At 61.0% G+C, this 57671-nt stretch carries 53 protein-coding genes and 1 tRNA gene (1 of these 54 running past the window's edge); 18 read left to right on the plus strand and 36 right to left on the minus strand.

Features of this window, described 5'->3' with window-relative positions; all coding sequences use genetic code 11:
* Positions 1-46: 46 nt before the first annotated feature.
* Positions 47-1063, minus strand: a complete 1017-nt coding sequence (locus tag QKD99_RS08895) for an iron-siderophore ABC transporter substrate-binding protein (protein WP_225745794.1) — start codon at positions 1061-1063, stop codon at positions 47-49.
* Positions 1064-1465: 402 nt separating this feature from the next.
* Here QKD99_RS08895 and QKD99_RS08900 point away from each other — a divergent pair, with 402 nt between their 5' ends.
* From QKD99_RS08900 to QKD99_RS08915, 4 genes are read left to right on the plus strand one after another with little or no spacing between them, the layout of a single operon-like run.
* The gene (locus tag QKD99_RS08900) at positions 1466-1702 is read left to right on the plus strand and encodes a hypothetical protein (protein WP_141745903.1); all 237 of its coding nucleotides are present in this window, start codon (positions 1466-1468) and stop codon (positions 1700-1702) included.
* Positions 1699-2724 carry an iron ABC transporter permease gene (locus QKD99_RS08905; RefSeq protein WP_049156169.1) on the plus strand — a complete coding sequence of 342 codons (1026 nt, stop codon included), beginning with the start codon at positions 1699-1701 and terminating at the stop codon, positions 2722-2724. The genes QKD99_RS08900 and QKD99_RS08905 overlap by 4 nt, the downstream gene beginning before the upstream one ends.
* Positions 2724-3839, plus strand: a complete 1116-nt coding sequence (locus QKD99_RS08910; RefSeq protein WP_049156167.1) for an iron chelate uptake ABC transporter family permease subunit — start codon at positions 2724-2726, stop codon at positions 3837-3839. Before QKD99_RS08905 ends, QKD99_RS08910 begins: the two co-directional genes overlap by 1 nt.
* Positions 3836-4666, plus strand: coding sequence for an ABC transporter ATP-binding protein (locus QKD99_RS08915; protein ID WP_225745795.1), 831 nt, complete (start codon positions 3836-3838; stop codon positions 4664-4666). Before QKD99_RS08910 ends, QKD99_RS08915 begins: the two co-directional genes overlap by 4 nt.
* Positions 4667-4748: 82 nt before the next feature.
* Here QKD99_RS08915 and QKD99_RS08920 read toward each other — a convergent pair.
* Together QKD99_RS08920 and QKD99_RS08925 are read right to left on the minus strand one after the other, a co-directional pair.
* Positions 4749-4825 (minus strand) — tRNA-Met (locus QKD99_RS08920).
* Positions 4826-4976: 151 nt separating this feature from the next.
* A complete protein-coding gene (locus QKD99_RS08925) occupies positions 4977-7934 on the minus strand; it encodes a UPF0182 family protein (RefSeq protein ID WP_347951272.1) in 2958 nt (985 codons plus the stop codon).
* Positions 7935-8057: 123 nt separating this feature from the next.
* Here QKD99_RS08925 and QKD99_RS08930 point away from each other — a divergent pair, with 123 nt between their 5' ends.
* The gene (locus QKD99_RS08930; RefSeq protein ID WP_005322346.1) at positions 8058-8594 is read left to right on the plus strand and encodes a PPA1309 family protein; all 537 of its coding nucleotides are present in this window, start codon (positions 8058-8060) and stop codon (positions 8592-8594) included.
* A gap of 46 nt (positions 8595-8640) precedes the next feature.
* A complete protein-coding gene (locus QKD99_RS08935; protein ID WP_347951252.1) occupies positions 8641-9312 on the plus strand; it encodes a beta-N-acetylglucosaminidase in 672 nt (223 codons plus the stop codon).
* A 5-nt stretch (positions 9313-9317) separates the two neighbouring features.
* Here QKD99_RS08935 and QKD99_RS08940 read toward each other — a convergent pair whose 3' ends face one another.
* Positions 9318-10382, minus strand: a complete 1065-nt coding sequence (locus tag QKD99_RS08940; protein ID WP_269954215.1) for a PDZ domain-containing protein — start codon at positions 10380-10382, stop codon at positions 9318-9320.
* A gap of 93 nt (positions 10383-10475) precedes the next feature.
* Here QKD99_RS08940 and QKD99_RS08945 point away from each other — a divergent pair, with 93 nt between their 5' ends.
* Positions 10476-11897, plus strand: a complete 1422-nt coding sequence (locus QKD99_RS08945) for a zinc-dependent metalloprotease (protein ID WP_284766720.1) — start codon at positions 10476-10478, stop codon at positions 11895-11897.
* Here the strand turns inward: QKD99_RS08945 and QKD99_RS08950 are convergent.
* Positions 11894-12415 (minus strand): SprT-like domain-containing protein, encoded by a 522-nt coding sequence (locus QKD99_RS08950; protein WP_269954213.1) that lies wholly within the window; start codon positions 12413-12415, stop codon positions 11894-11896. The two genes, QKD99_RS08945 and QKD99_RS08950, sit on opposite strands and share 4 nt — an antisense overlap.
* A gap of 62 nt (positions 12416-12477) precedes the next feature.
* Between QKD99_RS08950 and QKD99_RS08955 the strand changes: the two genes are divergently transcribed.
* A complete protein-coding gene (locus QKD99_RS08955) occupies positions 12478-13365 on the plus strand; it encodes a hypothetical protein (protein WP_269954212.1) in 888 nt (295 codons plus the stop codon).
* Here the strand turns inward: QKD99_RS08955 and QKD99_RS08960 are convergent.
* The 8 genes from QKD99_RS08960 to QKD99_RS08995 all read right to left on the minus strand — a co-directional run bounded on the left by QKD99_RS08960 (position 13343) and on the right by QKD99_RS08995 (position 25647).
* Positions 13343-15400 carry an ATP-dependent DNA helicase UvrD2 gene (locus QKD99_RS08960; RefSeq protein ID WP_347951253.1) on the minus strand — a complete coding sequence of 686 codons (2058 nt, stop codon included), beginning with the start codon at positions 15398-15400 and terminating at the stop codon, positions 13343-13345. The two genes, QKD99_RS08955 and QKD99_RS08960, sit on opposite strands and share 23 nt — an antisense overlap.
* Positions 15393-16124, minus strand: a complete 732-nt coding sequence (locus QKD99_RS08965; RefSeq protein ID WP_284788823.1) for an NAD(+) diphosphatase — start codon at positions 16122-16124, stop codon at positions 15393-15395. The genes QKD99_RS08960 and QKD99_RS08965 overlap by 8 nt, the downstream gene beginning before the upstream one ends.
* Positions 16125-17219 carry an NAD-binding protein gene (locus QKD99_RS08970; protein WP_040424823.1) on the minus strand — a complete coding sequence of 365 codons (1095 nt, stop codon included), beginning with the start codon at positions 17217-17219 and terminating at the stop codon, positions 16125-16127.
* A 96-nt stretch (positions 17220-17315) separates the two neighbouring features.
* On the minus strand, positions 17316-20495 hold the full coding sequence (locus tag QKD99_RS08975; RefSeq protein ID WP_347951254.1) for a UvrD-helicase domain-containing protein: 3180 nt from the start codon (positions 20493-20495) through the stop codon (positions 17316-17318).
* Positions 20488-23595 carry an ATP-dependent DNA helicase gene (locus QKD99_RS08980; protein WP_347951273.1) on the minus strand — a complete coding sequence of 1036 codons (3108 nt, stop codon included), beginning with the start codon at positions 23593-23595 and terminating at the stop codon, positions 20488-20490. Before QKD99_RS08980 ends, QKD99_RS08975 begins: the two co-directional genes overlap by 8 nt.
* Positions 23596-23627: 32 nt before the next feature.
* Positions 23628-24413 (minus strand): hypothetical protein, encoded by a 786-nt coding sequence (locus tag QKD99_RS08985; protein WP_347951255.1) that lies wholly within the window; start codon positions 24411-24413, stop codon positions 23628-23630.
* 9 nt (positions 24414-24422) lie between these two features.
* The gene (locus QKD99_RS08990) at positions 24423-25361 is read right to left on the minus strand and encodes a DUF3152 domain-containing protein (protein WP_347951256.1); all 939 of its coding nucleotides are present in this window, start codon (positions 25359-25361) and stop codon (positions 24423-24425) included.
* A gap of 61 nt (positions 25362-25422) precedes the next feature.
* Positions 25423-25647 (minus strand): DUF3107 domain-containing protein, encoded by a 225-nt coding sequence (locus QKD99_RS08995; RefSeq protein WP_284767951.1) that lies wholly within the window; start codon positions 25645-25647, stop codon positions 25423-25425.
* 71 nt (positions 25648-25718) lie between these two features.
* Here QKD99_RS08995 and QKD99_RS09000 point away from each other — a divergent pair, with 71 nt between their 5' ends.
* Together QKD99_RS09000 and QKD99_RS09005 are read left to right on the plus strand one after the other, a co-directional pair.
* Complete coding sequence (locus QKD99_RS09000) at positions 25719-27044, plus strand: DEAD/DEAH box helicase (RefSeq protein WP_347951257.1); 1326 nt, start codon at positions 25719-25721, stop codon at positions 27042-27044.
* Complete coding sequence (locus QKD99_RS09005) at positions 27041-28279, plus strand: hypothetical protein (RefSeq protein WP_347951258.1); 1239 nt, start codon at positions 27041-27043, stop codon at positions 28277-28279. Before QKD99_RS09000 ends, QKD99_RS09005 begins: the two co-directional genes overlap by 4 nt.
* A gap of 74 nt (positions 28280-28353) precedes the next feature.
* On the opposite strand, the gene QKD99_RS09010 is transcribed toward QKD99_RS09005, so the two are convergent.
* Positions 28354-28842, minus strand: a complete 489-nt coding sequence (locus tag QKD99_RS09010; protein WP_347951259.1) for a hypothetical protein — start codon at positions 28840-28842, stop codon at positions 28354-28356.
* 497 nt (positions 28843-29339) lie between these two features.
* Between QKD99_RS09010 and QKD99_RS09015 the strand changes: the two genes are divergently transcribed.
* Positions 29340-29600 carry a WhiB family transcriptional regulator gene (locus QKD99_RS09015; protein ID WP_005322377.1) on the plus strand — a complete coding sequence of 87 codons (261 nt, stop codon included), beginning with the start codon at positions 29340-29342 and terminating at the stop codon, positions 29598-29600.
* Positions 29601-30024: 424 nt separating this feature from the next.
* Here the strand turns inward: QKD99_RS09015 and QKD99_RS09020 are convergent, their stop codons facing one another.
* A complete protein-coding gene (locus QKD99_RS09020) occupies positions 30025-30297 on the minus strand; it encodes an anti-sigma factor (RefSeq protein WP_284767946.1) in 273 nt (90 codons plus the stop codon).
* The gene (locus QKD99_RS09025; RefSeq protein ID WP_284767945.1) at positions 30297-30899 is read right to left on the minus strand and encodes a sigma-70 family RNA polymerase sigma factor; all 603 of its coding nucleotides are present in this window, start codon (positions 30897-30899) and stop codon (positions 30297-30299) included. Before QKD99_RS09025 ends, QKD99_RS09020 begins: the two co-directional genes overlap by 1 nt.
* Positions 30900-30936: 37 nt before the next feature.
* Between QKD99_RS09025 and ybaK the strand changes: the two genes are divergently transcribed.
* Complete coding sequence (gene ybaK, locus QKD99_RS09030) at positions 30937-31440, plus strand: Cys-tRNA(Pro) deacylase (RefSeq protein WP_284767943.1); 504 nt, start codon at positions 30937-30939, stop codon at positions 31438-31440.
* Here ybaK and QKD99_RS09035 read toward each other — a convergent pair.
* Entirely contained in the window at positions 31426-32073 is a 648-nt protein-coding gene (locus QKD99_RS09035; protein ID WP_347951260.1) for an SOS response-associated peptidase, read from the minus strand. The two genes, ybaK and QKD99_RS09035, sit on opposite strands and share 15 nt — an antisense overlap.
* On the opposite strand from QKD99_RS09035, the gene aroA reads away from it, so the two are divergent.
* Together aroA and rsgA are read left to right on the plus strand one after the other, a co-directional pair.
* On the plus strand, positions 32072-33373 hold the full coding sequence (gene aroA, locus QKD99_RS09040) for a 3-phosphoshikimate 1-carboxyvinyltransferase (protein ID WP_347951261.1): 1302 nt from the start codon (positions 32072-32074) through the stop codon (positions 33371-33373). The two genes, QKD99_RS09035 and aroA, sit on opposite strands and share 2 nt — an antisense overlap.
* Positions 33366-34391 (plus strand): ribosome small subunit-dependent GTPase A, encoded by a 1026-nt coding sequence (gene rsgA, locus QKD99_RS09045; protein ID WP_347951262.1) that lies wholly within the window; start codon positions 33366-33368, stop codon positions 34389-34391. The genes aroA and rsgA overlap by 8 nt, the downstream gene beginning before the upstream one ends.
* Here the strand turns inward: rsgA and QKD99_RS09050 are convergent.
* Genes QKD99_RS09050 through QKD99_RS09060 form a run of 3 tightly spaced genes read right to left on the minus strand, consistent with a single transcriptional unit; the run spans position 34388 to position 35579 of the window.
* Complete coding sequence (locus QKD99_RS09050) at positions 34388-34636, minus strand: hypothetical protein (RefSeq protein ID WP_239278752.1); 249 nt, start codon at positions 34634-34636, stop codon at positions 34388-34390. The genes rsgA and QKD99_RS09050 overlap by 4 nt on opposite strands.
* 17 nt (positions 34637-34653) lie before the next feature.
* A complete protein-coding gene (locus QKD99_RS09055; protein WP_347951274.1) occupies positions 34654-35130 on the minus strand; it encodes a hypothetical protein in 477 nt (158 codons plus the stop codon).
* 38 nt (positions 35131-35168) lie between these two features.
* Positions 35169-35579 carry an HAD-IA family hydrolase gene (locus QKD99_RS09060; protein WP_239278750.1) on the minus strand — a complete coding sequence of 137 codons (411 nt, stop codon included), beginning with the start codon at positions 35577-35579 and terminating at the stop codon, positions 35169-35171.
* Between the two features lie 152 nt (positions 35580-35731).
* On the opposite strand from QKD99_RS09060, the gene QKD99_RS09065 reads away from it, so the two are divergent.
* Positions 35732-36139: a hypothetical protein gene (locus tag QKD99_RS09065; RefSeq protein WP_225745815.1), complete on the plus strand. Its 408-nt coding sequence runs from the start codon at positions 35732-35734 to the stop codon at positions 36137-36139.
* Positions 36140-36161: 22 nt separating this feature from the next.
* On the opposite strand, the gene QKD99_RS09070 is transcribed toward QKD99_RS09065, so the two are convergent.
* The 9 genes from QKD99_RS09070 to QKD99_RS09110 form a co-directional block, all read right to left on the minus strand.
* Entirely contained in the window at positions 36162-36980 is an 819-nt protein-coding gene (locus tag QKD99_RS09070) for a hypothetical protein (protein WP_347951263.1), read from the minus strand.
* A 141-nt stretch (positions 36981-37121) separates the two neighbouring features.
* Positions 37122-39707: a preprotein translocase subunit SecA gene (gene secA, locus QKD99_RS09075; RefSeq protein WP_347951264.1), complete on the minus strand. Its 2586-nt coding sequence runs from the start codon at positions 39705-39707 to the stop codon at positions 37122-37124.
* Positions 39708-39932: 225 nt separating this feature from the next.
* Positions 39933-40577: a ribosome-associated translation inhibitor RaiA gene (gene raiA, locus QKD99_RS09080; RefSeq protein ID WP_049378762.1), complete on the minus strand. Its 645-nt coding sequence runs from the start codon at positions 40575-40577 to the stop codon at positions 39933-39935.
* Positions 40578-40721: 144 nt separating this feature from the next.
* Positions 40722-41348: a ComF family protein gene (locus QKD99_RS09085; RefSeq protein WP_347951265.1), complete on the minus strand. Its 627-nt coding sequence runs from the start codon at positions 41346-41348 to the stop codon at positions 40722-40724.
* Positions 41349-41384: 36 nt separating this feature from the next.
* Positions 41385-43118 (minus strand): MtrAB system accessory lipoprotein LpqB, encoded by a 1734-nt coding sequence (lpqB, locus tag QKD99_RS09090; protein WP_269954198.1) that lies wholly within the window; start codon positions 43116-43118, stop codon positions 41385-41387.
* 2 nt (positions 43119-43120) lie between these two features.
* Positions 43121-44911 carry an MtrAB system histidine kinase MtrB gene (gene mtrB, locus QKD99_RS09095; protein WP_347951266.1) on the minus strand — a complete coding sequence of 597 codons (1791 nt, stop codon included), beginning with the start codon at positions 44909-44911 and terminating at the stop codon, positions 43121-43123.
* Positions 44912-44979: 68 nt separating this feature from the next.
* A complete protein-coding gene (mtrA, locus tag QKD99_RS09100) occupies positions 44980-45672 on the minus strand; it encodes an MtrAB system response regulator MtrA (protein ID WP_239230510.1) in 693 nt (230 codons plus the stop codon).
* 3 nt (positions 45673-45675) lie between these two features.
* Complete coding sequence (locus tag QKD99_RS09105; protein WP_239193477.1) at positions 45676-46290, minus strand: dTMP kinase; 615 nt, start codon at positions 46288-46290, stop codon at positions 45676-45678.
* 81 nt (positions 46291-46371) lie between these two features.
* A complete protein-coding gene (locus QKD99_RS09110; RefSeq protein ID WP_179387511.1) occupies positions 46372-46725 on the minus strand; it encodes a DUF4259 domain-containing protein in 354 nt (117 codons plus the stop codon).
* A 247-nt stretch (positions 46726-46972) separates the two neighbouring features.
* Between QKD99_RS09110 and QKD99_RS09115 the strand changes: the two genes are divergently transcribed.
* On the plus strand, positions 46973-47761 hold the full coding sequence (locus QKD99_RS09115; RefSeq protein ID WP_347951267.1) for a hypothetical protein: 789 nt from the start codon (positions 46973-46975) through the stop codon (positions 47759-47761).
* 242 nt (positions 47762-48003) lie between these two features.
* Here the strand turns inward: QKD99_RS09115 and manA are convergent, their stop codons facing one another.
* Positions 48004-49233 (minus strand): mannose-6-phosphate isomerase, class I, encoded by a 1230-nt coding sequence (gene manA / locus QKD99_RS09120; protein ID WP_347951268.1) that lies wholly within the window; start codon positions 49231-49233, stop codon positions 48004-48006.
* A gap of 6 nt (positions 49234-49239) precedes the next feature.
* Positions 49240-50262: an exopolyphosphatase gene (locus tag QKD99_RS09125; protein WP_284767928.1), complete on the minus strand. Its 1023-nt coding sequence runs from the start codon at positions 50260-50262 to the stop codon at positions 49240-49242.
* Positions 50263-50303: 41 nt separating this feature from the next.
* Between QKD99_RS09125 and cobA the strand changes: the two genes are divergently transcribed.
* On the plus strand, positions 50304-51041 hold the full coding sequence (cobA, locus tag QKD99_RS09130; protein WP_239278738.1) for a uroporphyrinogen-III C-methyltransferase: 738 nt from the start codon (positions 50304-50306) through the stop codon (positions 51039-51041).
* A 105-nt stretch (positions 51042-51146) separates the two neighbouring features.
* Here the strand turns inward: cobA and QKD99_RS09135 are convergent, their stop codons facing one another.
* From QKD99_RS09135 to QKD99_RS09150, 4 genes are read right to left on the minus strand one after another with little or no spacing between them, the layout of a single operon-like run.
* Entirely contained in the window at positions 51147-52196 is a 1050-nt protein-coding gene (locus QKD99_RS09135) for a sulfite exporter TauE/SafE family protein (protein WP_239278737.1), read from the minus strand.
* Positions 52190-52876: a sirohydrochlorin chelatase gene (locus tag QKD99_RS09140; RefSeq protein WP_239278736.1), complete on the minus strand. Its 687-nt coding sequence runs from the start codon at positions 52874-52876 to the stop codon at positions 52190-52192. The genes QKD99_RS09135 and QKD99_RS09140 overlap by 7 nt, the downstream gene beginning before the upstream one ends.
* An 11-nt stretch (positions 52877-52887) precedes the next feature.
* A complete protein-coding gene (locus tag QKD99_RS09145) occupies positions 52888-53139 on the minus strand; it encodes a hypothetical protein (RefSeq protein WP_005322420.1) in 252 nt (83 codons plus the stop codon).
* Positions 53136-54812, minus strand: a complete 1677-nt coding sequence (locus QKD99_RS09150; protein ID WP_347951269.1) for a nitrite/sulfite reductase — start codon at positions 54810-54812, stop codon at positions 53136-53138. Before QKD99_RS09150 ends, QKD99_RS09145 begins: the two co-directional genes overlap by 4 nt.
* A gap of 252 nt (positions 54813-55064) precedes the next feature.
* Between QKD99_RS09150 and QKD99_RS09155 the strand changes: the two genes are divergently transcribed.
* On the plus strand, positions 55065-56420 hold the full coding sequence (locus QKD99_RS09155) for an FAD-dependent oxidoreductase (protein WP_347951270.1): 1356 nt from the start codon (positions 55065-55067) through the stop codon (positions 56418-56420).
* On the opposite strand, the gene QKD99_RS09160 is transcribed toward QKD99_RS09155, so the two are convergent.
* Positions 56417-57671 carry the 3' portion of a phosphomannomutase/phosphoglucomutase gene (locus QKD99_RS09160; RefSeq protein ID WP_347951271.1) on the minus strand. 113 nt of this gene lie beyond the right edge of the window, so 1255 of the gene's 1368 nt are visible here — the last part of the coding sequence; its start codon lies beyond the right edge, outside the window — the gene reads right to left on this strand; its stop codon occupies positions 56417-56419. The genes QKD99_RS09155 and QKD99_RS09160 overlap by 4 nt on opposite strands.

Genomic DNA, 57671 nt, shown 5'->3' on the forward strand with positions numbered 1-57671 from the left:
GCAGTTCACACATTCACGCGGGGGACGGTTCAGCGATTGAGTCCTTTTACTTCGTGGCGTCCGCCAACGGCTGCTCGATCTTATCCAGCAGGTAGTCCAGACTCAGCACTGTTTGCCATCCAAAGGCTTTTTCTAGGTCGCCTTCCAAGTAGACACTGTGCCCATCCTTCACAGCGGGTAGCTTGCTCACGATTGGATCCTCGGTAACAGAAGCCTTGTCCTGCGTCGGAGCGTAGGACAACTGATCCCACACCAGTACGTCAGAATCAACCTGATCAGCGTTCTCCTTGGAGACCTCGCCGTAGAATTTATCCTTGGTGATTGCCGCGTAGGCGGGGTTGATCTTGAACCCCAGCTCGGTAAAGAAGCGGCTGCGCGGATCTTCTTCAGCAAAGACGGCCAGGCTGTCGGCAGAGACGGTGGCCACACCGAGTTCCTTCTCGGCCCACTCTGGGTGACGGTCCTTTAGGTCTGCAAACTTCGCTTTAACCTGCTCCACCTGATGTTTTGCCTCTTTAGGCTTGCCTACGGCTTGTCCAATCTCTTCCGTAGTCACGTCCCATGGCTGCTGCAGTTCTTTATATTCACCCTTTTGCACAACGACAGGGGCGATATCGGACAGCTTCTTGTATGTATTTTCATCAATATCCGAGTACACGGCAACGATGAGATCTGGCTTGTCCTTAGCGATAGCTTCCGCATTGACCTCTGTGTCTTTGTCGATTCGAGGAGTATCGCCCTCGATCTTGTCGTTAGACCAGTTGCCCGCAGCCTGCCCGTCTGGGGTCATGCTATCCCAATACTTCACGGAAACCGGCGTGATTCCGAGCGCCAGCAGCGCGTCCTGATCCGTATACCCTAGGGAGACCACGCGCTGCGGGACTTCCTTGATTTCGGTGGAACCATAGCGATGCTCGATGGTGGTGGGGAATGCACCTTGCTCGGCGTTGACCGCCTGGGAGTCTGCAGAGTTTTCGGATTGGTCATCAGTCGAACACGCCGTCACCGCGGTGCCCAGAGCCAACACAGTAGCAGTACCGACAAGAATTTTCTTGAATGTCATTTTTCTCCGTTATTACTGGTGACGGATCTCAGCGCAAGGCCTAGCCCGTTCACGAATGGGGAAAGGTCAGAATATTTGGTTGGTTATACCCAAATGGGGGGGGGGCAACCAAGTTCCCCAATCGTTGGAGACAATGACATATTCTCGCACGTTAAAAGGATAACTTAGGCTTGCCTAAATAATCAATGTTACGCTGGTCACCAAAAGATTTCCAGGCACCGCCTATGCGATGCACATGCAGCACACTCAACTTTGAGACAGGCACTACAAAAGGTGCCGCATAGAGTTTCACCTAAATAGTGGGCGCCTAGGGCCAGTTGCGATGACTTGCAGCCCTTCACTTTTACAGTCTTTTAATTAAATGAAGGCTTACCTTACATGAAAACGGTAATATGCTTGTCCATGATTGACAATCACACCCAGCAACTGCCTGAGCCACGCCTCGGGCGCAGCTCCTCTCCCCGCCCAGCGGGAGTAGCTAGGTACCTGTCTCCACCCCGCGGCTCAGGGATTCTCATCGCTACCTGTGAGCCGAAGCTCTCCAAGGCAACCCGCCGCAGCGCCGGTGCTCGCTGGGCACTATTGGCTGGGAGTGGGGGCATCGGCAAGCGGCAGCAGCGATTGGAGGCCACGCCATGAGTGTGCGCACTACCCGCCTCCTGGGCCTAGGAGCTCTGCTCTTGCTGGTCCTCGTTGGCACTATCTGCAGTTTGCTGTATGGCGCCCGCTCCATTCCTGCGGAGGACGTGTGGGCCGCGCTGCGGGAACTGCCGGCCGCACGCGGTGCCCAGGACGAAGTTTCCACCAACCAACGCGTGGTAGCTGAGCTGCGGCTGCCGCGCACCATCCTGGCCATAATCGTGGGGGCGGCACTGGGAGTCGCCGGTGCTCTAATCCAAGGCCACACCCGCAATCCCCTGGCGGATCCGGGAATCCTGGGTGTCAGTTCCGGCGCGGCGCTAAGCGTTGTAGTCAGCTTCGCGCTATTTGGCATCACCGCCCCGTGGGCCACCGCGGTGATAGCCTTCCTCGGCGCTATCGCTGCCACGGCACTGGTCTTCGGCCTCGCCTCCGCAGGCAAGGCAGCCGTCGATCCCTTGACCTTAGTGCTGGGCGGCGCCGCATTGTCGGCGGTCTTAAGCGCCATCACCAGCGCCTTCGTACTCACCAATGAGAATAACCTGGACCGGATGCGCTTTTGGACCGTCGGCTCCCTCGCCGGCCGGGATATGAACATCGCGCTAGGAATCCTGCCGTTCATAGTGGTGGGACTGATCCTGGCGTTCGCTACCGGCCCGCAGTTGAATATTTTGAACTTAGGCGACGACGTGGCCGCAGGGCTCGGCATCAATACCGCGGCCGCAAGGCTGGCCGGCATGGGCATCATCGCCTTGCTGGCTGGCGCGGCCACGGCTGCAGCGGGCCCGCTAGGCTTCATTGGCCTGGTAGTGCCCCATATCGTCCGGGCTCTTACCGGCCCAGATTATAAGTGGATTTTGCCGTACTCTGCGCTAGCCGGCGCGGCGCTGTTGCTATGTGCTGACGTAGTGGGCCGCCTCATCGCGCGCCCCGGCGAGCTCCAAGTGGGCATCGTATTGGCCTTCGTTGGCGCGCCGTTCTTCATCGCCTTGATCTACCGAAAGAAGGTGATGACGCTGTGATGCGACGAAACAAGGCTGCGCAGGCCGTACAAGATAAACAAAGCGCTTCGTGGCAGATGCCGGGCGGGGTACCATTCCGGGCTGGGCCCATCTCGTTCCTCTGGCGCCCACGGGTGGTGCTGGTATGCATCATCGCCGCGGCGCTCACCGTCTTTTTAGGCGCGCTTTCCATCGGGCTGGGTGACTACCCTATTTCCGTTCCCCGAGTACTAGAGGTGATTTTCCAAGGGCAAGGATCCCGCGTGGAAAAACTCGTGGTCTTGGAGTGGCGCATGCCCCGAGTGGCCACGGCCATCGCGGTCGGCTGCGCGCTGGGGCTTTCCGGTGCGCTCACCCAAACGGTCACCCGCAACGCGCTGGCCAGCCCCGATATCCTCGGCATCACTACGGGTGCCTCGGCCATGGCCGTAACGGTCATCGTCCTTGGCGCCGGCGGCAGTGGATTCGCCGGCTGGCTTGCCGGAATCGGAATTCCCCTAGCCGCATTGCTGGGTGCGATTCTTAGCGCCATGGTGATCTGGGCATTGGCTTGGCGACGCCAAGCTGATTCCTACCGCCTCGTGCTCGTAGGCATTATCATCACCGCGCTGCTGAGTTCCTACATCAATTTCCTCATGGTCCGCGCGGAACTGCGGGATGCAAGCCAAGCACAGTTCTGGCTCACAGGATCCCTGGCCAAGTCGGAGTGGAGCACCACCATTCCCATGGTTGTCCTTGTGCTTGTCTGCGCCCCGTTGCTGGCCTGGATCGCCTACCAAGCACTGGCCACCACTCTGGGGCCCGACCTCGCCCGAGCGCTGGGCCAGCGCGTCAACGCCGTGCAGGTGGCGATGTTGGCATTGGCCGTAGCTCTAGCTGCAGTAGCAGTTTCTGCTGCCGGCCCCATCGGTTTCATCGCCTTTGTAGCACCCCAAGTAGCACTACGGCTGTGCGGGGTACCCAGCCCACCGCTTGCGGCCTCGGCTCTTACCGGCGCAGTGCTACTGCTCGGTGCGGACATCGTGACCCAGGCTGTCCTGCCGGTGGAGCTTCCGGTGGGTATTGTCACCTCCGCACTGGGCGGCGTCTTCCTCATCTACCTACTCGTTCAACGCACTAGGAGCACAGACGCATGACCTCCCCCATCCCCCAGCCAAGCGCAGACCACCCGAATACCGCCGGTGGCGTGGATGCTTCCTCGGTCACCGTGGGCTACGGCCAGCGCACCATCATCCGGGATCTCAGCGCCACTTTCCCAGCCGGCAAAATCACCACCATCGTGGGGCCCAACGGATGCGGTAAATCAACCTTGCTGCGCGCCATGTCTGGCCTGCTCAACCTTGATACCGGAACCGTGAGCGTGGATGGCCAGAATATCTCGGACATGAAGCGCAAGGACGTCGCCCGCATACTGGGCATGCTGCCCCAATCCCCCGTGGCCCCAGAAGGGCTATTGGTCTCCGATCTGGTGGCCCGCGGGCGGCACCCACATCAGGCATGGTTCCGCCAGTGGTCCTCCACGGACGAAGACGCGGTCTTCGAGGCCCTAAAGCAAACCGGTTCTGCGGATCTTGCCAGCCGTACGTTGGATGAACTTTCCGGCGGCCAGCGCCAGCGCGTATGGATCTCTATGGTGCTGGCGCAAAACACCGACATCCTTTTCCTAGATGAGCCAACGACGTACCTTGACCTCGCGACCTCCGTGGACATCCTCGAACTAGTCGATAGCCTGCGCCAAGAGCTTGGCCGAACGGTGGTAATGGTGCTGCACGATCTGAACCTGGCGGTGCGCTACTCCGATTATCTCGTGATTATGAAGGAGGGGCAGGTCATAGCTTCCGGCGCACCCGCAGAAATCATCACCGCAGAGCTACTGCAGGACGCTTTTGATCTGCGGGCGCGGGTCATCGAGGATCCAGAGACTGGAGACCCGCTCATCGTCCCGCTCAGGAAACCGGCTTAGGCCCAAGGCCTAAGCCCACCCACTAGGGTGGCGCATAAGAAAAGACCCTGACCGGAACTTAATCTGGTCAGGGCCTGGAAGTTGGTAGCGGGGGCAGGATTCGAACCTACGACCTCTGGGTTATGAGCCCAGCGAGCTACCGAGCTGCTCCACCCCGCGTCGAGATGACTTCCATCATCTGCGCTTGAACAGTGCGTTAACACAAAGTGTATTCGCTCTGTCCTGGCGACTCATGTAACTATACATAGGGAAAGGCACCTACCCAAATCCGCTGGGCAGGTGCCTAATCCATCGCGATTATAAGCCGGAACTACTTGTCCGTCTTCTGATAAGACTCCACAGCCTTATCGAGCTCATCTAGGGCGCGTCCGTATTCCTCGAAGGAACCATCGCGTGCATCTTCAAGCCCCTTCAGGGCCTTGTTGATGTCATCGATGGCGCCCGCCTCGTCGGAAGAAGACGGAGCGGAAGCTGGAGCCGAAGGCTTATCGTCCTTGGACTCGTCCTTGTTCTTCTCATCCTTGGCGCCGTCCTTGTCCTCGGAATCGCCCTCGACTTCCTCAATGTTTTGGGCAGCCTTGGCATCGATTCCAACTTGTTCAAGGGCATCACCAATAGTCGGGGCGTAGCCTACGCGGCCCTTATAGGAGACGAGCACGCGCAACAGCTTCGGGAAGGCAGAAGCCTGGTCCTTGCGCTGCGAGTAGATCGGCTCGAGGTACAGGATTTCGCCACCGCCTACCGGCAGGGCCAGCAGGTTGCCGTTGTGCAGGTCATTGGTACCCTCCCACAGAGTGCGGTCGCGGGCGACCTGGTCGGACGACATCATCGCATCCTGTGCCTGCTTCGGGCCCTGGGTCTGTGTATTGGTGGGCAGCACGCGCACGGTGATATCGCCGTAGTTTTCCGGATCGGAGGATACAGCCATGTGCGCAGACAAGAACTCGCGGTTGAGGCCACGGTAAGACGTGGTCAGCTGGAAGGTCGGCTTGCCGGTCTTCGGATCTGCGGCCATCACGTAGTACGGCGGCTGATTGAGTTGGCGGGATTCCTCCGCGGTGGGGTCAGTCGGCACGGACCAGAAGGCATCGTTATTGAAGAAGACATTCGGGTCATCCACGTGGTAGCGGGCCAAGAGGTCACGCTGCACCTTGAACATATCCTCCGGGTAGCGGAAGTGCTCGCGCAGCTCATCGGAGATCTCCGCCTCAGGCTTAACGACGTCCGGGAAGACGCCCTGCCAGGCCTTGAGCACCGGGTCATTCTTGTCGAACTCGTAGAGGTCCACAGTGCCGTCATAAGCATCGACGGTGGCCTTGACCGAGTTGCGGATATAACCGACCTTGTCATTGACCAAGCGCTGGGTGGTGCCATCAGGGTTGAGGGTGTCCTGGGTGGCGTCGGAAAGCGAGGCACGCTGGGAGTAAGGCAAGGATTCCAGAGTGGTATAGCCATCCACAATCCACTTCAGGCGGCCATCAACCACGGCCGGGTAGGTAGCAGAATCGGTGGTCAGCCACGGAGCAACCTTTTCCACGCGTTCGCGCGGGTCGCGGTCATACAGCAGCTTCGATTCGCTGCCGACGCGATCCGAGAGCAGGAAATTCAGCTCGCGGTACTTGGCGGCGTACATGGTGCGGTCAAAGATATTGCCAATGTCAACGCCACCCTTGCCGTCATAGGTGTAGGTGGAGCTATCGGTGTCGTACTCGACCGGGTTATCGCCGGTCTGGCCGGTGATCGCGTAGTCCATTCCGTCGGCCGCACCGGCAATGACCGGGCCATAGTAGATGCGCGGCTGGTCTACCTTAATGCCAAGGGACTTCTCTGCGTCCTGGGTCTCGCCTTCGCCCTCGGACTCACCGGCCTGAGTCTGTAGGTCAGACACGGTAAAGATGGGGAAGCCACCGCGGGCAGAACCTGCATCGCGAGCTACCTCGTCGACCTTATTGGCCTGCGCTGCCACGAAGCCATTGCCGTGAGTGTAGACGGTGTGGCGGTTAATCCAGTCCGACTGGTTCTCTCGCAGCTCATTCGGATCCAGCTCGCGAGCGGCGACGACGAAGTCGCGCTTCTTGCCGTCGATCTTGTAGCGGTCCATCGACAACGTCTCTGGGAACCCGTAGAAGTTCTTCAGCTGTTGCATCTGAGTGAAGGTAGGAGAAAGGATCTCCGGATCCAGCAGGCGGAGGTTATTGATGGTGGCGTTATCAGAGGCCACCTTGTCATCGGAGACATCATCCCCGCCCCAGTTATCTTCATAGGTGACGTGGTCATCCGTGAGCCCATAGGCATAGCGGGTGGCCTCGATATTGCGGGCGATGGATTCTTCTTCCTTAGCCTGGCGGTTGGGCTGGACGGAAAAGCGTTCCATCAGCAGCGGCCATGCCTGTCCAATGACTAGCGAGGACAGCAGCATCAGCACCACGGCCAGTCCGGGGATGCGCAGGTCCTTGATGACAACGGCCATAAACAGGGCCACGGCCACAAAGACGCCAATGATCATCAAGATGATCTTCGCCGGCAGGTAGGCGTGAATATCGGTATAGGAACCACCGGTAAAGAGGTCGTGCTGGGTATTAAGCAGCTCATAGCGCTCCAGCCAGTAGCCAATGACCTGGGCTACCATCCACAGGCCGGCGGTTACCGCCAGCTGCAGGCGGGCTGGGTGGGAAATGGATCCGCGCACACCGGCGGCCTTATTGCCAATGCGGATGCCGCCCAGCACGTAGTGGCCGAAAAGCGCGATGAGGAAGGCCAGAATCAACAGGATGGATAGGGTGCTCACCACCATCTTCAGAACTGGCAACGTGAAGGCATAAAAACCTAGGTCGTGGTGGAACTGGGCGTCTTGTTCGCCGAATTCCTGGCCGTTGAGGAAGAGCAACACCGTGCGCCAATTGGCCTGACCGATGAAACCGGCGATGACGCCCACGACGGCGGGGATGACCTTGAAGAAGACGCCCATGGACTTCTCAATGGACTTGCGGTATTGATACACCGGCGAGTTCAGGTCCCCAAGGTCGAGCGAATCCGGGCGCCCGCGCCAGGCAAAGTAGCCAGCGGCCCACACCACTGCGGCGGCAATAAGGCCAAAGATGATAAAGAGGACTATTCGCGCAATAATCGCGGTGGTGAAGACGTTCCGGTATTCAATCGCACCAAACCACCTCCAATCCGTGTACACGCCCACGAGCATGGGGCCGAAGAACAAAAGGACGGCAATGATGGCCGCAATGATTGTCGCGACCCGCGGGGGCCGCTTCAACGGGGCGGCTGGTGTGGATGACCCTAAGGACAACGCCAGCTCCAATCAACTAGTGCGAATTTAAAACCTGTAGACTTCTTCCAGCTTAAGGAAGCAATACACAGATAACGAATAAGGATGTTCATGAGTTCCCCCGAATTATCACAGCCAGCTTTAAACCGCGCGATGACCGAAGCCGTGGAATTCGTCCACGCGGAAGGCTGGGACGCTCGGCCCACCATCTTCGCGCTGGTTCCCACCCACTTGGTAGCCGATCAGCTTGCCGCGCTCGATGAAGAGGACGCGGCGCCGCTTACCCTCATCGTGCAAGATAATGTGCCCGAAAACATTGAGCCCGGTTCTGAACAGCTGGCCGATTATGTCTCCCGCCTGGCCTGGCCCCGGGAGGTTGCCGGCGTCATCTTGGCCCAAGAAATTAAGTTCCGCGATACCTCTAGCGAGGACCCCTCCCCTCGCCCGGCGCGCCTTTATTCCGGGGCACTGCGAGAGGAAGGCATCGAAACCACCTTGCTGCAGCTGCGCCCCACCGAGGAAGAGCTGGAAGCGGCCGGACCGTTCGCAGAAGATGACATCCAGCTGCGCGGCGGTCCCCAGGTGGCTCCGGGGGTCATTGCGGCCTTGCGCTATGGGCTGAACCAAGACCCGGATGAGCTAGATTAGACTGAAGTGACAATTCTCGCCTGCGACTAAGGAGCATTTTCCTACCGTGCGACGCACTACTCTCACTCGCCTGACCGCCACCCGCGCCACCGCAGCAGCGCTTCTGCTGGGCGTAGGCGTGAGCACTGCCGCTTGTTCCTCGGACGATGCCGCGCCTGCCGACGCCCCCGTGGAGACCTCCCCTGCCGGCGCCGAGTCCACCGCCCCAGAGGCGGATACCGCTGAGGAAACCAGCTCCGCCTCTAGCTTCTCTTCCACCGTTGAGTCCAGCGCGGAATCGAGCGCGACGGAGAGCTCGGGGGTGTCTGAGGGGGCGTCGGCAAGCAAGGAACCCGGCAGCGAAAAATTGGAGAAGTCGGTGGCCAAGGCCTATGACATCTTTGCTCCGGTAGCGCCCAAGGAGCTCTTCGCGCACTTCGACCGCTGCGATTCCACGGGCGGGGACGATTCCTATAACTGCTCTGGGCCGAAGGTAGGCCAGTTCCAGTTCTTCCGCTCGCACTCCAAGGCAAAGCAAACCACGCAGGTGCTTACCGAGCTGCGTAGCTCGCAGGTCATTGAGGATGATGGCGACCGCGTCGTAGGCTGGTCCACCTTGGGAACCACCGCGGTCATCACCGTGGTGGACAATAAAGAAGGCATGGTCATGCAGCAGATGATCTCCTCCGACCAAGAAGACCCAGAAGAGAAGATCCAGGAGCTGGGCCTAGCTAAGTAGGCTGGCTACTGGCAGGTTTTAATATCCTTGCCGTCCGCGAAGTCCTTCATCGTCGACACGGCTTCATCCAAGGTGGAAACTTCCGCGATGGGCATATCGCCGTGGTCGCTCGCGGCGGCCTCGGAGCAATTATCCTTCGGCGCGAGGAAGAGCTCCGCGCCCGCCTCGTGCGCCGCGGCGATTTTATGTTGGATGCCGCCAATGGGGCCTACTTTGCCATCTTCCTGAATCGTGCCCGTACCGGCCACGAACTTGCCGCCGGTGAGGTCTTCCTCGTTGAGCTTATCGATGACCGCCAGGGTAAACATCATGCCGGCGGAGGGACCGCCAATATCCTGCAGGTTGTATTTGACCTTAATATCGTCTTGCGGGACCGAGAGCATGGCGATGCCCAGCATTGCCTGCCCCTTCTGCTGGGGGTTCTCCCCTAGCTCTATTTCTTCTTCTTGCTCCTTGCCGCCGCGCTTGACTGTCAGCGTGACCTTATCGCCCGGGCTTTTCTGCTTGATGACGTCTTGGACCTCGCCTGGCTCCGAGACCTCCTTGCCGTCTACTGCGGTAAGGACATCGTCCTTTTTCAGCGCGCCCTGCGCCGCGCCCTCATCCATGACTTCCGCGATGGTGATCTTCACCGGCAGGTGCAGGTAATCCATTGCCGCGACGGTTGCGGCAGACTCGGACTGGGTAAAGGCCTGCTTATTGGACTCTTCTACCTCTTTATCGCTCATGTTCTGCGGAATGACGGTATCGATGGGCACGATGGTGTCATCGGTCATCATCCAGCGGCCTAGCGCCTGCGCCAGGGTCATATTGGTGCGCACAGAGACCGTGGTCATGTTGAGGTGGCCGTCGGTGTCATAGGTTTTCGGCGCCTGGACATCGACGACCTGAGTGCCGTCGACCTCCCCCAACGTGTCCACCGTGGGACCTGGCCCCTCAGCGGCATAAGGCACGGTCAAAGACACATCAGTGCCGGGGATATGGTCAAGCGATACCAACGCACCGGTGAGGACGACGGGGATAGCACCCCAAGCAATGGTGCGGACGCGACGGCTAGCAGGAGAATTCACGGATCAATACCCTACAACCTTTGCCGTAGTGTTCGCTGTCAGCGTAGCGGGGATCATGGAAAGTAGCCGGACGGTGCCGGTAGATTAGGACGCATGAGCAACGGATTCGGTTTTTCTTTCCCCAATAACGATGACGACGATAATGACGGACGTCGTGACCAGAACCCGTTCGGCGCATTCGGCGGCGCTAATGGTGGCGGCCTGGGTGACATGCTGAACCAGTTCGGTCAGATGCTGTCCGGCATGGGCTCTTCCATGAACTCACCGGAAAACTCCGGCCCAGTCAATTACGACATGGCTAAGCGCATCGCCCTGCAGCAGATCTCGCAGTCCAAGGCGGTAAGCGCGGACGATACCAAGGCAGTGGAGGAATCCGTCCGCTTGGCGGAGCTCTGGCTTGATGACGCCACCTATTTGCCCACCGCCTCCGGCACGGCCAAGGCTTGGGATTCCAAGCAGTGGTTGGAAGAGACCATGCCGGCGTGGCAGCGCATGGTCACCCCGGTGGCAGAGCACATGAATGATGCTCAGCTGGACTCCATGCCGGAAGAGGCCCGCGAGATGATGGGCCCCATGACCAAGATGATGAACCAGATGTCTGGCATGAACTTTGGCATGCAGCTTGGCCACGCCTTGGGCGATTTGGCCTCCCAGGCGCTGACCGGCTCCGATTTCGGCCTGCCCATCGCCCCAGCCAATACTGTGGCACTATTGCCACAGACCATCCAGAAGGTCGCCCGCGAGCTTAATGTTCCTGGCCAGGAAGTGCTGGTTTATATTGCCGCCCGCGAGGCTGCCCGCCAGCGCCTGTTCAAGCACGTGCCCTGGCTGGTAGAGCGCATCGTCTCCTCCGTGGAGGAATATGCCATCGGCCTGGTTATTGATACCTCCCACCTGGAGGAAGTCACCCGCGAGCTCAACCTCGAGTCCGGCGATCCACAGGCGATCCAGGACGCGATGAGCAAATTGCAGGGCATGGACCTCTCCCCGCGCATTACCTCCAAGAACACTGCGGCCGCATCCCGCCTCGAGACCCTGTTGGCACTCGTGGAAGGCTGGGCCGAGCACGTCGTTACTGAGGCACTGGGCGAGCGCATCCCGTCGACCTCGAAGCTGACCCAGGCATGGGCACATCGCCGCAACACCGGCGGTTCCGCCGAGAACGCCTTCAGCAAGGTGGTCGGCATCGAACTTAATGCCCCGAAGGTCTCTGAGGCCGCTGAGCTATGGCGCCGCGCCACCGTCGCCGTGGGCGCGGACAAGCGCGATAAGGCCTGGGACCACCCAGACTTCCTGCCCACTGCAGAGCACCTCGATAACCCGGCCGCCTTTATCGACTCCCTGCTGGACGAAGGCCCAGATGAGGGCTTTGAAGAAGAGTTTGCCAAGCTGGAGGAAATGCTGAAGAACGGCGAGGATTCTTCTGCGGCACAGGATGACGAGTCCAAGGAGCCCGAGAATCCGGAAGGCAAGGACGAGAAGAAGGACAAGGGCAACGAGGACGAGGAGAACTAACAGCCCCAGCGCTGATAGGCCTCAAGATAGCCCTTCGCCCGCTCGGCGTGGGGCGCCCTGTCCGCCCACTGCCAAAAATCCCGCCCATGGCGCGGAATGAAGGTGTGGGTGAGCTCGTGAATGATTACTGAATCCAGCACATAGTCCGGCACGTGTTGCAGCCGGTCGCTCAGCCGAATATCCGCGGTGGAGGTAGTACAGCTACCCCACCGCGTATTTTGATTACTCACCCACCGAATAGAGCCGATGGTCGCACGACCATCTAAATACGCCGCGTTGAGCCGCCGCGCCCGTTCCTCGAGCTGGGCGTCCGTGCGGCGCCCGCTGCCCTGCTTCTTTTCCACCCGCGCCAACATGTCCGCGACTGCTTCGCTCTCATCGCGCGCGGACATCCACGCGGGAATGCGTACCTCGAGCACCCCGGATACCATGCGCGCCTGCACGGTTTTCTTCCGCTTGGCAGAGCGAATGACTTTGACCTCCGGGGGCTGCGGTGCGGTTGGCTGCGTGCTCGACATGACAGGTGATTGTACCTGTGGTGCAATGGAGACCACATACTTCGGGGGAAGGGGTTAAAGGCGTGGGGATTTCTGCCACCCAGGTGGTCTTAGCACCCGGCAGCGCAGTGTTTTGCCGCGAGGAAACGGTGATCCAATTTGGCATGGATGCCACCCGCGTTGGGGTTGCGGAAACTGGAAGCGCGCTCGCCGTCGCGACGGCTTTCAACACCGCTCGCGAGCCAATTTCCCCAGAAGAACTGTCTTACCGGCTGCGGTCAGCAGGATTAGAAGAGGCGGCGGCGCAGAGCCTGATTGAAGACGCACTGAACTATGGCATCCTCTGGCCGCACAGGGAGGCCGCCGAAAAGACAGACACCATTGTCCTCATGGGCGAATCCACCCTGGCGCACAGCCTTCGCGCGCGCCTAGAGGAGGACGGCTTCCAAGTGCGCATCCCGCTGGAGGAGGACAATGTCTTTTCCTATATCCACGACCTCGACGGCATGTATCCGGTCCTCGCCGTGGACCAGCTGCACTGCCCGCTGGATTGCGCGAATGCACTGGCGGGCACAGCAACCACGTGGGTTCCGGTATCTTTGCTGGACAATCGTGGCGTCATCGGACCGGTTCGTATCCGCGGCCAAGGCCCCTGCCCCTTGTGTGCGCACTTGGCCCGCGTTGATATGGACCCGCTTTGGAATATCATCAGCACCCAGCTCACCCGCGTGCGCCGCACGCCAGAAGCCGTGGTGCTCGATGCGGTTGCGGCGCATACGCAGGTGATCATCCGGCGGCTGATGGGGCGCTCGCTGCCGCCGGGCGCGCCAACCGCTAAGCCGCGCCCCGGGCAGCAATGGGAGATCGATGTCTACGGACACCACCAACAGCGCACCGTCATAGCGCATCCACGCTGCCCCGTATGCTTCGGCGGCAAGACCAACCTGGCTAGCTACGAACCGAACGAATAACCTCTAGCACCTGGGCACCGTAGCGCTCCAGTTTGCTCGGGCCTACGCCGGAGATGGAGAGCATCTCTGCTTCATCGGAGGGCAATTCCTCCGAAATCGCCTGCAGGGTGGCATCGGAAAAGATGACATAAGCCGGCACCTTTTCCTCACGCGCAACCTGGGAGCGCCACGAGCGCAAAGCGGCAAAGACCTCTTCATCGCCGCCGCCTTCACAATCTTCATGGCGGCCGATGACCTTTTCCGCCGGTGTTCCCAGCGGGCCGGAGCACACGCGGCAGCGTTTCGGGCGGCGCGAGCGAGACCCACTGCCGGAGGCATCTTCGGCCGCCGGAACGATGCCATCGAGAAAGCGGGTGCGCTCGCGCGAAGCCCGTGAGCCGGTAGTCTTCGCCAGCGCCCACGACAGCGCGAGGTGCTCACGGGCGCGGGTAATGCCGACGTAAAACAGGCGGCGCTCCTCTTCTACCTGTTCGTCGCCGGCCTTGATGGCATGGTTGATGGGCATAAGCTTTTCCGTTAGCCCCACGAGGAATACCGCATCCCATTCCAAGCCCTTGGCGGCGTGCACGGTAGCCAGCGTCACGCCTTCCATGGCTGGGGCCTGCTTATCGGTAGAGCGCCGGCGCAACTCCCCCAGCACCCCGTTGAGATCGATGCCAGGAGTTGATTCCACAATCTTTTCAATGAGCCCAACCAGTGCGTTGAGGGACTGCCAGCGCTCGCGGGCCTGGGCGCCCTGCGGCTCGGTGGAACTCAAGCCCAGCTCGACAAACGCGGCCCGGGCAATCGCCACCGGATCATCCGGCAGGTCCTCGCGGCGGGTCGCGGCGATAAGCACGCGGATAGCCTCCAGGATTTCCGGGCGGCGGAAAAAGCCCTCGCCGCCGCGGACTTGGTAGACCACTCCGGCGTCGGCAAGCGCCTGCTCAAACTGCTCCGACTGGGCATTGATGCGATAAAGGATGGCAATCTCGGAGGCCGGCACACCCTGATCCAGCAGAGTAAGGACCTGGCCGGCCACCTCCTGGGCCTCAATTTCTTCGGACTCATAGGCCTTGAAGGTGGGCTCTGGGCCGGGCTCGCGCATGCCCTGCAGCTCCAAGCGCGTGCCCGCCGCGCGGCCGGTGGCCTTGCCAATGACCCGGTTGGCCAGGTCCGTTACCTGCGACGTAGAGCGATAGTCGCGCTGCAGCTTGACCACGGTGCCATCCGGGTACGTGCGGGAGAAATTGAGCAGGTAGTCCGGGGAGGCACCGTTGAAGGAATAGATGGTCTGGTTGGCATCGCCCACCACGGTAAGGTCATCGCGCTCGCCCAACCACGCGTTGAGCACCCGCTGCTGCAGCGGGGTAACATCCTGGTACTCATCGACGACAAAGGTGCGGTACTGCTCGCGGAAGGTCTCCGCAATCGCCGGCACATTCTCGATGGCACCCGCGATGTGCATGAGCAGGTCATCGAAGTCCAAGTGCATCATGTCCGGCGTGGCCTTGGACTGCTCATAGCGGCGGAAGGCCTCTGCCACCTTGGCCGGATCGGCCGGCGCACTGCGGTCCGTATTGGCGATCACGGACTCATAATCCTCGGCGCTGACCAACGCAGACTTAGCCCATTCAATCTCCGCCAGGACGTCTCGAATCATGTCCTTGGAATTATCCAGCCCCACCGAACGCACCGCGCGGGCAACCAGGGGGAATTTATTATCCAGCAGCTGCCACGGAAGGTCTCCTGCTACCTGCGGCCAGAAATACTTCAACTGGCGGCGCGCCGCCGCGTGGAAAGTCTGCGCCTGCACGCCGGCCACGCCCATGGTGCGCAGGCGATCGCGCATTTCTCCAGCCGCCCGTGCCGTAAAGGTCACCGCAAGCACGCGCTGCGGGCTCACAAAGCCTTGGTCGACCAAGTTGGCAATGCGATAGGTAATAGTGCGGGTCTTGCCCGTACCCGCGCCGGCCAAGATGCACACGGGCCCGCGCGGCGCCGTGGCCGCGCGCAGCTGATCTTCATCCAGCAGGGACAAATCCGGCTTAGTCACCGTGATACCACTCCATAATCATCGTGTGTGCAATTGAACCCGGGCGAGGAAGCTTAAGCTCAGGCAGCTCGGCGCGCTCCACCCACCGGATTTCTTCCAATTCCCCATCAGTATGGCAGGTGGGGTGGACATCAGCCGTGCGCGCGCAAAAGCCCAGCATAAGGGAGCCACTCGGTGGCCACGCCTGCGAGCCCCAATAGCGAATATCGTCCACCCTGCGTCCGGTTTCTTCCAAGGCCTCGCGTGCAAAAGCAGCCTCGGCGGTCTCGCCCGGCTCAACGTAGCCGGCGATGAGAGAAAAGAAGCTAGTGCGGCGGCGATTGCGCGCCAGCAAAATCCGGTCGGTGCCGCTGAGGCGAATAAGCCCGATGACGGCAGGATCTAGGCGTGGGAAAACCATTCGGCGCTCGTCCACAGGATCGCGCCCAACGATTCCCGGTGCTGGGTAGTCCAGTTTGTGACCGGTGCGCGGATCAAAGCGCTGCTCGCGCCGGTTGCGGATCAGCGCAATGGCTTGCAAAATCACTGGCTGGTCCGCAAAGAACGTTGCGCTTTCCAGCCGGCCCAGCTCGCTAGCACCGTCTTCCGGATACGCGCACGCCTGCAGGGTACCTAGGTCCACTACTGCGTGCTTGCCGACGCCCCCGGGAACCTTCTCCACCAGCACCGGTTCCCCCGCTGCCGTAACCGGAACCTGGCCGTGAGGGGTTACTGGGAGGAACATTTAATCCTCATCATCATCGTCCATGACCTCGATGGGCTGTTCCATCTCATGCTTGATGTAGAGCAGGCGATCACCCGGCTTCAGCGCGGAGGCATCCGCGGTATCCACGCGGTGCAGCTCGTTATTGCGCAGGACAGCCAGCACGATATCTGCCAGGTGGCGTGGGTTGGAGCCCACCTCGAATTCGCGCACGGCGCGCTCGGCTACGGAGAAACCTTCGTTGGGTGAGAGCAGGTCTTCCATCATCTCCACCACCGTCGGGGTGACGGTGGCCAGGCCTAGCAGTCGGCCGGCCGTCTCAGCGGAGGTGACCACGGAATCTGCACCGGATTGGAGCAACAGGTGACGGTTTTCGGACTCGCGCACCGACGCCACGATCTTGGCCTTGGGCGCAAGCTCTCGCACGGAGAGGCAGCACAGCACCGCGGTATCGTCCGTAGATGGGGTAACGACGATGGAGCTGGCGTGCTCTACCCCAGCGATCTTTAGCACGTCCTGCTTGGTGCCGGAACCAAAGATGGTGACCAATCCGTGGTGCTCGGCGTGAGCGAGGGACGCACGGTTGGTATCGATGACCACGATCTGGGAGGACGGAACATCATCGGCCAGCAGCGCGGCCACGGCTCCGGCACCCTTGGTGCCATAACCGATAACGACGGTGTGGTTACGCAATTGCTTTCTCCAGTTCTGGATTTGGAAAGTACGGCGGGCCTTATCCGTCAACACGGACAAGGTCGCGCCAACCAATAAAACAAGGAAGATCAGGCGGGCAGGGGTAATAAGCACTAAGTTAATGAGCCTGGCCTGCGGGGACACGGGCACGATATCGCCGTAACCCACAGTGGTCAGCGACACCGCCGCATAGTAGGCGGAGTCCAATAACGACATGTCCTCGCTATACCCACCGCCGTCCACATAGACCACGATGGTCACGAAGACAACGATGCCAAAAGCCCACAGCACACGCTTGCCCAGCTGACGCCACGGGCTGGAATTTTCATCCCTCGGCACCGTAATGACATCAATGAGCGCGTGATCCGGCTGCGAGGACAGCTCGACCTGCGGCAAGAAGCGACTTCTAAAGCGTGACTTCATTGCCTGCGCACGTTTTTTGCCCACTAGCCCAGCCTTCTTTTCTGATCTCGAATGATTGCTCAAGAGATTGCGCGCTTACGCAACCGCCCACATACCTTAGCCCTTGTGGTGCTCAACTGACGATTCAAGGAGTTTCTTCAGCTCTTCCCCACGCGGCAGGCGGGCAGGCTCGAAGGTATAGCCATCGTGCACATAATAGAACGCGGCACGAATCTTTTCCCCGCCGTGGATGCGGCGCCATGCCTCTGCATACACCGCTAGCTGTATCTTGGCAGCATCCATAGCCTCTCCCTGGGGTGGGCGGCCCGTCTTCCAGTCCACCACCATCCAGGTGCCATCCTCCAAGCGGAATACCGCATCCATGCGCCCGCGCACCACGGACTCACCGATGGTGATCTCAAAGGGCGCTTCCACGTGCTCCGGTTGACGCTCGGCCCACTCGGAGTTCAGGAAGGCTTCCTTGAGCTCTTCCAAATCGAAGTCCTCCGGTTCATCGATTCCCGGAAGTTCTTCCTCGCCCAATAGCGCCGGGTTGCCAAAGCGGTCCTCCAACCACGCGTGGAAGGCGGTACCGCGCTTGGCGTAGGAATTCGGCTTAAACGGCACGGGGCGGCGTTGCCTACGGGCAAACTGAAGCGGGTCTGCCCGCAGCGCAACCATGTCCGAGGCGGTCAGCTCGCTGGGTAGCTCAACGTCTACCACCGGCTGTTGCAGGGCCTTGTACTCCTCAATGAGCGCGCCAGCTTCTTGCTCCCATAACTCAAAGGTTTCACCCCGGCTCAAATCTGGGAGTTCCTCCATTGCTGCAAGGACTAGGTCCGCACCGGCGACTGCCTCTGGGCTAGCCTCAAGCGCTGGGAATTGTGCGCTCTCCCCAAAATCATCCTCGGAAGGCTCGTCGGGGACGGACCACTCCACCACGTACTGCGGGAATTGCTCTTTCAGGCGCTCTAGGTATTCATAGGGAACCTTCTTGTTCTTTCCATTGGCGTTATTGGTGCCCGAGCCGGTAACGGTCAGGGTAGATTCGGTACGCGTCAGCGCCACATAAAAAAGGCGCGCCGATTCTTCCGCCTTGATGGCGCTATCTGCTTTCTTAAACTCCTCGCACGCGTTTTGGAAATGCGAGCGCTTTTGGGCATCCTCCGGGACCTCAATATAGTCATCGTTTCCCGGGACCTTATCGATCCTGGACAGGAAGGTCTCTGCTTGTGCGCTATAGCTAGACGAATCCGCATGCACCACGCAGACGTGTTCCCATTCCAAGCCCTTGGCCTTGTGCGCGGTCATAATCTGCACGCGGTCAGTGGCGGCGGGAACCTCGCCGAGGTCTAGGCCATCTTCCTTTTCGAGCGCTAACGCAAAGTAATCCAAGAGCGCATACAAGGAATCACCGTGGAAGCCTGCGACGATATCGGCAAATTTATCCAGATGTGTCGCGCCCCCTGCGCTTCCACGAGCTAGTACCTCGGTGCGGATATTAAACAATGCTTCAATATCGGCGAAGATGTCCACCAGCGGTTTGGAAAGAGAATAAGTGCGCAGGTGTCGCAGTTTGGCAGAAACCTCTTCCATACGGGCGAGGCCTTGCGGGGTATAGCGGTCTCTTTCACCCAAATCTGCCAGGGCGTCAGCAAGGCCGACGCGCTGATCCGGCTCCTCAGCGGTGACATCTTCCAGCTGCGCACGCAAGTATTCTTCCGGGTCCATCCCCGGCTCCCAGCGCAAGCGCTCCTCCCTCGCGCCGGCCAGGTTTCGTTGGCGGGAAGCGAGCGCTTGAATATCACTGATTCCCAGGCCACAAATCGGCCCTGCCAGCACCCGCACTGCCGCAGGCAAGTCTTCTGGGCGCACGAGCATGGTGGCAATAGCTACGAGGTCCTGGATTTCTGGCTGCCACAGCAGGCCACCGAGACCGATGATTTCATTGGGTACGCCCGCTTTGTCGAGGGCCGCAGCGATGGGTGCGGAGTGCCTATTTTTGCGCACCAAAACCGCCGCGCTGAAGGTATCTCCCTCGCGCTTTTCCCACTGCTCTTTCAGGTACTCGGCAACGAATTCACGCTCGCGAACCTCGCTGTCGAAGTACGCCAACTGGATATCGCCTTCGCCCTTATGCGGGGCGGCAGACAGCTCGTCCACGGGACGTTCAACGCCTTCGAATACTCCCTCCGCCACTGAGTTAGCCAAATCCAGCGCACCAGAGGGGTTGCGCCAAGAGGTGGTCAACTGGTCTTTCGGGGCGGGTGTGCCCGGCGCGACTGGGAAGTCTTCCACGAAGGCAGTGAGGTTTTCAGAGGTAGCACCACGCCACCCGTAGATGGCCTGCATTGGATCGCCCACGGCCGTAACCGACAGGTCCTCTTGGTCCCCTCCGAACAGGCTGCGTAGAAGCACGCGCTGGGCATAGGAGGTGTCTTGGTACTCGTCTAGCATGACGACCTTATAGCGCTGGGACTGCTGCTTTCCCACCACAGGATGGTCGCGCGCGACGCGGGCGGCGACGGCCATTTGCTCGCCAAAGGTGATGACTTGTCGCTCGGATTGTTCCTTTTTCAGGGCCTCCAGCAGCGGCACGTACTGCACGCGGCGTTCCTGTGTTTGGATATATTCCAGCAGCGTCTTTGAGTATTCGGGACCATTCTTTTGGGATTTATCGAGGTTATCGATGTCCGCCCGAAAATCGCGGGCATGCTGGGCGATGTGACTCGTGTCCTTGAGCCCGTTATCGATGTCCTGGCTGAATTTCAGCAAGGTCTCGGTAATCGTGGCTAGGGCACGATCGTCTTCCAGCTGGCCGGTGTAATTGCGCACCACATCGTAGGCCAAGGAATAGCGCTCGGCCTCGGTGATGATGCGTGCGGTGGGCTCTACTGGAACCAAGAGCCCGTATTCGCGAACGAGTTCTCCCGCGTAGGAGTCATAGGTGGCTACCTTCGGCGCAATGTTTTCTAGCGCTTCTGCCACCTCACCGCCTGGTGGGATTAGGCCGGAATCGCGCAATTTAATCAGCTGCCGGCGGATGCGCTGCTCCAGCTGCTGCGCGGCCTTACGGGTGAAGGTCAGGCCGAGAACCTGCTCCGGGCGCACATAGCCATTGGCTACAAGATAGACCACGCGCGAGGCCATGGTTTCTGTCTTGCCGGCACCAGCACCGGCAACCACGAGTTTGGGGCTAAATGGGCCTTCGATGACGTGGGCTTGTTCCTCGGTAGGCGGAAAGTCCTTGCCCAAGGCTGCAGCGATCTGCTGTGGGGAAAAATTGCTCTTAGGCATCGGTGGTTATCCTTCCTTCTTCCTGCACGGGGCAGATAGAGCGAATTGGGCATTTATCGCAGTCTTTATTGGTGCGCGCAGTGATGCGCGGGCCACGCATCTCCTCCACCAGCGGGGGCAGAAGTGCAGCAAATTCTTCCAGGACCTCCGGCGACTTATCGCTTTGCCAAATCTCACCAATCTTTTTGGTGGTCACCCCCGGATACACCAGCACACCGCCCTGGCGCGGCATGCCTTCGCCGTCGTGAACCTGGTGGCCGTCAAATGCGCCGTGGGCAAGCGCGAGCTGATAGGTCATCAGCTGCACATGGTCTTCGCCTTCCTTCTTAGCCGGCGTGCTTCTACCTGTCTTGAGGTCCACCACCAAGTAATTGCCCTCTTCATCGCGAAGCAGACGGTCCATATAGCCGCCGATGCGCACCTCCTCGCTGACGCGTACGCCTACGGGGATTTCCACACCGGCAAGCTCTTGATTGACCTCGGATTGGCGCGCCCATTCCCGGGCGCGGTCCAACAGGGTGGAAAACTCATCGAGCTTGAATCGCAATTGCCACTGCGGTACATCCTGAATGCGCTCGAAAGCCTCCATCACCAATAGCTTGGCCTTTTCCGCGTCCATGCCGCGGCCAAGGGCTTCAAAGAAGGCGTGCGCCAACGTACCGCGGAGCAGGTGTTCCTCGGTGCTTGGGTCCTCGGCCACATTGCCGAGCACGGCCTTGAGCGGACAGTTGAGCAGTGCTTCCACACGGGAAGGCGACAAACTACCGCTGGTATGCAGCGGCAGTTCAGCCGCAACGGAGCGCGCAGACCACCACTGCTCCGGGTGGGCGCCAGGGATATCGGCTGCCGCTAACCGAGCGAGCTGGCGCGCTGCTTGTTTGCGCTCAACCTCACCGGATTCCGGATTGGTAACTACGCGGCGCAATTGTGCGACAAAGGCCGGCACGGACAGCACCGCCACATCAAGGGGATCCACTTCGAGCCCATCGCGCAATGACACGGGTGCGGGTTCGGGCACATCGAGGCCCAGTTCGCGCGGGAGTTGGGTGCGGCGCAGCGCCCGCTTTGCTTGCCGACGCGCAGCTTGACCGGGCACGTCCACGCCTCGGCCAGCGAATTCGCTGATGAAGCGCGAAGGCTCAGAGACCGTATCGCCCTCCGGGTTTTCCACGGCGGCAATGAGCAGGCGCTGTCGGTGGCGCGTGGTAGCGACGTGGAAGAGACGTCGCTCCTCTGCCAAGCGGGAGGCAACGTGGCTGACGGGGGTATCGGGATCAATATCGTGGTCGAGGAGATCGATGAGATCTTCTTGCCCAAAGATGGAGCCGGTCTCCCCTAGCGAAGGCCAGCTTCCTTCCTGTGCGCCGGCCACGATGACGGTATCCCATTCGCGGCCCACGGCGCCGTGTGCAGTCAGGATCTCTACTGCCTGCGGAATGGCGGTGCGGCGGTCACGTACACCGGTGGGAAGTTCCTGTTCGGTGATATGCGTCAGGAAGGCGCGCAGCGAAGAATCAGGGCGGCGCTCGACGTAGTCGCCTGCGGCGTCAAAAAGCGCCATCATTGCGTCCAAGTCGCGGTCGGCCTGCGAGCCGGTCGCGCCGCCGCGCAGCGCCGACGCCTGCAGGCGGTTATCGAGCTCAGTTGCGCTCCACACGGCCCAGAGGACCTCCTCCACGGAGGCCCCGGAGGCGAGTGCATCCCTGCCGGCGCTTAGAACCGCGCGTACACGCTCCAGAATGGAGTATTCGCGCCCAGTGAGTTGTCCATTGAAATCTGGGAGCTCGCCATAGAGAAGGCCGCGGAGGCTATCGATGCCCCGGGTGGTGGAATCCCAGCGGCGCAATCCACGGATCAGGCGGCGCAGGGTGACGGGATCGGCGCCGCCCACGGGCCCGGTGAGCAATTCTTCCAACTCCGAGTTAGAAAGTTCTTCCTCCAAGGCGCGCAGGGCGAGCAGCACGGCGGAGACCAAGCGCTGTTCGGCCAAGACGACGTCGGTAGGGCTAATGTGCACGGGCACGCCGGCGGCCAAGAGGGTGCGGCGCATCTGCCCGATATCACCGGTTGAACGAACAATGACGGCGATATCGCGCCAGGGCACGCCGTCTTCTAAGTGGCGGCGGCGCACGGTATTAGCTACGACGTCACGCAACCTGCCGTCCGAATCCACGATGGAAATGCACGCCGGAGCGGGTGTGCGGTGAGGCTCGGTGAGCTCGATGTCGTGGTCAGCTGGGAAGTCCCGCAGGAAACGCGAACTAGCACCACGGAAGGCAAAGACGGATTGATCGGCATCGCCGCCTACCACCACGAGATCCGCCTGCGGGGCCATTTCGCGAATAAGCTTGCCGGCAGTGGGATCGAGCAATTGCGCATCATCGATGATGATGGTGTGGAAGGGGTGCTCGCGCAATAGCTGGGGGCGCTGAAGAACCGCGGTAACCAATTCCGCAGCGGAATAGGAATGGGCGCGGGAAAGGAGCTGCACGCGTTCGTACTCGCGCAGGAATTCACCCGCCGCGGACCACATGGGGCGGCCGTGCTCGGCACCGAGGCGCTCTAGGTCGCCCGGGCCCAGGCCGCGTTCAATGGAACGCAAAAGGAAATCGCGCAGCTGCCGGGCGAAGCCCACATATTCCAGCGCGGGCCGCATCTCCGCGGGCCACGATCCATGTCCGTCTTCTGCTTGGCCAGTAAGCAGCTCGCGGATGACGGCGTCCTGCTCGGCACCGGTAATAAGTCGCAGCTCCTCCTCGGCCGTTGTGCGCAGCAACGCGAATGCTAGGGAGTGTACGGAACGCACCATGGAGGTCTGTGCGGCGTAATCCTCGAGGCGCTCAGAGAGCTCGCGGCGCAGCCGGGCGCCGGATTCCTTCGAGGGAGCGATAACGAGGATGCCGGAGGGATCCGCGCCGGTCTCCCGGGCTTTATCCAAGGCATGAATGACGGTATCGATAAGGAAGCTGGACACACCGGTGCCAGCGGCACCGGTTACCTTCCAGGTACCGGATTCGGGCAGGTCAACAGGCCAACTGCGGGTCGTGGCGGACTGGGGACGGGAAACGAGGCGCACCTGCGGGGACGGTGGAAGGACCACTCCCGCACGCGCGGTGGAATGGGGGTCGTAACTCACCGCTCCAGTATGGCAGATGCCCGCGACACCAGATGCTGCTCCACCCGCTCAATGTGCGAACGCGTGTTTGAACGCGAGGCGGGGTGCAGGTCATTGATGTGTCGGCGATACGACACCGCGCGCAAAAGCAACTCCGGCATACCGGGTACGTGACTAAAGCGCTGGCAAATCCCATCATCAACCGCTTGGGCAATGAGCCCATCCACAATAACCAAAGCGGCGGTCCAGCCGGCTGGGCGTGGGGATTCGCTCGGCACAATGTCCACAATGCCCGGCGGATTGGAGCCGTGGTAAACCGTGGTGGTAAGAAGAGCGGTGTGGGCGGGGATAAGGGGGACGTCGGCAAGCAGGGCTGGGCTATAAGCCTCGCCCGTCTCCTCCCAGGCGGCGCGCTCTGCGCGAGCGAAGGCATCGCTGCGCTGCCCGTTGGGAAGGGGCACCTCGGCCAGAGCTGCATCCAAGCGCAACGCCATCTGCGCGGTTTCATCAATACGCCCGCGAACATGGCCCGGAATAAACTGGGTAGCCTTCCACCCAGCGGCCGTGTGCCGGCCATCGCTAGACAGTACCGGCCGGGAAACGCGGGCCCCTTGCACGCTGAGGCGCTCGCGCACCTTAGCGGACCAGGCGGCAAACGGACCGGCCTGCGAATAGACCACGTCGCCCACCTTGATGCCGTTATCCCACACCGGGCCCAATTGGTCGCCCTGCGCGCGGCGGGTACCGGTGGCACCGGTTTCCGCGTGGAAGGCGCTTAAAACATGCTCTGGGGGAAGCGGCATCCTTAACTCCTATTCGGGTTGGTGGGGATCCTTATTATCCGGATTCGGATAAGGCCACGGGTTTGGTGAGCAGGTCACGTCCTCATCAGGATAGACCTCGTTGGGCTTGCGATCGTGCAATTTTTTGTTGTTAAGGTCCAAGGTCTGCTGCATCATGACCGGCGCTAGCTTGCCTTGGCCGCCACACGGCTGGTGGGCCGCATAGCCAATGGCATGGCCCAACTCGTGGTTGATGACGTACTGGCGGTAGTTGCCCATATCGCCCTCAAAAGGCGTGGCACCGCGCACCCAACGTGCCTCATTGATGATCGTGGTGGACTCGCCCGTAATGGTGGTGTGGCAGGAGGTTTCCGTTTCAATCTTCTCGCCGCAGCGCTCTGCGGCGGTGCCCAGGGAGGTCAGCTGGATGCGGGTATCCGGTTCCGCGTCGGCCGCCACGTGCTCGAACTCAAAGTCCTTCTGTGCGGTCCAGCCGCGCGGGTCAGACAAGGTGGCCTCGACCATGGCGGCAAATGACTCATCGCCGCCATACGGTGCGGTATTAAGGCCATCTTCTACCTCGATGGAATAGCGCACCTTTTGCTTGCCGCCCTTACCCGTGACGGCGCCAGGCTCACCTACCTCGTGGAAGGTGCCCTTGCCCTGCTTGGTATAGGAGCCACCGGGCGGCATCTCGCTGATTTCCCGCTTGACCGCTGCGGCATCGGCAGGATCAGGGCCTACCTTTTCCGTACTCGTTGGGGCAGGCGCGCTAGTGCCTTCCGCCTCTTCTTCAGAGGAATTTCCGGTAGCAATATCGACGATGAACCAAATGGTCAGCGCGATCATGAGGGGGATAGCCACCACGCGCCACCAGCCATATTGACGCGCAAACCGGACCACCGCATTGGGGTGGTCCGGCGTATGGCCCTGGCTCCGATGAGCGTGGCGAGTCTCCCTTTTTTCCATGGGGCCTTAGGTTACCCGTTTGTATTTAAAAAAGCTGAATCAGCAGCCCTATGCGCTCGCCTTAGACTCCGGCGAATCCCACGGCGTGCTTCTTGGCAATGCCGACCTCGACGTAGACCACGCGGTCAGTGCGCACGAGGTACTTGCGGCCCTTGTCATCTTCCAATTCCAGGGTGGAGTTATCCGCCAGGGCACTGTTGATCTTCTGCGTCAGCTCGGCCTGGTCACCTGCAGCGCTAATGACCAGCTCGCGAGCGGTATCCGCGAAGCCAAACTTGATATCCATGAAGATTCCTCCTCTAACTAGAGTTTTATTGTCAATGGCCCCACTATAACCATCCCGGCTACTATCAAGGTGTGTCTGACATAAAATCCCAGCCACCGAGCTTCGCGGAACTCGGCGTTGCGGCCGAAATCTGCGATGGTCTCGCCACTCGTGGCATCACGCGTACTTTTGCAATCCAGGAATTAACCCTGCCCATCGCGCTATCCGGCCAGGACTTGATTGGCCAAGCGCGCACCGGCATGGGCAAGACCTATGGCTTTGGCGTGCCGCTTTTGGACCGCGTCTTTGATGATGCCGATATCGACGAGCTCGATGGCACCCCGCGCGCCCTCGTGGTGGTCCCCACCCGCGAGCTTGCCCAGCAGGTCACCGAGGACCTGCAGGTGGCTGCCGCTCACCTGCCCGTGCGCTTAGCCTCCATTTACGGCGGCCGTCCCTACGAGGAACAGATCAAAAAGCTCAACAAGGGCGTCGATGTCATCATCGGCACGCCTGGCCGCTTGATCGATCTCCACGAACGCGGAAATCTGCAGCTCGATCGCGTGGCTATCTTGGTGCTCGATGAGGCCGACGAGATGCTGGATCTGGGCTTTTTACCCTCGGTGGAGGCCATCCTCAAGGCACTCGATGGCAATGCGCACCAGACCATGCTCTTTTCCGCCACGATGCCGGGCGCGATTTTGACGCTTGCCCGCCGTTTTATGGAAAAACCCATCCATATCCGTGCCGAATCCGGCGAGCAGGAATTCACCCATTCCTCCACCCGCAAGGTCACCTTCCAAGCCCACCGCATGGATAAGGTTGCCGTTGTCGCCCACGCCCTGCAGGCCGCCGACCGCGGACGCACCATCATCTTCGCTCGCACCAAACGCGCGGCCGCCCAGCTGGCCGATGACCTAGCCCGGCGCGGCTTCCACGTGGGCGCGGTCCACGGCGATCTGGGGCAAAAGTCGCGCGAGAAGTCGCTCCATGCTTTTCGCACCGGCCAGGTGGATATCTTGGTCGCCACTGATATTGCCGCCCGCGGCATCGACGTTGATGATGTCACCCACGTCATCAACTATCAGGTTCCGGATGATCCGATGACCTTTGTCCATCGCATCGGCCGCACGGGTCGCGCCGGCCATACTGGCACCGCTATCACCATGGTGGGCTATGATGAGCTGGGCAAATGGCAGGTTATTAATGATGAGCTGGATCTGGGTGAGCCGAATCCACCACAATGGTTCTCCACGTCCCCAGAGCTAGCCCAGGCTCTAGACATCCCCGCGGAGGTAGAGGAAACTGTCGGCCCTGAGACCAAGGTCGTGGGCCAGGTGCCTGTCCGCGAAAAATCCCCCACCCGTACCACCGCGCGCCGCGGCAGCTCCCGGCGCCGGCGAGGAGGCCGCCGATGACTAAAGCTCCCATTTTGCGCTCGACGCCCACCGATTGGAAGGCTACCGGCGTTATTGCCGTGGTCTGCGCCATCGCGGTCGGCGGCGCAGCTATCACCGCCAATATTAATCAAGCGCATCTCAGCCAAGCGGCCGTTCCTGGGGATGAGGATGCACCCGCGCTTGCCGACGTCCCCGAGGCACTCCACGAGTCCTTCAGCCTCCCCAACGAACCAGTACCCGGCCAATACCGGGCGGTTTCAGCACACGGCCTGACCATCACGCACGCCGATCACACGCTCACCGCCACCAATCCGGACGGCTCCGAGGCGTGGACTTATGAGCGCACAGACGCGGATCTGTGCTCGCTTTCTACTGCATGGGGCAAGATCGTGGCATCGTATAAGACCGGTGTGGGCTGCGGGGATACCGTGGCGATTGAGGCTGCGACCGGTGAGTATGACAGCACCCGCAGCGCCGTCAGCTCGGAAAATGTAGTACCCGTTTCCTCCAATGACCGGGTAGGAACGGTCTCCACCGACCGCATCGATCTGTGGCGCTCCGATATGGTGCGCACGGTGGAATACGGTGATGTGGAGGCTAAACAGGAGCCGGACAAGCAACCGCATGAAGAATGCACCATTAGCTCCGCCCTTACCCGTACCGAGAATTTGGCACTGACCGAGTCCTGCCCCGATAAGCCGGACACCACCTGGCTGCGCTTCCAGGACACCACCCCTGATGATTCCCGTGAGCCCGATATCGCTGCCGATGTGGACATAGCCGCCGACGGCGCCCGGCTTGTCGCTGTGGGGCAAAAGGCCGCCGCCGTCTACCGTCCAGGCCCGAATCCCACGATCGAGTCCTATGACAATAAGGGCGAAAAGCTGGACTCTACTTCGGCAGAGCCCTCTCCAGATATTGACGCAGGTGCTTCCCCATTCGCCCCGGCAACCGCGGACCTGCCACACCATATGACCTGGTTTGATGGCTCCCGCCTCTACCTCTTCAAGCCGAGCGACCTCGCAGTGGATCACGTGGTAGACGATGCCATCGGCACCCCCATCGCCGTCGACGAGCACATGTTGGTACCTACCCAAGAAGGCATTGCTGTCATGGATTGGTCCACCGGCAAAACTCTGCGAACCATCCCGGTTGATCGCGGCAGCTACCGCGGTCCCGTTTACCTCACCTTGGCGGGCGACACCATCGTGGAAACCCGCGGCGATCAGGTCGTGGGCCTAAGCGCCGATTAGCCACCTCAGCTACAGAAAGGTCCGCGCCTTCCGGATTTATCCGGGGCGCGGCCCTTGTGTGCGTGGCAGCGATTTTAGAAGTTTGTTGCCGCCCACTCCGTGGAAGCGCGGACGAACATCAGCAGGAAGATGACTACGGCGGCGCTCACCAAGGTGACCGCACCAAGTAGCGGCGATCCGCCGCTAAACATCTGGAAGGAGCTCGCTGCCAAGATGAGCTCCACCAAAATAATGGCTCCCCTACCCCAGCGCTTTCCCTTAACCATGGCCCAAGCACCGACAATGACAAAGCCAAAGACAATAAAGATAAATAGTGCGGTGCCCAGCCCCACAAAGCTCCCGGAGCCCGAGTCCGACACCATGGATTCATTTTCTGCGCCGGTCGCCTCGCGCACAATCAGGAAGATACCGAAGCAGATCACGGCGATGGACTGAACCACGGCGAGCGCTGCGGCCACCAGGACCGGCTGTGGCGCGCCCTGCTGGGTCTTCGCTTCACGCGCCGGCTGCGCCGAGGTCGCACTTTGCTTTTTGTTTACCTGCTTTTTCTTCTGCTTAGACACAAACCCACAGTCTACTCACCGGTCAAGGGCATTTCCTTGTGCGCCACTCAGGTTTCGCGGGGGCAGGGGTTAGCCGGGTAGATTTGACGCCTCTTCAGTCACCGCACTCAATGATTTTTGGACAATACGCCAGTTCAGCGCGTTTCTCACAGGCTTCTTTCAACTTGATCGTGAACCCAAATGACCCCCACACCAGTTTCATTCAAGTGAGGTTGACCACAATTTTGCCTCTACCCCTAGCGGAGTCTGAGTAAACATGTCATGATTCTGGGGTAGCAAAAAGAAAGAGGACGTAAACCTCTTCTTAACTTGAAGGAAACTTCAAGCAACCACAATGTGAACCATTGGCGGCGGCGACGCTGGCCCGACCTCGAGACCGGGCCCCACTGCACGCAGACCAGTTCACACAACCACCCACCCTGGCATTGGTTGCTTTTCATTTTCGTGAAAAGCGCTTGTGCTTACTGCTGTCGAATTTTTGTTAGGAGATATCAATCATGGATTGGCGCCACGAAGCTGTTTGCCGCGACGAAGACCCCGAGCTGTTCTTCCCAGTAGGCAATTCTGGTCCTGCACTTACCCAAATCGCTAAGGCCAAGCTGGTCTGCAACCGCTGCCCTGTTGCCTCTTCCTGCCTGAAGTGGGCACTGGAATCCGGCCTGGACGCCGGCGTCTGGGGCGGCCTATCTGAAGAAGAGCGCCGCGCCCTCAAGCGTCGCCGCAACCGCGGCCGTGGCCGCGCTCGCGTTTCCGCTTAATAAGCAGCCCCCAATTTTCGTTTCGGCGCCCTTAGCCGCTACAGTTGAATAGAGTTCAGATACCCTCAACGAAGGAGTGCGCAATGAGCAAGCGTGGTCGCAAGCGCAAGGATCGCCGCAAGAAGTCCGCTAATCACGGCAAGCGTCCTGGCGCATAACGCACAGCATTACTCAAAGCCCGGTTCCCTCGGTCACTTCGACCGTAGAACCGGGCTTTTGCTATGTCAGACGCACATCGGTGTCGTCTCCCAGCTCCCCGCTTGACCTCTCCGTGCCTTAAGTCGAATGTGATCGGGCCGAATTGAACACATTGGGGTCTCAATTCGGCCCTTCCACCCTCAATTCGGCCCGATCAGTATGGACTCAAGCAAAAAGTTGGAAGATCATGAGACCAGACCCCACCACAGCGGGTGAGCAACAGTGCCTACCACGCCGTTTCGATGCGGGTAATCTCTACCGAAATGCGGCGGCGCAGCGCCTGCGGCGCCTTGGCCTGGCCGTTACAGCAATTACGCACCAGGGAGCGGATAATCTCCTCGCTCTCGAGGCGCTGTTGACAGAAATCGCACTGGGCGATGTGCTCGCGGATGGCGAGTGCGCGGGCATAGGTGGTGGATTCATCGAGAAGCTCGCACAGGAGGGCCTGTACCTCTGGGGAGCTACACGCACCACAGTTGTGTTCCGTTGCGCGGTCCATTACTTCTCCTCCATGTCTGGGTGTTCTAATCCAATGCCTTGTTCTCGTGCCACGTCTTTCAACGCTTTCCGGAGCAATTTTCTTCCCCGATGCAAGCGAGACATCACGGTACCTAGCGGAGTATCCATGATCTCTGCAATCTCCTTATAGGCAAGGCCTTCAACATCCGCGTAGTACACCACCATCCGGTAGTCATCGGGCAGGTCATTCATGGCCTCTGAAATGGTGGCGTCCGGCATGTCCTTAAGCGCTGATACCTCTGCGGATTCCAGGCCAGTGGAATCGTGCCCAGCAGTGGTATAGAGCTGAAAATCGCTCAGTTCATCGGCCGAAGACTCCGTGGGCCGGCGCTTCGCCTTGCGGTAGGAGTTGATGTAGTTATTGGTCATGATGCGATACAGCCAAGCCTTAAGGTTTGTACCTTGCTTGAAGGAATGGAAAGACTTATAGGCCTTGAGGTAGGTCTCCTGCACGAGATCCTCAGCATCTTGCGGGTTGCGCGTCATGCGCAGGGCACCGCCGTAGAGCTGGTCTAGCAGGGGCAGCGCTTCCGCTTCGAAGCGGCGCTGCAGCTCCTTTTCGCTGATTGTTTCTTTAGCCACAATTTCTATCCTAACGCGTAGCGTTAGAATCCCAGGCATGTCTAAAAAGTCCCCGCATGCAGCTACCCCAGCGCTCAAAGTAGTGGAAGACGCCGGCGTAGACCACCACGTGTATACCTTTGAGGCGGGCAAGGATCACTTCGGCGATCACGCCGCGGCTGCCCTAGAGGTAGAGCCGGATCGCGTGCTCAAAACCCTGGTCATCGATTTAACTGCGGGCAAGGGACCAAAGCGCAAGCTGGCAGTCTGCGTCATCCCTACCACCCATCACCTGAGCCTCAAGAAGGCCGCGGCCGCCCACGGCGTTTCTAAGGCCGCCATGGCGGATCCCCATGACGCATCCAAGTCATCCGGATACATTCCCGGCGGCATTTCCCCGCTGGGCCAGAAAAACCCGCTGCCCACGGTCATTGAGGAAACCGCCGTCCTTTTCGATACTGTCTTTATTTCCGGCGGGCGCCGCGGGCTCGATATCGAACTCAGTGCGGAGGACCTCGCAGAGCTGTGCTCTGCTAGCTTTGCCGATCTACTCGCCGAGTAGCTCCGGATAATCGTTGGATACGCTGCCCACAGCCTTGTCGGCGGGGTGAGTGTGGAAGCCACGCAGAGGCGTCGGCAAGAGCAGCTCAGCAGCTTCCTCGGGGCTGCCCTCCAGCCAGGTACGCATTTCTTCGGCCGCCAAGAAGCGCGGCAGGCGGTGGTGCAGCCACTCCATTTCTTCCGTGGCGGCGGTGGTGACAATCGTGGCAGACAGGCGATCCAGGCCGGTGTCCCATAGGCCCGCCGCCCACAACAGGCCCTCTTCCGCGCGGACGAAATAGGGCTGCTTGCCGCCTTCTTCCTGGTGCCATTCGTAGTAGCCGTTCATGGGGATAAGGCAGCGCTGCCCCTTAAAGGCATGCCGAAAGGAGGGTTTGGTGGCCACGGTCTCCGCCCGGGCGTTAAACAGCGGCGGGCCGTCCAGGTCCTTCTTCCAGTGCGGCAGCAGTGCCCACCGCGCAGGGTCGACTTGGGCGAGACTTTCACGCACGCGCACTATCGCCACCGGCTGGGTGGGCGCGATATTGTAGCGCGGGCCTGGGGTGCCTTGTGGGGCGTGGACCTCAGTAACTCCGGGCAATGTGCCTACTTCATCGAGAAGGGACTCGGTAAAAAGAACGAATCTTCCGCACATGCCCTCTATTATGGACGATATGTCTCAACCTTGGTCCGCCCCGCAAGCGGCAGGCCCCATTACGTGGGCCCAGCACGTGCCGGGCTCGAAGTCTATTACCAACCGCGCCTTCATTCTGGCGGCGTTGGCCGATGGCCCCTCTACCCTGCGCGCGCCGCTCGTCTCGCGCGATTCGCAGCTGATGGAAAACGCCCTGGAATCTATGGGCGTGCGCTTCGAGCACGATGGCGAGGATATCCACGTCACCCCCGGCCCGCTTAAGGGTGCCACGGTGGACTGCGGCCTGGCCGGCACAGTCATGCGCTTTATCCCGCCGGTTGCGGCCCTTGCGGACGGCGCCGTGCTGGTCGACGGCGACGAGCAGGCCTACGCCCGCCCCATGTCCACCACCCTGGATGCACTGCGCCAACTCGGTGTCGAGGTGGACGGCGATAGCCTGCCCTTTAGCGTGCGCTCGCACGGAATACCGGAAGGCGGCGAGGTCACTATCGACGCCTCTGGCTCCTCGCAGTTCGTCTCCGGCCTCCTGCTGGCCGGTGCGCGCTTTGCACAGGGCATTTCCGTCACTCACAAGGGCGGTCCCCTGCCCTCCATGCCACACGTGGAGATGACCGTAGGCATGCTGCGCCAAGCCGGTGTACGCGTGGATTCCGGCGAGAATACCTGGACCGTGCACCCTGGCCCGATTGCCGGGCGGGAATGGGCAATCGAGCCGGATCTGTCCAATGCCACGCCCTTCCTTGCCGCCGCTGCCGTCACCGGCGGCCGGGTGACCATTAAGCGCTGGCCTGCCAATACCACCCAGCCGGGCGACGCCATTCGCCATATTTTGGTGGATATGGGTGTCATGGTCACCCAAGAGCCGGGCTTTGTCACTGCCAAGGGCGCCAAGGACGGCGCGCTGCAGGGCATCGCGCGCAACATGGGCGACATTGGCGAGCTCACCCCCACCGTCGCGGCGTTGTGCGCCCTGGCGGACACCCCCTCTACCCTTACCGGCATTGCGCACCTGCGCGGCCACGAGACCGACCGTTTGAAGGCGCTGGCGGATAATATCAACGCCCTCGGCGGCAAGGTCACCGAGCTTGCCGACGGCCTGCACATCGACCCCGCCCCTCTCCATGGCGGAGAGTGGCCGTGCTACGCGGATCACCGCATGGCCACCGCGGGCGCGATTATTGGCCTGCGGGTACCGGGCGTAGAGGTAGAAGACATTGCCACCACCGCAAAGACCCTGCCTGGCTTCGACCGCATGTGGGAGACGATGGTGGACCCCGAGCAACAGGAGAGCAATGGCTAGGCGTTTCGGTTCTTTCGATGAATCCGACGTGCGCGTGCGCCCCGGCAAGGGCTCACGGCCGCGCACTAAAGACCGCCCCAAGCACAAAAATGCCAAGTTCGGCATGGTCATAACCAAAGACCGTGGGCGCTGGGGCGTAGCACTAGACGACGGCCCGCGAGTAACCGCCATGCGCGCCCGTGAGCTGGGCCGCACCGCCATCGAGGTGGGCGACCGCGTGGGCGTGGTGGGCGATACTTCCGGCAAGAAGGACACCCTAGCGCGCATAGTGAAACTCGAAGAGCGCACCTCCGTCCTCCGGCGCACGGCCGATGACACCGACCCTTATGAGCGCATCGTGGTGGCGAATGCGGACCAGATGCTCATCGTCACCGCCGTGGCCGATCCGCCGCCGCGCTCTGGGTTTGTCGAGCGCGCCCTCATCGCTGCGTTTGTGGGCAATATCCACCCCATCCTGTGCCTGACCAAAACCGATCTCACGGATCCTGCCCCCTTTGCGGCCGAGTTCGCCGATCTCGACGTCACGGTGGTGGAAGCCGGCGTCGAAAACGGACTTGAGGCGGTGCGCAACCACATCGACGGCCACGTCACCGCACTCATCGGGCATTCCGGCGTGGGCAAATCCACCCTGGTCAACCGGCTGGTACCAGATGCGGATAGGGAAACGGGGGAAGTATCGGGCATCGGCAAAGGCAGGCATACCTCTACCCAATCGGTGGCGCTCCCCCTCCCCGCTGAGGATGCATTCACCGGCGGCTGGATTATCGATACCCCAGGCATCCGTTCCTTTGGCCTCGCACACGTGGATGCCGATGACGTGCTTGGCGTCTTTGAAGACCTTGCCGCCGCCATCGAGGACTGCCCCCGCGGTTGTACGCATATGGGCCCGCCTGCGGACCCAGAATGCGGCCTCGATGATCCTGCGCTGATTCCCCCTGATACCGCCAGTGCACGGCGGCGCGACGCGGTGCGCGGCCTACTCGAGGCCCTGCGCACCAACGTGGAGTGGGAAAATTAGAGGTGGAAGCCGGTGTCGGCCATAACACCCAAAATGCCATCCACGATGCCGAAGAATACATCGAGGATCTGGCCCCAGGTGCCCTGGGACGAAGTCTCTAGCAGCGCCAGCCACGGGGTGGTGGGCACGGCGTCGGCAGCCGCATCCGCAGCTGGGGTGGTATCTGCCAGGGCGGCCGGCGCGGCACTGAGGGCTGCGCCTGCGGTAACGGTGGCCGCAGCGAGGTTCTTGAAGCGCTGAGTCATATTGTCTCCTTAAGAAATTAGAGCAGTTCTACGAGGAACGGCAGCTCGGTGGGGTGATAAAAAGCCATGAACTTATCTAGTGCATCGCCTACAGCCAGCTCCGCATCCTCATCGCCAAGGTCTGCGGTATCGATAGCCTCGATGGCTTTCGCGGTGGTTTCCTCGGACTCCGCAATATCCACGTGGATGGCTGCTAGGTCATCCTTACTGATCTGCGCTGGCTTGAGCTCTACCACCGGCTCGCCCATATCCGGGCGCGGGGTGAGGACAGAATCATCCAGGTCTACCGAGATAACCACGCGGCGGTGCGGGAACTTCTCTTCATCGCCAATGGCCAAAAGGCGCATGGAGGCCATAGAAGCCTCAAGGAAAGCCGAGTAGGCAATTTCTTCTTCATCACCCTCGGTATAGAACTCCTGCAGCGCAGGGGTTACCATAAAGCCCCAACCCGAGCGCGCGGACAGGGAGCCGGCTTCTTCCAGCTCCGCCAGCATGGCGTAGGTAGCAGGGATGTAAACGCGGGCTTTAGCCACTAAAACTCACCCTCAATATCGAAGACTGCCTGAATTTCTACGGACACGCGGTCGAAGCTCGTGTACAAGAAGCCGACCATGCCTGCCTCTACGGCCGCGCGAACGTTGAGAATGGAATCATCAACCATGACACAATCATTGAGCGGCAACTCAAGGGCATCCGCTGCCGCTTGGAAGGCTGCAACCTCTGGCTTTTCCGCCCCCACCTCGCCGGAGAGAACGACTGCGTCGACGTTTCCGCGGTACTCCCACTCGCGGATGTGCTCTGCACCTGGTCCGCCTGGGTCATTGGACAGGATGGCGGTTGCTGCGCCATTTGCCTTGGCGGCGGCCAGCAGCGCCTTCCAGCGGCGGTTGTCTTCTTCGGTGCCATCAAGGACGCCGACATAGTCAACAATTAGACCACGCATGTACTTAAATCCTTTGGTTACGATTCTCTTTAACTCCCCGAGAGTATAGCGAACCGCGCGCGCATTCGCGCCCACCCCTTTCAGGAAGCCCTCAGAAATGGCGGGGTTGAGGCGGGCATGAGACAATTATCACGCGTCCGCCTCCTGCCCTTATGCAGGAGCATTACTTCCCCACCATGTACGAGCCCATCCCCGGCTACTCGCACCTCAAACTCTTCATTGCGCCCCACCGCGTGCGCTATGGCCGCTTGCCGACGTCCGCGGAAGTCGCCGCCCAACACCGCATCCAAGGCTGGGTAGTCTTCGCGCTCGAGGTAGCCGCCGGTTATCGCCCGCTAGCCCATCTCAATTCCGCGCGCTATTCGGATGCCATCCGCTTGCACATTGGCTCGTGGGTCCGCCGGCGCACAAGCCCCTACGCCACGGACAAACTGCAATTGACCAGCCTGCACGCGCGGCCCAATGGCGAGTACTTTGGCTCCGCCTACATAGGCCAACAGCAGCATGCATTTACTGGCTCGGCGAGCCCCACTGGTCTAACGTCATTCCGCTTGCTTTAGCCCTGCGGGCAGGGCTTGGCGCCTAGGAAAAGAACTGGCCCACGTGAGAAAGGATCTCGGACCAGTCGAGTGCGGACCATCCGAATCCGGCGGCGCTGGCCAGCGCCGCTAAACCGGTGGCCAGAAGGCCGCCTTCAAAGGCGGATAGACCGGAAGGCTCGTTCGCCGTCGCATCCGTGCGCACGGTTCCCACAGCCTGGTGCGACGCGGCGGCCTGCTCCAGGGGCGCATTGACTTGCTTGGTGATGGTGACAATATCGCGCAGCGCCGCCGCATAGGCCGGAAACTCATCTGGGAAGGCGGAGCCAGTATCCCCGATGGTCGGCAGCTGGCTACGCGGAGAGGGCGCCGCGTTGCCGGCGGGGGCCTGCGGCACATCCTTGGTGAATTCACCCAGCTCGGCGCGAATTGCCGCCTGGGCATAGTTGGCGCCCAGCCTGTCGAGGTAATCCAGTACGGCTGCTTCGGTGTACTGCTTGCCGTCTAGGGATTGCGTCCGCTCCTCTGGCTCCCACGGGAAGTCCAGCGGCGTGGAATAAATATTGCCATCGGTGTGCGCTGTATTGAGCCGGGCTTTGCCAAAGTAGTACTCGAAGGCGGCGTCCGCCTTATCCTGAGACAAAATTCCATCGGCCACCAATGCTTCCTTGCGCTGGGTAGCAATGGCCAGGATGGCCGCGGCTGCGTTATTCTGCTCAATTTTTTCGCCCGAATCCAAAATGATGCGCAACGAGGTGGCAGACTCACGCTGCATCTCATAGGCCACGGCCGGCGTGGCGCCACCGAGCAAGGTGGCAGACAGGAGCGTCGTAATACCGAGACGCAAAGAGCGGCGGCGCATCGTCAGTGGAGTCCCTCACAGGAAATAAGCAGGCTGGACAGGTTCCTTATATTCTACTCATTTTTTCCTGAAAAGAAACCCGCCCCGCTCCCACTATCACAAGCGGGGGCGGGGCGGGGTTGGGAGGAAGGACGCCGAGACCTAGGCCTCTACGGTGTCCTCACCGTTGCCGGAAGCGGTAGCAGCGGATTCGCCGGCCTGCTCCTCTTCCTGCTGCTTGAACTGCTTGCGCAGCATAAACAGCTGGCGGACGGTCTCTTCCTTCACACCATCGTTCATGGCGTTGAACATCTCGCCGCCCTCCTTCTGGTATTCCACCAGCGGATCACGCTGCGCCATCGCACGCAGGCCAATGCCCTCCTTGAGGTAGTCCATCTCATAGAGGTGCTCGCGCCACTTCTGGTCAATGATCGGCAGGATGACCATGCGTTCGGTATTGCGCATCTGCTGCTCACCGCCAATGGCGGTCACAGACTCTTCGAGCTTGTCGTACTCATTATTGGCGTCCTGTACCAAGGCGTCGCGAAGCTGCTCAGCAGAAAGCTCACCCGGGGAACCATACTCGGAGCCTTCCACCAGCTCCTCATGTGAAATGGTGGGGCCGTAGAGGGAATCCAACGCATTCCACAGCGCGTCCAAATCCCAGTCCTCCACGTAGCCGGTGGAGGTAGCGCCGGCGACATAAGCGGACACGGTGTCATCAATCATGCCGCGGATATTGTCTTGAATATCGCCGGCATCGAGGATGTCGTGACGGGTAGCGTAGACCACCTTGCGCTGCTCGTTGAGCACCTCGTCGTACTTAAGAACGTTTTTACGCATCTCAAAGTTCTGGTTCTCCACCTGCGCCTGGGCGCCCTTAATGGAGTTCGAGACCATCTTGGCCTCGATGGGGACATCGTCCGGCACATTGAGGCGGTTCATCATGTTCTCCATGGACTGGCCCACGAAGCGCACCATCAATTCATCGCGCATGGACAGGTAGAAGCGGGTCTCACCCGGGTCACCCTGGCGGCCGGTACGACCACGCAGCTGGTTATCAATGCGGCGGGACTCGTGACGCTCGGTACCCAGCACGTAGAGGCCACCGGCCTCGCGCACCTGGTCACCCAGCTTCTTGGAGCGCTCCCTCTCGGAATCGATTTCTGCTTCCCAGGCCTCCTGGTACTTCTCTTCATCCTCGAATGGATCGAGGCCGCGCTCGCGCAGCTTCTCATCGAGGATGACCTCGGGGTTACCACCAAGCACGATATCGGTACCACGGCCGGCCATATTGGTAGCCACGGTGACGGTGCCGGGGCGGCCCGCACGGGCGATGATCTGCCCCTCTTCCTCGTGGTGCTTAGCGTTAAGCACGTTGTGCTTGATGCCGCGCTTAGACAGCAGCTGGGACAGGTACTCGGAGCGCTCCACGGAGGTGGTACCGACCAGAACCGGCTGGCCGGACTCGACGTGCTCGGCAACATCGTCCACTACAGCGGCGAACTTAGCTTCCTGCGTCTTGTAGATGCGGTCGGAGTGATCGGCACGCTGATTCGGCTTATTGGTAGGAATCGGCACCACATCCAGGCCATAGATAGAGTGCAGCTCGGCAGCCTCGGTTTCTGCCGTACCGGTCATGCCGGAGATCTTCTCGTACAGGCGGAAGTAGTTCTGCAGGGTAACGGTAGCCAGGGTCTGGTTCTCGTTTTTGATCTCCACCTGCTCCTTGGCCTCAATGGCCTGGTGCATGCCCTCGTTGTAGCGGCGTCCGGCCAGCACGCGGCCGGTGAAGCCGTCCACGATCATGACTTCGCCATTGCGAACGATGTAGTCCTTGTCGCGGGTGAAAAGCTCCTTGGCCTTCAGGGCGTTGTTCAGGTAGGACACCAGCTGGGAGTGCTCGGGGGCGTAGAGGTTATCGATGCCGAGCTGATCCTCGACGTATTCCACGCCCTCTTCCAGGACACCGATGGTGCGCTTCTTGTGGTCCACCTCGTAGTGGATGCCTTCGCGCATGCGCGGTGCTAGCTGGGCAAAGACGCTGTAGAACTGAGAGGAACCGTCAACCGGGCCGGAGATGATGAGTGGGGTACGGGCTTCATCGATAAGGATCGAGTCAACCTCGTCCACGATGCAGAAGTTGTGGCCACGCTGTACCACATCATTAAGGGAGCGGACCATGTTATCGCGCAGGTAGTCAAAGCCCAGCTCATTATTGGTGCCGTAGGTAATGTCGCAATCGTAGGCAGCCTTGCGCTCTGGTGGGCGCATCTCGGACAGAATGACGCCGACGGACAGGCCAAGCCAGCGGTGGACACGGCCCATCATCTCGGCGTCGCGCTTTGCCAAGTAATCGTTAACAGTGACGATGTGGACACCCTTGCCATCAAGGGCATTGAGGTAGGCCGGCAGCAGCGAGGTCAGGGTCTTGCCCTCACCGGTGCGCATCTCGGCGACGTTGCCGAAGTGCAGGGCCGCACCGCCCATGATCTGCACGCGGTAGTGCTTCTGATCGAGGACGCGCCAGGCAGCCTCACGGACGGTGGCGAAAGCCTCGAGCAAGATGTCATTCATCTCCTCGCCGTCTCGCAGGCGAGTCTTAAACTCGTCGGTCTTTGCCTTAAGCTCGTCGTCCGAAAGCTCCGCGTACTTATCCTCAAGGGCAATTACATCGTCTGCCATTTTGCCCAGGCGCTTGACCGTACGGCCCTCGCCCGCGCGCAGCAGCTTGGAAAGTCCAAACACGGTTAGTTAGTCCTTCTAGTCGCGACAATAAAGTTAACTCGTCGCTATTGTACTCACTCGCTTTCACAAAGCATCTCCCGCCTAGCACATAGGGCGGGCGCGCAGCCTCCGTTCAGCCTGTATAAGCCCCGGCACCTGCTTGCCGACGCCCCCTCCCCTAACCACAAATTCGACCCCACTGCATACACGCAGCAGGGTCGTTAGCTAAGAGAAGTATAAGCTCCTTTAAGCTTCAGCGTCTTCCGATAGGGAGATAATGCCGTAGTCGTAGGCGTGGCGGCGATAAACCACGGACGGCTTATTGTTCTCCTCATTGATAAAAAGGAAGAAGTCGTGGCCCACCAGCTCCATCTCACTCAAGGCATCATCCACGCTCATCGGGGTAGCCGGGTGTTCCTTGGTACGCACGATCTGGCCGGGGCGAACGTCCTCTACAGTCTCAGCATAGGGGTCAACGTAGCGCTCTTCCTTTGCGCGCTCCGCTTCAGCCTGGGCCACCATCTCAGCGGCAATCTCGCCGGTGCCCTTCTGCGCGCGGTGACCGCTCTTGACGTTTTCGCGGCGCACCTTCACCTTGCGCAGGGAGCGCTCCATCTTGCCCAAGGCGGTTTCGAGCGCTGCGTAGAAGGAATCTTCCTTGGCTTCAGCGCGGGCAATGTGCCCCTTGCCCGTAGCGGTGATCTGAATGCGCTCCGCTTCGGAGTCACGGCGCGGATTGGGTTCGTGCTGTAGCTCCACATGGAAGAAGGTCAGGGTGGGGTCAAGGCGTTCAATCTTGGCCAGCTTGTCATTAACTCGCTCTTGGAAGTGTTCGGGAACCTCGACGTTGCGGCCCGTAATCGTTACCTGAGCTTTGTTTGGCTGGGACATTGAGATGCCTCCCTTGAGTAGTGGGGACTAGAATCAATCACAGTAACTATCTCTCTGTGACACTCCTCATGATAGCACTGGTTATGACCTTTGCGGGAAATTTTTTGGCGACTCCCCTACCTCGAGGGTGGGCACCACCCCTATCTAGGCATCCGCAAAGACCAATGCCCCGCAGACTTCTACACCCGTGGCCTGCAGGGCGGCGATGCTGGCGGCAAGGGTGGCGCCGGTGGTAATGACGTCGTCGGCAAGCAGCGCAGGCGCCCGAGCAATAGGCACGCGCACGCGGACTCGGCCCTGCAGGTTGGCCCACCTATCCTGCGCGTTGAGCTCGGACTGGTCCGCGGTGGACTGGCCCATAGTAAGCGCCGCGCACACGCCCACGCGCTGGTGCTGCGCCACGGTGTGACACACAGCGGACACCGGATCTCCCCCGCGTGCCCGCGCCGAACGCGGCCGAGTAGGCGCGGGAACGAGGGTGAACTCGCGCGGGATATCGCCGCGGGCGCTCAAATGAGCCAGCCCGGCCGCGAAGACGGCCCCCACATACTCGCGCACCGGCCGATTGCCACGCTCCTTCATGCCAATGATGATGCGGCGGCGAATATCGGAATAGGGGCCGAGAGCATAGACAGGCGCGCCCAGCGGCCGGGGCCGCGCCACCATATAGGGCGGCTGCCGCAGGTGATCGCGGCACGGTGGGCACAAGACCTCACCCGGCGCGCCGCACCCAGCGCACGCACGCGGAAAAATAAGCTCCCCCAAGCCCATAATCGCCTCTCCCCAGCCGCGCAGGACCTCTCGCGGCTAATTAGAAACGATAGGGGAAGAACGCCGACCCTGCAGGCCGGAGACCTCGCGCCAATTGGTTTCGTCCATGACGGTGGAAGGAAGCTCCAGCATGGCGTGAGAATCAGTAATGAAGAGCTTGGTGGGCGAGGTTGCCACGGCCACCACGGGGGCGGTGATATTACCGGTAGGCATGGTCGACGCCGAAGAACCATCCTGCTCAATGCGCCAGACGGGCGACTGGCTCGAGGAAGTACCCACGATGAGCGAGCCATCCGCATTCCAGTCCAGCGATAGTGCCGAACCGGATACTTCGGGGCCAACCTCGCGGGCGTTGACGATGCGCTTATCGCCGCTGCTGGATTGAGCAACGGCCGCGATGTACACGTGGCCATCAATAATCATGGCCACGCGCGCACCGCTATGGGACAAGCGGATGACGGAGATTTCGCCCTCGATATCGTCGATGCTGCGGGCATCCACCTCGGATTCGGAGATGCGACCTGTAGTCTTGGAACGCACCACGCGCACGATGCGATCGCCATCAACCACGGTCCAGGCGGCTTGCCCGTTGTACTCGAAGGTCGGCCGTGCCAGTGTGGGGCCCTCCACCGAATCCTGCAGTTGGCCGTCAAGCTCGCCTATCTGCAGCGAGAAGTCATTATTGGATTTGCGGCGCACTGCCGCAACGAGGCCGCTATCGGCAACATCTACGGATTGCACGTCACCGCTGCTGCCCAGCGTGGATTTCACGGGCTCGGCCACACCATCGTCCACCTCGAGCAGGTTGCCCTCATTGAGGGCGTAGAGCTTAGACAAAGAGGTGCTGCTTTCCTCCGGGTTATAGTCCGCGAAGTCATCCACGCTGAGGCTATCCATGCCCTCCACCAAGTCACCGCCATCGGCCTTGACCTTGAAGGGGCCGGTATGGCCGGCTTCCGTGAGCGTCCACACTAGCTGGGCTGCAAAGAGCGTGCGATCTTGGGCGTCTAGGTCAGCAAGGCCCTCGAATTGGTAGCCCTGTTCGCGGTCATAGCCGGCGAAGGTGACATTCTCCCCCGCTGCCCGGCGGGTAGCGGGAGCAATGCTAGATGAAGGTCCCTCCATCAGCAGCGTAAGGAGCGTCGACTCCGATTGTTCGCCGCCCTTATACAGCCAGCGGCGGTCTGGAACCAACACATCGTTGCTCTGCTTAAAGAAGTACAGCGATTGTGGGGTGTAGTGATTGCGCATTTCATTGCGCTCCATTATTACCCCTGCCGGCAAGCCATCGACGCGCCACCTATCGTCTTGCTTCTTCATGTAGATGACGGCCTCGTAGCCCTCATTTTCCGGCACGTACGCACCGCCGGATTTAAGGCGGCCGATGATGGTGCCGCGCACCGTGAAGGCGCGCTCATTATCCCTCGAGCTTTGCTTACTAGCGGGCGCGGTAACGATGTCCAAGCTATCGACCACCATCACATCGCCGCTGGCGTCCCAGGCTTCGCGGGCGTTATCGGTCAGAAAGCCGCGCGCGACCTCATGATCGTTTCCCGGCACGGCGGAAGCCTGGTAGAAATCGCGCAACGTCAAGTCCGGGTCATCGCCGGGTTGCGGTGCAATGACTTCTTCCGGGCCTTCCGGTTGCTGCTGGTAGGTACCGACTACTTGCGGACCGGTGTTATTCGGCAGGGTGGAACAACCGCTGACAAAAAGCACGGCCGCTGCGGTGCCAACAACTGCGGTCTTGCGATAGTTCGCTCTCAACACGCTTATTTCCTCCTGCCCTCAAAGTCCGGGGCCTTATAGGCACGCCTGTCCGGGGCGGCCGCGCCGCGGTTAAACTCACGTTCCGAAGGCCAGAGGATGCCATCGCCCTCTGCCTCGCCATCGGTGCCCCTGTCACTCTTCTCGACGTGCGGTGAGCTCATGCCGGATGAAATGGCCGGCGTTGCAGAGGCGGGCCCGGCATCCGGCGCGTCGGCGCCAGTGTCCTGTGCTTCTGTAGCTTCAGCATCGGGTTCTGGTCGCGATTCTGGCAGCTCACTACCATCCGCAGTGCTGGTGACGGGTGCGCCGGGAATCTCCACAGCGATGGGAGCCTCGCCCACCTCGGTATTCGGGGTACGTGGAATAATGAGGCGGAAGCGAGAACCAAATCCCTCGTAGCCGGTGGCATCTAGCGTGCCGCCGTGCAGGACGGCATCCTCGCGGGCGATAGCCAAGCCCAAACCGGTGCCGCCAGAATGGCGTTTGCGGGAAGAATCCGCACGCCAGAAGCGGTTGAATACCAGCTCTTCCTGGCCAGGTTTTAAGCCCACGCCATGGTCCGTAACGGTAACGCCCACCGCAGTGTCCGTGGCTGCGACGTCTACCGCCACTGGATTGCCCTCCGAGTGGTCAATGGCATTGGCCAGTAGGTTGCGCAAGATGCGCTCAAGGCGGCGGGAATCGGCCTCGACTCCGATGCGCTCGTCCGGCAGGTTGAGCTGGACCTCCACGTCGAGCTCGCGGGCCAAATGCTCCACCTGCCCGTAGGCCGCCTCCACACACGAGCGCAGATCAATGGCTGCCGTAGACAAATCCGCCACACCAGCATCGTGGCGAGAAATCTCCAGCAAGTCCGCGAGCAATTCCTCGAAGCGGTCGAGCTCGCTCGACATGAGGCGGGAAGCGCGCTGGGCACCGTGCGGCAGGCTATCGCTTTCCGCCTCAATCATGTCCGCGGCCATGCGCACGGTGGTCAATGGGGTGCGCAGCTCATGGGAGACGTCAGAAGTAAACTGCCGCTGCAAATCGCCGTACTCCTCCAGCTGTGCAATTTGGGAGGAAAGCTTATCGGCCATGTTATTGAAGGACGCGGCCAAGCGACCCATCTCATCATCGCTATCGACGGCCATGCGCTCCTTCAAATGACCCGCCGCCAAGCGCTGCGCAATGCGCGAGGCCGAGCGAATTGGCGTAATTACCTGCTGGGTAGCTAGCCAGGCAATGCCCACCAGCAGCACCACGACGACCACACCGGCCGCCGAAAGCAGACCGCGCATCAACGCCATGGTGGATTCTTCCGATTCCATGGACAACGCCAGGTAGACCTGCGTACGGGGAATATCGGTATCGGTAGGCGTGCCTACCAGCAAGGCGCTGTAGTGATCACCATTTTCGCGCGGCGCCGGGAAATACTGCTGCGCAATCTGGCCTTGATCCACCATCTCCCGCAACTGATCCGGCACGGGAAAATCCTCGGGCGAAGTGGTAACAGAGCCATCCTGGTTTTCCACCACGATGACTGGCTCATAGACCGTCTGGGTATCGCCCTGCTGGGCGGAGAGCTGGCCCAACGCAGCACGCGCAGAGTTGATGCGTACCTGCACCGAATTGGCGGAACTGGTGGCATCGATCTGCTGTTCCACGGCCGTGCGGGCGCGCTCCAGCTCCTGCTGAGCCACGTCTTCCTTCTGGCTGACCAGGCGTTGGGTAAGCACGGACACCAACGCGTAGGCCAAGATGATCATGACCACCGAGGAGGCGACCAAAATCATGCCAATAACGCGCGCCTGCAAAGAGGTGCGCCACGTTGTTATGAAGGCGTCTCGAATGCGCCTTAGACGCTCAATGATGCCGATGGTCCTTACTCCCCGGCGCCGGCCTTGCCGGTCTTATATCCCACGCCGCGCACGGTCAGCACGATCTGCGGGTCTTCCGGATCGTGCTCGATCTTGGCGCGCAGGCGCTGGACGTGCACGTTTACCAGGCGGGTATCGGAGGCATTGCGATAGCCCCACACGGATTCCAGCAGCGATTCACGCGTATGCACCTGGCCGGGGCGGCGCGCCATCTCCAGCAGCAGGTCGAACTCCAGCGGGGTCAGGTTCAACTCGGTGCCATCGGTGCGGCGCACGGTATGCTCCGGCACGTCAATGACAAGGTCCGCAACCTCCAGGATCTCAGATTCCGCAGAATCGGTGCGGCGCAGGCGCGCACGGATGCGGGCGATGAGCTCCTTGGGCTTGAATGGCTTGGTGATGTAATCATCCGCGCCGGATTCCAGGCCGAGTACCACATCAACCGTATCGGTCTTGGCGGTCAGCATAACGATGGGCACGGAGGATTCACGGCGGATGGCACGGCAAATATCTACGCCGTTCATGCCCGGGAGCATGAGGTCCAGCAGGATGAGGTCCGGCTCGTGCTGTTCAAAGGCAGGCACGGCGTCATTGCCGTCCATGACCGGAATGGGGTTGAGTCCCTCGGACTCGAGCACAATGGTCAGCATCTCTGAGATAGCTGGATCGTCATCGACAACCAAAATCTTGGGCGCCACGTTTTATTCTCCTACAAGGTCTTTTATCGCTGAAATAATAGTATCCGCATCGGCGGTAGCGATCCAGCGTCCGCCCCAGCCCGCATCTGCTAGGCGCCGGTAGGCCGCGGCGGTGCGTTCTTGCAACCCGCCATCGCGTTCATAGCGGTCGCGTTCCCGGCTGGCGTCTGCTTGGGCTCGTGCCTGCGCTCTTTCCGACGCCACCTCAACCGCCGTATCCAAATACACCTGCAGGTCCGCCTGCGGCAGGCCGAGGGTGCCAAATTCCAAATCGTGCACCCATTCCATCACCGCATCGTCTTCGAGCCGTGCCGCCGAATACGCCGCATTGGAAGCCACGTAACGATCCAGGAGCACCACAGTGTCGGATTCCTTGGCGCGCTGCAGCTGATCCTTTACGCCATAGCGATCCAACGCGAATAGCGTCGCCATGGCATAAGCCGAATCCGTGAGGTCGCCCATCTTTCCATAGAGTGCTTTCTGCGCTAGCTGCGCGTGAATCGAGTCCGCATAGCGCGGAAAGGCAATAACCTCTACGGGCCGGTCCAACGACTCCTTGAGTGCGGAGACCAACGTATTTTTACCGGCACCGTCGATGCCTTCGATGCTGATCAGCATGGGTGTGGGTTATCTTCCCTTCTGTTACTTCACCTGCGGGGCCGCTGTCGCGCGGCCGCTGCCGCGGGCAGCAGGTTCGGATTAGGACAGGGCCTCAATGAAAGGCTCGAGGTCATATTCTTCCTCGACGTTTTCGAGCACCTCGAGGGCATTTTCCGTCAAGGTCTCGCTGCCAGAGCCCACCAGTTCCCTAATATAGGGGTAGTCTTCGACAACTTCGCCCGCGCTAAAGGGCGCACCAGCCCAAATGGCAGCAATGGTGGCCGCCGCTTGAGCATTCTGTTCCTCTTCTTCGCTGAGTTTTGGCTTGCTGTGCGCGACCTCGCAGGCATCCTCGACGGCGCGAATTACCCCTTCTTCATCGAGGTTTGCCATCTCGTCCAAGAAATCGACGTTGAGGTCCGTGCTGAAAATATTTTCGTCCCAAGTACTCACTTTTTGACTCCTTCGGTGCTTTCAGCGCCATTTATACACGCTTTCTTAGTGAAAGAAAGCAGACGATGAAAAGGTTTGCATGGCCTTCTACACCCGCGAACTGCCTTTTTGTTTACTTATCACAGAATTGCGACGCCGTCGCAATGTTTCCCAAACATGATAGTCTCGTTACCAACTTGTTACCGGGGCGCTGTATCGCCCTCCTCTTTGGGCTGAAACCGCCCACCTCATAGAAAGGACAGCCACGATGAAGCCAGATTCGCGCCGCGTCTACGTGTTCATTGTGGCCGGACTGATCGCCGCGGCCGTCGTCGGAGTCGCCGTCTGGCGCATGAGCTCGCCGAGCGCTAACTATTCCAACGCCGCGGATCAGTCCGCGACCACCTCCGTCTCCCCGACCCACACCGCGGCCGAGGAGACCACCACTTCTTCCACGGACCGTTCCCCTTCAAAGCAGCACTCCACGCACGCTACGAGTTCCACCGCCTCGTCTGGCGATTCCAAGCATCAGCAGCCGCACAACAACGATCCTTTTCTCGCCCCTAATGCGGTAGTGCGCCCACAGGCAGCAACCCAGCCCACCAAGGTCTACCGTCCAGAAAACATCTCCCCGCAGGGCACCACCTCGCAGGGCAATACCACCACCCAGGGCGGTCAGGGCACCGGCCAGGGCAATCAGCGTCTGACGCCTGATTACCCGAGCAACCAGAACGGCTCGCAGCCTACTGGCGCCCCGCAGAACAACCAGGGCGGCACCACCCCACCGGCCACCACTGGCCCGTCCACTCCACAGCCTTCGCCTGAGGAGCCTTCCGCGCATGAAGATGCGGGCAAGATTACCGACACCCCAGCCCAGGAGCCAGCTGGCACGGAGCACCACACGGTCGAAAAGGCAGAGGAAGAGAAACTCACCGGCCATGCCGCTGCGAAGCGACCTTCCGCCGATCAGAACCAGGAGCCAACCGACCTGGTGCCAACCAAGCAGGCACCGGCCACGGCCAAGCAGGCTCCGAGCGAAGCGGCGCCTTCGCGCTAATTCGGAGTCGGTTCTCGACGTAGACGAACAAAACAAGCACGTTTCCTCGATTCTGAAGTCAGAATTCCGGGAAACGTGCTTGTTTTGTATGCGCTGGAATGCGGTCATTACGACGCAGCCACAATATGCGCCAAGAATTGGGCAGAGCAGGCCGCAACGCGGCCGTAATGAAGGCTGAAAAGCACGCTTCGCTTGAAACCGGAGGGCGGCGGCGAAGCGTGCTGGTGTGGGCTAAACGCGGACTAGGCGCGGGCGACGAAGAGGTCCGCGGTGTCGGATTCCGCAGTAGCAGTAACGAGACCCTCGGAGGCTGGCAGCCAGACGGCTTGGCCTGGGGTCGCGGTGAGGGTCTTGCCCGCAGCATCGGTAAAGGTTACGGAACCTGCGGTGCACAGGGCGATGGTCGGGCCATCGTAATCAAGATCCACAGAAGACGAACCGGTGAGCTCCACGCGGTCCAGCAGGAATTCCTCGATGGGTACCGGGTAGGACCAGGCGGCGGCATCGTGGACATTGTCCTGGGCGGACTTATCTTGTTGTTGCACACGCGGCTCGTCGGCAGCGGCGTAAGTCAAGACCTTGACCAGCTCTGGAACGTCAACGAACTTTGGCGTCAGGCCACCGCGCAACACGTTATCGGAGTTCGCCATGATCTCCACGCCGAGGCCGGAGACATAGGCGTGGAGCTGGCCTGCGTCTAGGTAGACAGCCTCGCCGGGCGAGAGCTCGATGTGGTTGAGCAGCAATGCGCCCAGCACACCGATATCGCCTGGGTAGCGCTGATTGAGATCCAGCACCGTAGACATGACACGGGACTTCCAATCGGCCGGGTCCGCGGCTATCAGGCGCTCGCCGGCGGCAACAATGGCGGAAATGAGCTCCTTGCGCTTGGCAGACGGAATGGTAATCCACGTGGTGAAAAGGACGCGCAGGTTGGCGGACTCGGTGGTTGCCGAGGGGTCGTCGTCCAGCATGGCAACGTAGTGGTCCAGCTCAGGGCACTCGAGGGCGGCAAAAAGCTCGCGGGTGCGCGCCAAGGGGCGGAAGCCGGCCATGGCATAGAAATCCGTGAGCGCGACAATGAGCTCGGGCTTGTGATTATCGTCCTTGTAATTTCGATTAGACGCGGTGAGTTCGATGCCGGCGGCGTTTTCGCGGGCAAAGCCCTCTTCCGCCTGCGCCTTTGACGGGTGCGCCTGCAAGGACAGCGGCTCCTCGGCCGCAAGCACCTTGAGCAGGAAGGGCAGGCGCTCGCCGTACTCGGCAGAAACGCGGCCGCCTAGCTGCCCTGCCGGATCCTCTGCAATGACCTCATTGAGCAGGCGGCCATCCACCGTGGAAGGGTCGCCGGGGTGAGCGCCGAACCACAGCTCTGCGACGGGCTTATCGGCATCGGGCTGGCCCTGCAGGTGCGGGATAAGGGTACGCGAGCCCCAGGAATAGTTGCGGGTGGCGCTGTGCAACAGCTGCATGTGTTTCTATCCTTTAGAAATCTCGTAGGCGGTCGCGGCAAAACTCCGCGTAATAAGCTGCAGTGAGCGGGCAAGATGCCCCAGGCCCGGTTCCGGGTCAATGCTGCGGACTGCAAGCGAGTTGGGCAGGTTCGCCTCTTCCTGCCCCCAGAAAACCACCTTCAAGGGTACCAAAGCGCCCTCGGCACCATCGCCATCAATGAAGGGGTCATAGAAGAGATCATTAGCCGGGGAACTATCAGAATCCCGGTCGAGCGCGCGACGCAATTCGGCTGGGTCCACATAAGCGCTCGGCAGGCCGTGTACGGCCCAGATGGTCGTAGCCATGCGGGCCACGAGGGCGTCGAGCTGCACGTGCTCGCGACGATCGGAATAGGAGTAGGGGTCGAGCACGCAGGAATGGATGATGCGGGCGCCGTCGATAAACTCGCGCAGTTGGCGGCCCGGATTAGTAGTGGCATCGCGCTCGGGAGAAAGCTGCGCAAGCTCGCGGTCCACGGCCGCCGCAAGGTCCTCGAGGGTCTCCTTCACCACGGTCGGGCCCTGATAGAGCAGGCAGCACAGCGCATGCAGGGCGGCAATGCTGCGCGCGGGCGAGCTCCCCTCGGTCGTCGGCAAGCAAGGGGTGACGAGCGTATCCTCCGGGCAGTCCTCCACCAGCGGGCCCTTGGCCGGCCCGATGAGCACGGTGGTGGCACCGCGCTGGCTGGCAGTAATGAGGGCGCGCGACGCCCAATCGCACTCGCCGGGCTCGCCGACAACCACCACCAGGTCCAGCGCCCCCACGTAGCGCGGGAGTGATTCAGTGACCACAATCGGGATCCGCAGCGGCTCGGCTAGGCCAACGCCTAGGTGGGCGGCCTGGCGGGCAATCGCGTCGGTGGGAATAATTACAAGCGAGCGGGGATTGAGCCCACTGAGCGCCTCGCCCCAGCGCTCCACTTCTCCGGCCACCAGGCGGATTTGGGCGCCTTCGTGCGCCACATCAAAAAAGCGCACGGTTTCGGCGTCATAATTACCGGTATCCATGTGGCCCAAGCATAGTCGGGCGCCCACTAAGATGAAGTCCTATGACTTCCGCACAGATTCATCCCGTAACCCTGATTGGCGGCGGCCCCGGCGCGTGGGACCTCATTACCGTGCGCGGCATGCGCGCCCTGCAGGATGCAGAGGTTATTCTTGCCGATCACCTGGGACCTACGGCGCAGCTCGATAAGCTGTGTGATATTTCTTCCAAAGAGCTTATTGACGTCTCTAAGCTCCCCTATAAGAAGTCAATCTCGCAGGAAAAGATCAACGAGCTGCTCATCGAACACGCCCGTGCCGGCCGCAAGGTGGCCCGTCTTAAGGGGGGCGATCCTTTCGTCTTTGGGCGCGGCTTTGAAGAGGTGCAAGCGCTGGCGGATGCGTCTATACCCACCACGGTCATTCCGGGCGTAACCTCCGCCATTTCCGTTCCTGCGGCCGTAGGAATCCCGGTAACCCAGCGCGGCATCGTCCACGGGTTCACGGTGGTCTCCGGCCACCTTCCGCCCGGCCATGAGAAGTCCTTGGTGGACTGGGCAGCGCTCGCCCGCTCTGGCGCCACGCTGGCTGTCATCATGGGCGTGAAAAATGCCCCGGCGATTGCCAGTGCGCTTATCGGAGCCTCCCTCTCCCCCTCCACTCCCTGCGCCATCATCCAAGAGGGCACGCTTTCTACCGAGCGCGCCTATCGTTGCACCTTGGGCACCTTGGCGCAGACGATGGCCAAGCACGAGATCTCCGCGCCAGCGGTCTACGTCATCGGCGAGGTGGCCGGGCTGTAGCACCCTCGAGGCCTTCCGGGTCCGCGAGGCCAACTTGTGGCCGCGCTCTACCCCACCGCAGTTGGGGTTTGGTCCGTATCGTGGCCAAAGGTCGCGGCGGAAGTGCTACGCGCGGTCAGCAGCGGGGCTTTCGGGCGCCTTATCCTGCACGATGGTCACGCCGGACTTGCGCGAACCGTGGACGCGGTGGGCGGCAGCGACGCGCTCCGGATAATCCGGGGCATGGAAATCAGCATGGGCGGCTTCCTCAGCGTTTTCGGCTTCCAATTCCGCCGCACGCGCACGCCTGGTGCGCAACGCGCCACGAATGGTGGCCGCTACACCAGCCGCGACCACGATCGCGATGGCAACGGGGGTAACTGCTGCAGGCACTGCCCAGCCAAAGTACGTCTCGGCACCGCCGATGACTTTGCTGATATTCAGGCCCACGATGGCCGTGCCCACCAGTCCGCCGAGCAGGACGGGGTTGATGCGGGAGATAAGCCACGCAGCGATGGGCGCGGTGATAGCGCCACCGATAAGCAAGGCAAGGACTGCGGCCAAGTTGGCGACAATATCGTGCCAGAGCCCCACGATAAAGCCTGCGGTAGCGCCGAAGGTCACTAGGAACTCAGCGGCGTTGACCGTGCCGACGATGCGGCGCGGCTGCTCCCGGCCGATAGCCATGAGCGTGGAGGTCGACACCGGGCCCCAGCCGCCGCCACCGGTGGAATCGACGAATCCGCCCACAAGGCCAAGTCCGGCCAGAAACGGCGTGGAGTGGGTGCGCTTATAGGCGGAGCCACGGCGGCGTGGTTGGGAGAAGCGCCAGATGAGGTTGGCGCCGATGCCCACCAAGATGAGTGCGGTCACCGGCGCGGCCGCCGCGGTGGAGATATTCGACAGCAACGTAGCGCCCAAAAAAGCGGCGATCCCACCCGGCACACCGAGACGGACCACGGTTTTCCAATCCACGTTGCCGAAGCGCGCGTGGCTCAATCCGGAGATAGCAGTGGTGCCAAGCTCGGCGGTATGCACGACGGCAGAGGCCTGCGCGGGGCCGAGGCCCGCCAGCAACAGCATCGTGGTAGACGTGACGCCAAAGCCCATGCCGATACCACCGTCCACGAGGTTGGCGGCCGCACCGGCGAGCGCAATGAGGATGAGGGTTAGCATGGCGCGAACACCTCCTGTGCGGCGCGGCGGGCGTGGTGAAAGCGATCTGCAACGAGGCCCGCGAGATCAGTGCCGAGAGGGCGGTCTACGGTCGCGGGAACGCCCGCCAGCCGGTCTAGGAGCAGGCCCTCGGTCACGAAGAGCGGAATAACGCGTACGCGAGAGGGGTCTTGATGCTCGCGGCACAAGGACACGATCCCTTCGCGACCACCGCGGGTGGCGAATTCCACCGCCGTGGGCACGCCGGTGAGCGCGAAGGTGCGGTGGGCTAGCTCACGGATGGCATCGTTAGCCGCGGTATCGGAGGAACCGACGGAGTAGATGACCACATGGGCATCGCCAGGCCGGGTACGGGAGGCGAGCACGCGGGCGAGGTCCTCGCCGGTGCCGAGCCCAGGGGCAAGGTGGAGGGAAAGGTGGGAGGTTTGGGAGGCGTCGGCAAGCGCGCGCGGGACGTCCACGCGCTGGTGGTAGCCCTGGGTAAAAAGCAGGGGAACCACAATGGCCTCGGTCTCCCCTAGCTGGGCGAGCTCGAGCGCGGCCGTGGTGAGGTCGGGCTCGTTGAATTCCAGGTGTGCGGCGCGGGCTGGGCGCAGGCCGGTGGTCTGGGTCAGGCGCTCAATGCCGGCCGCAGCGCCCGGATGCCGCGAACCGTGGGACAGGGTAATAAGTGCGGGCATGGGGCGCATCCTTAAGCCTGCGGTGCCGTGGAGTGTCCGCGGCGAGCAAGCGAGCGCTTCAATGCCTCGTTGGAGGACACGGCCGGTGCGGGGGCTACCGGGGCATCGTCTTGGCCGTGAAAGCGCACGGAGAAAATCCGCAGGCACTCCTGGCACTTCCAGGCAAAATCATCTTCCTCATCCGGGAAGAGGTCGGTGCCTGCGCAATACGGGCAGAAGCTGGGATGGTTGCGGTTGGGGTTGGGCTGGCGGCGAAAATTCACTGCAAGTCCTCCTCCTTGGCACGCAAGACCCAGTGGCGGAATTGCTCGCCGTCCTCGCGCTGCTCTTTGTATTTATTGACCAAGCGAATGACGTACTCGGGCACCTCATCGGCGACGACCTTGTGGCCGCGCAGCTTACGGCCCCAGTCCGGGGACAGGCCGAGGGCGCCACCCAGGTGGACCTGGAAGCCCTCGACCCGGTTGCCCTCGGAATCGGTAACAATCTGGCCCTTCAGGCCGATGTCCGATACCTGCGAACGCGCACAGGCGTTGGGGCAGCCGTTGAGCGCGATGGAAATCGGCACGTCCAGATCGCCCAAGGTGTCTTCCAAGATGTCTACCAACTCGATGGCGCGGGCCTTCGTGGTCACATGTGCGAGCTTGCAAAATTCCAGGCCGGTGCAGGAAATGACGCCCCGGCGGAACTCCGATGGCTGGGAGTACAGGCCGGTTTCATCGAGCGCGCGGGAGAGCGCCGGAATGTCTTCTTCCTCCACATCGAGGAAGAGCAATTCCTTCATGGGGGTGGTGCGGATGCGGCTGATGCCGAACTTCTCGGCCACGTCCGCAATGGCGATGAGCTGCTCGCCGGTGGCGTGGCCCACGGTGGGCTTTACTCCGACGTAGAACTTGCCGTCTTTCTGGCGGTGCACGCCAAGGTGATCACGGGAGCCGGGCTCGACCTCGATCGGAATGCCATCCAACAGCGGCTTGTCTAGGTATTCTTCCTCCAGCACTTGGCGGAACTTTTCGATGCCCCACTTGGCTACCAAGAACTTCAGGCGGGCACGGTTGCGATTGCGGCGGAAGCCATAGTCGCGGAAGATGCCGACCACGCCGGCCCACACCTCCGGCACGCGCTCTAGGGGAACCCAGGCGCCGAGGGACTGCGAGAGCATCGGGTTGGTGGATAGGCCGCCGCCAACGAAGCAATCGAATCCCGGGCCGTACTCGGGGTGATTCACGCCCACGAAGGCAACGTCTTGAATCTCATGCGTGACGTCCTGACGGGAGTTGCCGGAGATAGCGGTCTTGAATTTGCGCGGCAGGTTATGGAATTCCTCGCGCGGCAGGTAATTATTCTTGATTTCTTCGATGGCTGGGGTGGCATCGATAATCTCGTCCTCGGCCACGCCGGCAACTGGAGAGCCTAAAATGACGCGCGGTACATCGCCGCAGCCCATGAGCGTGCTCAGCCCCACAGACTCGAGCTTGTCCCAAATGGTGGGCACATCCTCGATTTGAATCCAGTGCAACTGGATATTCTGGCGGTCCGTAAAGTCCGCCGTGGAGCGGGCATAATCGCGGGAGATCTCACCGACGGCGCGCAGCTTGGCAGGATCGGCACGGCCACCGTCGAAGCGCACACGCATCATGAAGTACTCGTCCTGCAGTTCCGCGTTAGATAGCTTGGAGGTCATCTCACCGCCCAAGTTCTGATTACGCTGTGTATAAAGGCCCAGCCACTTAAAGCGAGGGGCTAGGTCATCGGCTGGAATAGAGGAAAATCCCTGCTTGGAATAGATATCGATGACGCGCTGCTTAGCAGAAAGCCCGCCGTCTTCCTGCTTAATTACCTCATCGTTATTGAGGGGCTCGGTGCCGTCAATCTTCCATTGGCCTTCGGGCTTTTTAGCGCGGGGCGTGCGCTTGGTATTAGTCGCGGTGGTCATGGTGTAGATCTCAACCTGCCTTTCCAAAGTATTGAAAGACAACCTACCCGTCTAAAATGAGCAGACAAAGCGGTCTTTTTTATTTTCAAGTAAAAAATCGGCTTGACCTGCATGACAGGAAGAATATTTTTAGAATCTAATTCAACGCCTTGCCGCAACCTAGACTAAACGGTTCAATTGCCAGAAAGATAAGCCACAAAAATGAACCTAGCGGTCTAGACCCCGCGATAGAGAGAAAGGCATTCACGCAGCATGAATCAGCCCTTGAAGGTAGCCGTCATCGGCGCAGGCCCAGCCGGCATTTACGCCTCCGATATCCTGGTGAAAAAGACCGGCGGCGAGGTGCAGATTGACCTCATCGAGCAGATGCCCGCACCCTTCGGCCTTATCCGCTATGGCGTGGCGCCGGACCATCCGCGCATTAAGGGCATCATCAAATCCTTACACCGGGTGCTCGACACCGAGCAGATTCGCCTGTTGACCAACGTACACATCGGCCGTGACATCACCGTCGACGAGCTACAGCAGCACTACGATGCCGTAGTCTTTGCCACCGGCGCCGTGGGCGACCGCCACCGCAATATCCCTGGCGCGGACTTGGACGGCGTGCATGGCGCCGGCGAGTTCGTGGGCTTCTACGATGGCAACCCGCGCTTCGAGCGCGACTGGGATCTCTCCGCCAAAGAGGTGGCGGTCATTGGCGTGGGCAATGTGGGCCTTGACGTCTCCCGCATCTTGGCCAAGACCGGCGATGAGCTCAAGGTCACCGAGATCCCCGATAATGTCTACGAGTCCCTGGCCAAGAACCAGGCTGAGACCGTGCGCGTCTTCGGCCGCCGCGGCCCGGCACAGGCCAAGTTCACCCCACAGGAGCTCAAGGAGCTGGACCATTCCGAGTCCATCAACGTGGTGGTCTCCCCCGAGGACATCGACTATGACGAGGCCTCGCTGGCCGCGCGCCAGGAGAGCAAGTCCACCGACTTGGTGTGCCAGGTGTTCGAGCAGTATGCCATCCGCGATCCCAAGGAGGCGCCACACACCCTGCAGATCCACCTCTTTGAGCAGCCGGTAGAGATTTTGGGCGAGGACGGCAAGGTCAGCGGCATCAAGACCGAGCGCACCGTGCTCAACGGCGATGGCAGCGTGCACGGCACCGGCAAATTCACCGAATGGCCGGTGCAGGCGGTCTACTTCGCCACCGGTTACCGCTCCGATGCGGTCGATGGCGTGCCTTTTAACCAGGACAAGAACGTCATCAATAACGATGGCGGCCATGTCATCGATGCGGCCGGCGCGGTGGTGCCGGGCCTCTACACCACCGGGTGGATTAAGCGCGGCCCGGTGGGCCTGATTGGCAATACCAAGTCCGATGCCACGGAGACGATTGGCATGCTGCTTGCCGACGCCGCCTCTGGCACCCTCCCCTCCCCCTCCAGCGCCGCGGATATCACCGAAGTCTTTGCTGAACGCGGTATCGATTACCTGACGTGGCAGGATTGGCAGCGCTTGGACGCGGCAGAGCGCGCTCTGGGTGAGCGCGAGGGCCGCGAGCGTAAGAAGTTTGTGGAGTGGGAGGACATGGTCTCCCACTCGCGCGCCGAAGTTTAGCGGCGAATGATGGCAAGGACCTCGTCGACGATGGACTGCACCTCGTCGGTGGTCTTTGCCTCTACATTCAGGCGCAGCAGCGGCTCCGTATTGGACGCGCGCACGTTGAACCATGCCTCGGTTCCCTTGAGCTCGACGGTCACGCCATCGAGCTCATCGACGGAGTCAATCTTATCCGCCAGCTCATCCAGCACCGCTTGGGTAGCGGCCTTCTGGTCCTCCACGGTGGAGTTGATCTCACCGGAGGCCTCGTAGCGGGAGTATTCCGCCATGAGCTCGCTCAGCGGCTTATCGGACTGGCCCAGAGCGGCCAACACGTGCATTGCAGCAAGCATGCCGGAATCGGCGTTCCAGAACTCCTGGAAGTAGTAGTGCGCGGAGTGCTCGCCACCGAAGGCGGCCTTGTGCTCGGCCATCTGCGCCTTGATGAAGGAGTGGCCCACGCGGGTGCGCACCGGGGTGCCGCCCTTTTCCTTAATGAGCTCCGGCACGGTCTTGGAGGTAATCAGGTTGTGGATGATGGTAGCGCCGGGGAACTTCTCCAGGTAGCGCTCAGCCACCAGAGCACAGATGGCAGACGGAGAAACCGGCTGGCCCTTTTCATCCACCACGAAGCAGCGGTCCGCATCCCCGTCGAAGGCCAAGCCAATATCGGCCTTCTGATCCACGGTGAACTTCTGCAGGTCTACAAGGTTCTTCGGGTCCAAGGGGTTAGCCTCGTGGTTCGGGAAGGTGCCATCGAGCTCGAAGTACAAATCGCGGACGTCGAAAGGCAAGCCATCGAAGACGGCCGGCACGGTGTGGCCGCCCATGCCGTTGGCGGCATCGACAGCTACGACGAGCGGCTTGGAATCCTCCAGCGGTACCAGCTTGCGCAGGAAGTCGGCGTAGCCGGCCAGAATCTCCTGCTCGGCAATTGCGCCCTCGGTGCCGGTGAACTCCGGGGTGCCGTCGATAAGCATCTGCTTAATCTGCTCCAAGCCGGTCTCCTGGCCCACCGGTACCGCGCCGGCGCGGCAGAGTTTAATGCCGTTGTACTTGGCTGGGTTATGGGACGCGGTAAACATAGCGCCCGCACACTCCAGGGAACCGGCGGCGTAGTAGAGCTCGTCGGTAGAGGTTAGCCCCAGCAGGGTCACGTTGAGGCCCTGCGAGGTCACGCCCTCAGCAAAAGCGCGCGCCAGAGACGGCGAGGACGGGCGCATATCGTGGCCGACTGCCACGGTATTTTCGCCTTCTTCCCGCAGGATG

Origin of the sequence: Corynebacterium sp. c3Ub_189 (genome assembly GCF_039907195.1) — a bacterium.
In the GTDB taxonomy this organism is placed as follows: Bacteria; Actinomycetota; Actinomycetes; order Mycobacteriales; family Mycobacteriaceae; genus Corynebacterium.

What these genes read in the sequence shown, in the direction of transcription:
- QKD99_RS08995 (WP_284767951.1), bottom strand. Translation starts at nt 25,647, where the DNA reads ATGGATATCAAGTTTGGCTTCGCGGATACCGCTCGCGAGCTGGTCATT.
- QKD99_RS09035 (WP_347951260.1), bottom strand. Translation starts at nt 32,073, where the DNA reads ATGTGCGGAAGATTCGTTCTTTTTACCGAGTCCCTTCTCGATGAAGTA.
- QKD99_RS09070 (WP_347951263.1), bottom strand. Translation starts at nt 36,980, where the DNA reads ATGCGCCGCCGCTCTTTGCGTCTCGGTATTACGACGCTCCTGTCTGCC.
- QKD99_RS09135 (WP_239278737.1), bottom strand. Translation starts at nt 52,196, where the DNA reads ATGCTAACCCTCATCCTCATTGCGCTCGCCGGTGCGGCCGCCAACCTC.
- QKD99_RS08990 (WP_347951256.1), bottom strand. Translation starts at nt 25,361, where the DNA reads ATGGAAAAAAGGGAGACTCGCCACGCTCATCGGAGCCAGGGCCATACG.
- QKD99_RS08970 (WP_040424823.1), bottom strand. Translation starts at nt 17,219, where the DNA reads ATGAAGTCACGCTTTAGAAGTCGCTTCTTGCCGCAGGTCGAGCTGTCC.
- QKD99_RS09140 (WP_239278736.1), bottom strand. Translation starts at nt 52,876, where the DNA reads ATGCCCGCACTTATTACCCTGTCCCACGGTTCGCGGCATCCGGGCGCT.
- QKD99_RS08930 (WP_005322346.1), top strand. Translation starts at nt 8,058, where the DNA reads ATGAGTTCCCCCGAATTATCACAGCCAGCTTTAAACCGCGCGATGACC.
- QKD99_RS08900 (WP_141745903.1), top strand. Translation starts at nt 1,466, where the DNA reads ATGATTGACAATCACACCCAGCAACTGCCTGAGCCACGCCTCGGGCGC.
- ybaK (WP_284767943.1), top strand. Translation starts at nt 30,937, where the DNA reads ATGTCTAAAAAGTCCCCGCATGCAGCTACCCCAGCGCTCAAAGTAGTG.
- QKD99_RS09085 (WP_347951265.1), bottom strand. Translation starts at nt 41,348, where the DNA reads ATGGGCTTGGGGGAGCTTATTTTTCCGCGTGCGTGCGCTGGGTGCGGC.
- QKD99_RS08965 (WP_284788823.1), bottom strand. Translation starts at nt 16,124, where the DNA reads ATGTTCCTCCCAGTAACCCCTCACGGCCAGGTTCCGGTTACGGCAGCG.
- raiA (WP_049378762.1), bottom strand. Translation starts at nt 40,577, where the DNA reads ATGTCCCAGCCAAACAAAGCTCAGGTAACGATTACGGGCCGCAACGTC.
- QKD99_RS08895 (WP_225745794.1), bottom strand. Translation starts at nt 1,063, where the DNA reads ATGACATTCAAGAAAATTCTTGTCGGTACTGCTACTGTGTTGGCTCTG.
- manA (WP_347951268.1), bottom strand. Translation starts at nt 49,233, where the DNA reads ATGCAGCTGTTGCACAGCGCCACCCGCAACTATTCCTGGGGCTCGCGT.
- aroA (WP_347951261.1), top strand. Translation starts at nt 32,072, where the DNA reads ATGCCCTCTATTATGGACGATATGTCTCAACCTTGGTCCGCCCCGCAA.
- QKD99_RS09020 (WP_284767946.1), bottom strand. Translation starts at nt 30,297, where the DNA reads ATGGACCGCGCAACGGAACACAACTGTGGTGCGTGTAGCTCCCCAGAG.
- QKD99_RS09105 (WP_239193477.1), bottom strand. Translation starts at nt 46,290, where the DNA reads ATGCTGATCAGCATCGAAGGCATCGACGGTGCCGGTAAAAATACGTTG.
- QKD99_RS09155 (WP_347951270.1), top strand. Translation starts at nt 55,065, where the DNA reads ATGAATCAGCCCTTGAAGGTAGCCGTCATCGGCGCAGGCCCAGCCGGC.
- QKD99_RS09050 (WP_239278752.1), bottom strand. Translation starts at nt 34,636, where the DNA reads ATGACTCAGCGCTTCAAGAACCTCGCTGCGGCCACCGTTACCGCAGGC.
- QKD99_RS09060 (WP_239278750.1), bottom strand. Translation starts at nt 35,579, where the DNA reads ATGCGTGGTCTAATTGTTGACTATGTCGGCGTCCTTGATGGCACCGAA.
- QKD99_RS09015 (WP_005322377.1), top strand. Translation starts at nt 29,340, where the DNA reads ATGGATTGGCGCCACGAAGCTGTTTGCCGCGACGAAGACCCCGAGCTG.
- QKD99_RS08950 (WP_269954213.1), bottom strand. Translation starts at nt 12,415, where the DNA reads ATGTCGAGCACGCAGCCAACCGCACCGCAGCCCCCGGAGGTCAAAGTC.
- QKD99_RS09065 (WP_225745815.1), top strand. Translation starts at nt 35,732, where the DNA reads ATGCAGGAGCATTACTTCCCCACCATGTACGAGCCCATCCCCGGCTAC.
- QKD99_RS08915 (WP_225745795.1), top strand. Translation starts at nt 3,836, where the DNA reads ATGACCTCCCCCATCCCCCAGCCAAGCGCAGACCACCCGAATACCGCC.
- QKD99_RS08975 (WP_347951254.1), bottom strand. Translation starts at nt 20,495, where the DNA reads ATGCCTAAGAGCAATTTTTCCCCACAGCAGATCGCTGCAGCCTTGGGC.
- QKD99_RS08985 (WP_347951255.1), bottom strand. Translation starts at nt 24,413, where the DNA reads ATGCCGCTTCCCCCAGAGCATGTTTTAAGCGCCTTCCACGCGGAAACC.
- QKD99_RS09150 (WP_347951269.1), bottom strand. Translation starts at nt 54,812, where the DNA reads ATGACCACCGCGACTAATACCAAGCGCACGCCCCGCGCTAAAAAGCCC.
- QKD99_RS09055 (WP_347951274.1), bottom strand. Translation starts at nt 35,130, where the DNA reads ATGCTGGCGGAGCTGGAAGAAGCCGGCTCCCTGTCCGCGCGCTCGGGT.
- QKD99_RS08910 (WP_049156167.1), top strand. Translation starts at nt 2,724, where the DNA reads ATGCGACGAAACAAGGCTGCGCAGGCCGTACAAGATAAACAAAGCGCT.
- QKD99_RS09005 (WP_347951258.1), top strand. Translation starts at nt 27,041, where the DNA reads ATGACTAAAGCTCCCATTTTGCGCTCGACGCCCACCGATTGGAAGGCT.
- QKD99_RS08945 (WP_284766720.1), top strand. Translation starts at nt 10,476, where the DNA reads ATGAGCAACGGATTCGGTTTTTCTTTCCCCAATAACGATGACGACGAT.
- QKD99_RS09115 (WP_347951267.1), top strand. Translation starts at nt 46,973, where the DNA reads ATGAAGCCAGATTCGCGCCGCGTCTACGTGTTCATTGTGGCCGGACTG.
- rsgA (WP_347951262.1), top strand. Translation starts at nt 33,366, where the DNA reads ATGGCTAGGCGTTTCGGTTCTTTCGATGAATCCGACGTGCGCGTGCGC.
- cobA (WP_239278738.1), top strand. Translation starts at nt 50,304, where the DNA reads ATGACTTCCGCACAGATTCATCCCGTAACCCTGATTGGCGGCGGCCCC.
- QKD99_RS09125 (WP_284767928.1), bottom strand. Translation starts at nt 50,262, where the DNA reads ATGGATACCGGTAATTATGACGCCGAAACCGTGCGCTTTTTTGATGTG.
- QKD99_RS08905 (WP_049156169.1), top strand. Translation starts at nt 1,699, where the DNA reads ATGAGTGTGCGCACTACCCGCCTCCTGGGCCTAGGAGCTCTGCTCTTG.